This window comes from Rhizobium sp. BT04 (assembly GCF_030053135.1).
In the GTDB taxonomy this organism is placed as follows: domain Bacteria; phylum Pseudomonadota; class Alphaproteobacteria; order Rhizobiales; family Rhizobiaceae; genus Rhizobium; species Rhizobium binxianense.
In genome coordinates this window covers 4,607,265-4,664,935 of record NZ_CP125652.1, presented here as the reverse complement: position 1 = coordinate 4,664,935, position 57,671 = coordinate 4,607,265, and the positions used below count along the sequence as shown (strand labels likewise).

52 protein-coding genes and 1 tRNA gene (2 of these 53 cut by a window edge) are annotated in these 57,671 nt (G+C 60.7%); 22 read left to right on the top strand and 31 right to left on the bottom strand.

Going from position 1 to position 57,671, the window contains the following annotated elements:
• A protein-coding gene (locus QMO82_RS31175; protein ID WP_183606510.1) for an O-acetylhomoserine aminocarboxypropyltransferase crosses the window boundary here: on the bottom strand, positions 1-942 show its 5' portion. 342 nt of this gene lie to the left of the window's left edge; 942 of the gene's 1,284 nt are visible here — the first part of the coding sequence; its start codon is at positions 940-942; the stop codon falls past the left edge of the window.
• Between the two features lie 129 nt (positions 943-1,071).
• Entirely contained in the window at positions 1,072-1,500 is a 429-nt protein-coding gene (locus QMO82_RS31170) for a CoA-binding protein (RefSeq protein WP_183606509.1), read from the bottom strand.
• Between the two features lie 135 nt (positions 1,501-1,635).
• Between QMO82_RS31170 and QMO82_RS31165 the strand changes: the two genes are divergently transcribed.
• On the top strand, positions 1,636-1,959 hold the full coding sequence (locus QMO82_RS31165; RefSeq protein WP_097617629.1) for a hypothetical protein: 324 nt from the start codon (positions 1,636-1,638) through the stop codon (positions 1,957-1,959).
• 477 nt (positions 1,960-2,436) lie between these two features.
• Entirely contained in the window at positions 2,437-3,273 is an 837-nt protein-coding gene (locus QMO82_RS31160) for an EamA family transporter (RefSeq protein ID WP_183606508.1), read from the top strand.
• Between the two features lies 1 nt (position 3,274).
• Here QMO82_RS31160 and QMO82_RS31155 read toward each other — a convergent pair whose 3' ends face one another.
• Positions 3,275-4,099, bottom strand: a complete 825-nt coding sequence (locus QMO82_RS31155; RefSeq protein ID WP_183606507.1) for an enoyl-CoA hydratase — start codon at positions 4,097-4,099, stop codon at positions 3,275-3,277.
• A gap of 97 nt (positions 4,100-4,196) precedes the next feature.
• The gene (locus QMO82_RS31150; protein ID WP_183606506.1) at positions 4,197-4,427 is read right to left on the bottom strand and encodes a DUF1127 domain-containing protein; all 231 of its coding nucleotides are present in this window, start codon (positions 4,425-4,427) and stop codon (positions 4,197-4,199) included.
• Positions 4,428-4,473: 46 nt separating this feature from the next.
• Between QMO82_RS31150 and QMO82_RS31145 the strand changes: the two genes are divergently transcribed.
• The 3 genes from QMO82_RS31145 to rpsI all read left to right on the top strand — a co-directional run bounded on the left by QMO82_RS31145 (position 4,474) and on the right by rpsI (position 6,649).
• Positions 4,474-5,400: a LysR family transcriptional regulator gene (locus QMO82_RS31145; protein ID WP_183606505.1), complete on the top strand. Its 927-nt coding sequence runs from the start codon at positions 4,474-4,476 to the stop codon at positions 5,398-5,400.
• A gap of 314 nt (positions 5,401-5,714) precedes the next feature.
• Positions 5,715-6,179, top strand: coding sequence for a 50S ribosomal protein L13 (rplM, locus tag QMO82_RS31140; protein ID WP_010069368.1), 465 nt, complete (start codon positions 5,715-5,717; stop codon positions 6,177-6,179).
• Between the two features lie 2 nt (positions 6,180-6,181).
• The gene (gene rpsI / locus QMO82_RS31135; RefSeq protein WP_003573972.1) at positions 6,182-6,649 is read left to right on the top strand and encodes a 30S ribosomal protein S9; all 468 of its coding nucleotides are present in this window, start codon (positions 6,182-6,184) and stop codon (positions 6,647-6,649) included.
• 336 nt (positions 6,650-6,985) lie between these two features.
• On the opposite strand, the gene QMO82_RS31130 is transcribed toward rpsI, so the two are convergent.
• Entirely contained in the window at positions 6,986-8,962 is a 1,977-nt protein-coding gene (locus tag QMO82_RS31130; protein WP_183606504.1) for an acyltransferase family protein, read from the bottom strand.
• A 383-nt stretch (positions 8,963-9,345) separates the two neighbouring features.
• On the opposite strand from QMO82_RS31130, the gene cml reads away from it, so the two are divergent.
• The 4 genes from cml to QMO82_RS31110 all read left to right on the top strand — a co-directional run bounded on the left by cml (position 9,346) and on the right by QMO82_RS31110 (position 13,684).
• Positions 9,346-10,530 carry a CmlA/FloR family chloramphenicol efflux MFS transporter gene (cml, locus tag QMO82_RS31125; protein ID WP_183606503.1) on the top strand — a complete coding sequence of 395 codons (1,185 nt, stop codon included), beginning with the start codon at positions 9,346-9,348 and terminating at the stop codon, positions 10,528-10,530.
• Between the two features lie 226 nt (positions 10,531-10,756).
• Positions 10,757-11,719: an agmatinase gene (gene speB, locus QMO82_RS31120; RefSeq protein ID WP_183606502.1), complete on the top strand. Its 963-nt coding sequence runs from the start codon at positions 10,757-10,759 to the stop codon at positions 11,717-11,719.
• Positions 11,720-11,780: 61 nt separating this feature from the next.
• The gene (gene argC, locus QMO82_RS31115; protein WP_183606501.1) at positions 11,781-12,713 is read left to right on the top strand and encodes an N-acetyl-gamma-glutamyl-phosphate reductase; all 933 of its coding nucleotides are present in this window, start codon (positions 11,781-11,783) and stop codon (positions 12,711-12,713) included.
• 179 nt (positions 12,714-12,892) lie between these two features.
• Positions 12,893-13,684: a sulfite exporter TauE/SafE family protein gene (locus QMO82_RS31110; RefSeq protein WP_183606500.1), complete on the top strand. Its 792-nt coding sequence runs from the start codon at positions 12,893-12,895 to the stop codon at positions 13,682-13,684.
• Here QMO82_RS31110 and QMO82_RS31105 read toward each other — a convergent pair.
• Positions 13,681-14,853 (bottom strand): endonuclease/exonuclease/phosphatase family protein, encoded by a 1,173-nt coding sequence (locus QMO82_RS31105; protein ID WP_183606499.1) that lies wholly within the window; start codon positions 14,851-14,853, stop codon positions 13,681-13,683. The two genes, QMO82_RS31110 and QMO82_RS31105, sit on opposite strands and share 4 nt — an antisense overlap.
• A 140-nt stretch (positions 14,854-14,993) precedes the next feature.
• Positions 14,994-16,097: a COX15/CtaA family protein gene (locus QMO82_RS31100; RefSeq protein WP_183606498.1), complete on the bottom strand. Its 1,104-nt coding sequence runs from the start codon at positions 16,095-16,097 to the stop codon at positions 14,994-14,996.
• A gap of 115 nt (positions 16,098-16,212) precedes the next feature.
• Here QMO82_RS31100 and QMO82_RS31095 point away from each other — a divergent pair, with 115 nt between their 5' ends.
• Complete coding sequence (locus tag QMO82_RS31095) at positions 16,213-16,422, top strand: DUF2842 domain-containing protein (protein WP_097617622.1); 210 nt, start codon at positions 16,213-16,215, stop codon at positions 16,420-16,422.
• Positions 16,423-16,646: 224 nt separating this feature from the next.
• Positions 16,647-17,888 carry a GNAT family N-acetyltransferase gene (locus QMO82_RS31090; protein ID WP_183606497.1) on the top strand — a complete coding sequence of 414 codons (1,242 nt, stop codon included), beginning with the start codon at positions 16,647-16,649 and terminating at the stop codon, positions 17,886-17,888.
• Between the two features lie 25 nt (positions 17,889-17,913).
• Here the strand turns inward: QMO82_RS31090 and QMO82_RS31085 are convergent, their stop codons facing one another.
• Entirely contained in the window at positions 17,914-20,082 is a 2,169-nt protein-coding gene (locus QMO82_RS31085) for a GumC family protein (protein ID WP_183606496.1), read from the bottom strand.
• 191 nt (positions 20,083-20,273) lie between these two features.
• Between QMO82_RS31085 and QMO82_RS31080 the strand changes: the two genes are divergently transcribed.
• Genes QMO82_RS31080 through QMO82_RS31065 form a run of 4 tightly spaced genes read left to right on the top strand, consistent with a single transcriptional unit; the run spans position 20,274 to position 24,869 of the window.
• Positions 20,274-20,849: a polysaccharide biosynthesis/export family protein gene (locus QMO82_RS31080; protein ID WP_183606495.1), complete on the top strand. Its 576-nt coding sequence runs from the start codon at positions 20,274-20,276 to the stop codon at positions 20,847-20,849.
• 3 nt (positions 20,850-20,852) lie between these two features.
• Positions 20,853-22,022 (top strand): glycosyltransferase family 4 protein, encoded by a 1,170-nt coding sequence (locus QMO82_RS31075; RefSeq protein ID WP_183606494.1) that lies wholly within the window; start codon positions 20,853-20,855, stop codon positions 22,020-22,022.
• Positions 22,023-22,077: 55 nt separating this feature from the next.
• Positions 22,078-23,640, top strand: coding sequence for an undecaprenyl-phosphate glucose phosphotransferase (locus QMO82_RS31070; protein ID WP_183606493.1), 1,563 nt, complete (start codon positions 22,078-22,080; stop codon positions 23,638-23,640).
• Complete coding sequence (locus QMO82_RS31065) at positions 23,637-24,869, top strand: O-antigen ligase (protein ID WP_183606492.1); 1,233 nt, start codon at positions 23,637-23,639, stop codon at positions 24,867-24,869. The genes QMO82_RS31070 and QMO82_RS31065 overlap by 4 nt, the downstream gene beginning before the upstream one ends.
• 61 nt (positions 24,870-24,930) lie before the next feature.
• Here the strand turns inward: QMO82_RS31065 and QMO82_RS31060 are convergent, their stop codons facing one another.
• From QMO82_RS31060 to QMO82_RS31050, 3 genes are all read right to left on the bottom strand, one after another.
• On the bottom strand, positions 24,931-25,764 hold the full coding sequence (locus QMO82_RS31060) for a carbohydrate ABC transporter permease (protein WP_183606491.1): 834 nt from the start codon (positions 25,762-25,764) through the stop codon (positions 24,931-24,933).
• Positions 25,764-26,657, bottom strand: coding sequence for a carbohydrate ABC transporter permease (locus tag QMO82_RS31055; protein WP_183606675.1), 894 nt, complete (start codon positions 26,655-26,657; stop codon positions 25,764-25,766). The genes QMO82_RS31060 and QMO82_RS31055 overlap by 1 nt, the downstream gene beginning before the upstream one ends.
• 132 nt (positions 26,658-26,789) lie before the next feature.
• Entirely contained in the window at positions 26,790-28,124 is a 1,335-nt protein-coding gene (locus QMO82_RS31050) for an extracellular solute-binding protein (protein WP_183606490.1), read from the bottom strand.
• 166 nt (positions 28,125-28,290) lie between these two features.
• On the opposite strand from QMO82_RS31050, the gene QMO82_RS31045 reads away from it, so the two are divergent.
• Positions 28,291-28,905: a GNAT family N-acetyltransferase gene (locus QMO82_RS31045; protein ID WP_183606489.1), complete on the top strand. Its 615-nt coding sequence runs from the start codon at positions 28,291-28,293 to the stop codon at positions 28,903-28,905.
• Positions 28,906-28,919: 14 nt separating this feature from the next.
• Here the strand turns inward: QMO82_RS31045 and QMO82_RS31040 are convergent, their stop codons facing one another.
• Positions 28,920-30,677, bottom strand: coding sequence for a glycogen debranching protein (locus QMO82_RS31040; protein ID WP_183606488.1), 1,758 nt, complete (start codon positions 30,675-30,677; stop codon positions 28,920-28,922).
• Positions 30,678-30,877: 200 nt separating this feature from the next.
• Between QMO82_RS31040 and QMO82_RS31035 the strand changes: the two genes are divergently transcribed.
• Positions 30,878-32,059: an ROK family transcriptional regulator gene (locus QMO82_RS31035; protein ID WP_183606487.1), complete on the top strand. Its 1,182-nt coding sequence runs from the start codon at positions 30,878-30,880 to the stop codon at positions 32,057-32,059.
• A gap of 49 nt (positions 32,060-32,108) precedes the next feature.
• Complete coding sequence (locus QMO82_RS31030) at positions 32,109-32,402, top strand: helix-turn-helix domain-containing protein (RefSeq protein ID WP_183606486.1); 294 nt, start codon at positions 32,109-32,111, stop codon at positions 32,400-32,402.
• 231 nt (positions 32,403-32,633) lie between these two features.
• Here QMO82_RS31030 and QMO82_RS31025 read toward each other — a convergent pair whose 3' ends face one another.
• On the bottom strand, positions 32,634-32,846 hold the full coding sequence (locus tag QMO82_RS31025) for a hypothetical protein (RefSeq protein WP_097617610.1): 213 nt from the start codon (positions 32,844-32,846) through the stop codon (positions 32,634-32,636).
• Between the two features lie 273 nt (positions 32,847-33,119).
• The gene (locus QMO82_RS31020; RefSeq protein ID WP_183606485.1) at positions 33,120-33,335 is read right to left on the bottom strand and encodes a hypothetical protein; all 216 of its coding nucleotides are present in this window, start codon (positions 33,333-33,335) and stop codon (positions 33,120-33,122) included.
• Between the two features lie 588 nt (positions 33,336-33,923).
• On the opposite strand from QMO82_RS31020, the gene QMO82_RS31015 reads away from it, so the two are divergent.
• Both QMO82_RS31015 and QMO82_RS33855 read left to right on the top strand, forming a co-directional pair.
• Complete coding sequence (locus QMO82_RS31015) at positions 33,924-34,556, top strand: bifunctional 2-polyprenyl-6-hydroxyphenol methylase/3-demethylubiquinol 3-O-methyltransferase UbiG (protein WP_183606484.1); 633 nt, start codon at positions 33,924-33,926, stop codon at positions 34,554-34,556.
• A 62-nt stretch (positions 34,557-34,618) separates the two neighbouring features.
• Entirely contained in the window at positions 34,619-35,242 is a 624-nt protein-coding gene (locus QMO82_RS33855; RefSeq protein WP_369685963.1) for a hypothetical protein, read from the top strand.
• Here QMO82_RS33855 and QMO82_RS31010 read toward each other — a convergent pair.
• The 11 genes from QMO82_RS31010 to bcsN all read right to left on the bottom strand — a co-directional run bounded on the left by QMO82_RS31010 (position 35,136) and on the right by bcsN (position 51,023).
• Positions 35,136-36,902, bottom strand: coding sequence for a phage tail tip lysozyme (locus QMO82_RS31010; RefSeq protein ID WP_183606483.1), 1,767 nt, complete (start codon positions 36,900-36,902; stop codon positions 35,136-35,138). The two genes, QMO82_RS33855 and QMO82_RS31010, sit on opposite strands and share 107 nt — an antisense overlap.
• Positions 36,903-36,912: 10 nt before the next feature.
• Complete coding sequence (locus QMO82_RS31005; protein ID WP_183606482.1) at positions 36,913-38,157, bottom strand: hypothetical protein; 1,245 nt, start codon at positions 38,155-38,157, stop codon at positions 36,913-36,915.
• 57 nt (positions 38,158-38,214) lie between these two features.
• Entirely contained in the window at positions 38,215-39,882 is a 1,668-nt protein-coding gene (locus tag QMO82_RS31000) for a hypothetical protein (protein WP_183606481.1), read from the bottom strand.
• 203 nt (positions 39,883-40,085) lie between these two features.
• Positions 40,086-40,496, bottom strand: coding sequence for a hypothetical protein (locus tag QMO82_RS30995; protein ID WP_183606480.1), 411 nt, complete (start codon positions 40,494-40,496; stop codon positions 40,086-40,088).
• Between the two features lie 471 nt (positions 40,497-40,967).
• A tRNA-Pro gene (locus tag QMO82_RS30990) sits at positions 40,968-41,044 on the bottom strand.
• A 97-nt stretch (positions 41,045-41,141) separates the two neighbouring features.
• Positions 41,142-41,810: an HAD family hydrolase gene (locus QMO82_RS30985; protein WP_183606479.1), complete on the bottom strand. Its 669-nt coding sequence runs from the start codon at positions 41,808-41,810 to the stop codon at positions 41,142-41,144.
• Positions 41,811-41,912: 102 nt separating this feature from the next.
• Positions 41,913-44,294, bottom strand: a complete 2,382-nt coding sequence (locus QMO82_RS30980) for a cellulose synthase (RefSeq protein ID WP_183606478.1) — start codon at positions 44,292-44,294, stop codon at positions 41,913-41,915.
• Positions 44,291-45,337: a glycosyl hydrolase family 8 gene (locus QMO82_RS30975; RefSeq protein ID WP_183606477.1), complete on the bottom strand. Its 1,047-nt coding sequence runs from the start codon at positions 45,335-45,337 to the stop codon at positions 44,291-44,293. The genes QMO82_RS30980 and QMO82_RS30975 overlap by 4 nt, the downstream gene beginning before the upstream one ends.
• Positions 45,334-47,796, bottom strand: coding sequence for a cellulose biosynthesis cyclic di-GMP-binding regulatory protein BcsB (locus tag QMO82_RS30970; protein WP_183606476.1), 2,463 nt, complete (start codon positions 47,794-47,796; stop codon positions 45,334-45,336). Before QMO82_RS30970 ends, QMO82_RS30975 begins: the two co-directional genes overlap by 4 nt.
• Positions 47,793-49,985, bottom strand: a complete 2,193-nt coding sequence (bcsA, locus tag QMO82_RS30965; RefSeq protein WP_183606674.1) for a UDP-forming cellulose synthase catalytic subunit — start codon at positions 49,983-49,985, stop codon at positions 47,793-47,795. Before bcsA ends, QMO82_RS30970 begins: the two co-directional genes overlap by 4 nt.
• A 57-nt stretch (positions 49,986-50,042) precedes the next feature.
• Entirely contained in the window at positions 50,043-51,023 is a 981-nt protein-coding gene (bcsN, locus tag QMO82_RS30960) for a cellulose biosynthesis protein BcsN (RefSeq protein WP_183606475.1), read from the bottom strand.
• A 324-nt stretch (positions 51,024-51,347) separates the two neighbouring features.
• On the opposite strand from bcsN, the gene QMO82_RS30955 reads away from it, so the two are divergent.
• A complete protein-coding gene (locus QMO82_RS30955) occupies positions 51,348-51,662 on the top strand; it encodes a DUF1236 domain-containing protein (RefSeq protein WP_183606474.1) in 315 nt (104 codons plus the stop codon).
• A 35-nt stretch (positions 51,663-51,697) separates the two neighbouring features.
• On the opposite strand, the gene QMO82_RS30950 is transcribed toward QMO82_RS30955, so the two are convergent.
• Positions 51,698-53,344: an ATP-binding protein gene (locus tag QMO82_RS30950; protein ID WP_183606473.1), complete on the bottom strand. Its 1,647-nt coding sequence runs from the start codon at positions 53,342-53,344 to the stop codon at positions 51,698-51,700.
• Between the two features lie 254 nt (positions 53,345-53,598).
• Here QMO82_RS30950 and QMO82_RS30945 point away from each other — a divergent pair, with 254 nt between their 5' ends.
• The gene (locus QMO82_RS30945; RefSeq protein WP_183606472.1) at positions 53,599-53,946 is read left to right on the top strand and encodes a response regulator; all 348 of its coding nucleotides are present in this window, start codon (positions 53,599-53,601) and stop codon (positions 53,944-53,946) included.
• 69 nt (positions 53,947-54,015) lie between these two features.
• Here the strand turns inward: QMO82_RS30945 and QMO82_RS30940 are convergent, their stop codons facing one another.
• The 5 genes from QMO82_RS30940 to QMO82_RS30920 all read right to left on the bottom strand — a co-directional run.
• Positions 54,016-54,555 carry a MerR family transcriptional regulator gene (locus QMO82_RS30940; RefSeq protein ID WP_003574025.1) on the bottom strand — a complete coding sequence of 180 codons (540 nt, stop codon included), beginning with the start codon at positions 54,553-54,555 and terminating at the stop codon, positions 54,016-54,018.
• A 150-nt stretch (positions 54,556-54,705) separates the two neighbouring features.
• The gene (locus tag QMO82_RS30935; protein WP_183606471.1) at positions 54,706-55,044 is read right to left on the bottom strand and encodes an integration host factor subunit alpha; all 339 of its coding nucleotides are present in this window, start codon (positions 55,042-55,044) and stop codon (positions 54,706-54,708) included.
• Between the two features lie 105 nt (positions 55,045-55,149).
• The gene (locus tag QMO82_RS30930; RefSeq protein WP_183606673.1) at positions 55,150-56,121 is read right to left on the bottom strand and encodes a beta-ketoacyl-ACP synthase III; all 972 of its coding nucleotides are present in this window, start codon (positions 56,119-56,121) and stop codon (positions 55,150-55,152) included.
• Positions 56,122-56,141: 20 nt separating this feature from the next.
• Complete coding sequence (plsX, locus tag QMO82_RS30925; RefSeq protein WP_097617589.1) at positions 56,142-57,188, bottom strand: phosphate acyltransferase PlsX; 1,047 nt, start codon at positions 57,186-57,188, stop codon at positions 56,142-56,144.
• A 98-nt stretch (positions 57,189-57,286) separates the two neighbouring features.
• A protein-coding gene (locus QMO82_RS30920; RefSeq protein ID WP_183606470.1) for a DUF177 domain-containing protein crosses the window boundary here: on the bottom strand, positions 57,287-57,671 show its 3' portion. The gene runs 170 nt beyond the window's last position; the window shows 385 of its 555 coding nt (coding positions 171-555); the start codon falls outside the window, past its right edge; the stop codon is at positions 57,287-57,289.

The window sequence follows — 57,671 nt, the reverse complement described above, 5'->3', positions numbered from 1 at the left end:
CTTGCTGTGCGCCTTCAGCCATTTTGCGACGGCGATCGCATTGTCGCTGTGACGCTGCATCCGAAGCGGCAGCGTTTCGATGCCGGTGAGAATCAGAAAGGCGTTGAAGGGCGATAGCGCCGGGCCGAGATCGCGCAAGCCAAGCACGCGGGCGGCGATCGCGAAGGCGAAATTGCCGAAGGTGGCGTGCAGGACCATGCCGTTATATTCCGGCCGCGGGCTCGACAACATCGGGTAGTTGCCTGACTTCGACCAGTCGAAGGTGCCGCCGTCGACGATGAGGCCGCCCATGGAATTGCCGTGGCCGCCGAGAAACTTCGTCAGCGAATGCACGACGATATCGGCACCGTGCTCGATCGGGCGGATGAGATAGGGTGTCGCCATCGTATTGTCGACGATCAGCGGCAGACCATTGCGATGCGCGACGTCGGCGATCGCGGCGATATCGACGAAGGTGCCGCCTGGATTGGCCAGGCTTTCGATGAAGATGCCGCGCGTCTTCTCGTCGATCTGGCTTTCGAAGCTTGCCGGATCGGCGGGATCGGCCCAGCGCACCTGCCAGCCGAAATTCTCGAAGGCATGGCCGAACTGGTTGATCGAGCCGCCATAGAGCCGGTTGGCGGCGATGAAATTCTCGCCGGGGCGCATGATCGTGTGGAAGACGATCATCTGCGCTGCATGGCCGGAGGCGACGGCAAGTGCTGCCGTGCCGCCCTCGAGTGCTGCGACGCGCTCCTCGAGCACGGCCTGCGTCGGGTTCATGATGCGGCTGTAGATGTTGCCGAAGGCCTGCAGGCCGAAGAGGGCGGCGGCATGATCGGAATCATTGAAGACGAAAGCCGTCGTCTGGTAAATCGGCGTGACCCGCGCCCCGGTCGCCGGATCGGGCTGCGCGCCGGCATGGATCGCCAACGTGTTGAAACCCGGATCGTTCTTGGCCATGTCGTCCTCCAGTTATTGCTGACGCGAGGGATCATAGCCTCTCGCTTGCGAAAGTTAATCGCGATCCGTTTCACCCTTGGGCGTTCGGCGGAAAACCCGTCTCGGCGGACCGCAACTCAGGTCATGAGATCAGGCAATGAGACGGGGGTACTCGATTGCCGGGCAGCGGTTCATCACCACCTTGATGCCGGCAGCCTCGGCCTTTGCGGCAGCCGCGTCGTCCCGGACGCCAAGCTGGGCCCAGATGATCTGCGGCAACGTCCTCAGCGCCAGTGCCTCCTCGACCACCCCATCCAGATATTCGGCGGCGCGAAACACGTCGACCATGTCGATCGGCACTGGAACGTCGGCGAGCCGGGCATAAACGGTGCGGCCCTGGATCTGTTTGCCCGCCTGCCCCGGATTGACGGGAATGACCTCGTAGCCGCGCGACAGCAGATAACCCATGACGCCGTTGCTCGGGCGCGCCGGATTGGGCGAAGCGCCGGTCAGCGCGATGGTCTTTACGGAATGCAGGATTCCGGCGAGATAGTCATCCGTATAGGCGTCGTGGTTCATGGTCGCTTCTCCATTCCCGAAAGCCATCCGGCACGGCCCGCAGTTTTTTTGCGTTTCCGTGAAACCGGCTGCGTGGCTTTTCCGTATATATGATTGGCCCGTATATAGGATTGGATGCCCTCTGAGGATGATTCGATGAAAAAAATCGCTCTTGCCCTCACGCTTGTGCTCGCCGCATCGCCGGCGCTGGCGATTTCGCGCTACAATCCACTCACCATGAGCTGCGCCAGCGTGCGCGCCGCCATCCACAATCAGGGCGCCGTCATCTTCCGTTACCAGTCGCCGCGTGGCTTGCCGCTTTACGATCGCTATGTCCGCAACAGCAATTATTGTGATGCGACCGATTATGCGGAGTGGACACATATCCCCTCGAAAGACAATCCCCGCTGCCCGGTGCTGAACTGCCAAAGCATCGACAACCTTGACGGGATGCTTTTCGTTCCGCATCATCAACTCTGATGGTTTCGCCATTCCTGACGCCCTGCAGGAACCATACGTCTTTCGCGGTTGCGAAAGGCTCGGGTTCAATCCCGCAGTGCGATTTACCAGAGATTACACAATCAGAAGCTTTAAATTTCCAGTATGTCAAAGTTATAGAATATTATCTATATTTCAGCAGCATAGAATGTTCGTCCGCCTAGCGCCAGAAGGCATTTTCACTTTTTGTTCGCGATAATACCTCTGTCTGTTCCCGCGTCCATTAGAAACATCTCATAGTTGAAACGATCGTGTGGATTGAACGCATGTCGAGCGCACGTAGAAATTGCTCCAATACACCGCGATTGTTTCCATACTGAAAGAATGCTATTCGACATATGACCGCGTGCGCGACCGCCGCCGTGTATTTTCGTGCAAATCTCAGTTGTCTTTTCAGGAATTTGAAACGCCGAAGGCGAGGCGTTTTCCGCCTCCCTGATCTTTTTCGGATTCACTCCCTTGCCACTCGACGTCATCCTGCTCGTTCTCTTCGGCGCACTGCTGCATGCGACATGGAACGCCATCGTCAAGGCCGGCAGCGATAAGCCCCTCGATGCGGCGCTGATCTCGGCCGGCGGCGCGGTTTCAGCACTGCCGTTCCTGGCGTTCCTGCCGTTGCCGCACAGCGCGGCCTGGCCGTTCATCGGCATCTCGGCCATCCTGCAGTTCGCCTATTTCCAACTGGTGGCCGCGGCCTATCGGGCCGGCGATATCGGCCTCGTCTATCCGCTGATGCGCGGCTGCGCGCCGCTGCTGATCGCCGCGACAAGCGGCTTCATCCTGAAAGAAAATCTTTCCGCCGGCGCTCTCGCGGGGACGATGACGATCTGCGCCGGCGTCCTGACACTCGCGCTGGAGGCGCGGCGCGGCAGCAGCCGCGCCGTCCTGCTTTCGCTTGCCAATGCCTGCGTCATCGCCAGCTACACCTATGTCGACGGCATCGGCGCACGTATCTCCGGCAATGCGGTTTCCTACACTTTGTGGATGTCGCTGCTGCCGCCGGTGCTGCTGTTTTCCTGGGCGGCCTCCCAGCGCGGCGCATTCGCCGTGGCGCGTCACGTCCGTCGCAACTGGTGGCGCGGCCTCATCGGCGGCGCCGGCTCGATCGCTTCCTACGGGCTGGCGCTTTGGGCGATGACAAAAGCCCCAGTCGCGACCGTCGCGGCCCTGCGCGAAACCGCGATCCTCTTTGCGCTGGTGATCTCGATCACCGTCTTCAAGGAAAAAGCCAGCATCTGGCGCTACGTCGCCGGCGTCGTTATCGCGATCGGCGGGCTGGTTCTGAAACTGGCGTGACTCATTCGCCTTTCCATGCCGGCTTGCGCTTGCCGAGAAAGGCGCCGATGCCTTCCTGCGCATCCTGCGTCAGCATGTTGTCGACCATCACTTTGGCGGCATAATCATAGGCCGCCTCGACCGGCAGTTCGAGCTGGCGATTGAAGGCCTCCTTGCCGATCTTCAGGATCAGCGGCGACTTGCTGGCTATCACCGCCGCATATTTAAAAACCACCTGCGCCAGATACTGCTTCGGTACGATGCGGTTGACGAGGCCGAAATCCTTGGCGGTCGAGGCATCGATCGTCTCGCCGGTCAGCAGCATTTCCATCGCCTGCTTGCGATGCGCGGCACGGGAGACGGCCACCATCGGCGTCGAACAGAACAGGCCGATATTGACGCCCGGCGTGCAGAATGTCGAAGTGTCGGTGCAGATCGCCAGATCGCAGGAGGCGACGAGCTGGCAGCCGGCCGCCGTTGCCAGACCGTCGATCTCGGCGATGACGGGCTTCGGCAGATGCGCAATCTTCAGCATCAGATCGGCGCAGAGCCGGAAGGCTCTCTCGAAGAAAGCAGCTCCCTGATCTTCATCGGCGCGATGGGCGGTGAGCTCCTTCAGATCATGGCCGGCGGAAAAGACGTTGCCGATCGAGGCGATGACGACGACGCGCACACCCGCATCCGATCCGGCCTTCTCAAGCTCGGCCATCAGCGCTTCGAGAAGCGCGATCGAAAGCGCATTGGCAGGCGGGTCGTTGAGCACCAGGCGCAGCACGCCGTCACGCAGCGAGCGGAGCAGCAATCCATTCGCCCTGTCTGTGTCCGGGAAGGATACGATTTCGGCCATGATGCTGCTCCCTGCGCTCGCTCGATTTCAAGCAAACGTTTTGCCACAAGGCGCTGGCAATTTCGAGCAGGATCCGCTCTTTCCGCGGCGGCGGCAGTCAGGACCAGAACCAGGATTTCGATATCTCGGCCTTCGCCTCGGCACGGGTCAGGCCGACATCGCAAAGCTCGTCGTCGGTGAGTTCGCAAAGCGTGCGGCGGCTGCGGCGCTTTTCCAGGCGATGCTCGATGGCCGCCAGCAGCCGCAGGCCCCAGCGCGCCGCCCGGCGAATTTTCGATCGAACGATATCGCGAGACGTCTCAAGGGTTTCGCTCATTTCCATGGCCATCTCTTCTACCTTTCTTCAACACGCGAAGGATGGGCTGGAAATTCTCATGAAGGAAGCTTATGGATATTATAATCTCCATAAGAAAATCTTTGGTATGGCGCTGAACCTCGATCAACTCGCAACCTTCGTCAACGTCGCCGATCTCGGAAGCTTTACGGCCGCCGCCGACAGGGAAGGACTGACGCAACCGGCCGTCAGCCTGCAGGTCAAGGGGCTCGAGCAGCGGCTCGGCGTCCGGCTGATCGAGCGTGTCGGGCGGCGAGCGCAGCCGACCGCCGCAGGTCTCGACCTGCTCGCGCATGCAAGGCGACTGCTGCAGGAATCGGCGGCGGCGGAAGAAGCGATGATGCCCTACAGGGATGGCGCCAGCGGCCGCGTGCGCATCGGCAGCGGCGGCACGGCGTCGATCCACCTGCTTCCTCGTGCCATTGCCGCCGCCAGAAAATCCATGCCCGGCCTCGAAATCACCGTGCGCATCGGCGATGCCGACGACGTGCTGCGTGATCTGGAGGCCAACAGCCTCGACATCGCCGTCGTTGCCCTGCCGGCCTCGGGGCGCAACTTCGAGATCGAACCGTTCTACGAGGAGGAGTTGCTGGCCGTTGCTCCCGCTGGCAGCCTGATCCCCGACGGCGGACCGGACGCCGCCTTCATGCGTGACAGGACATTGCTGCTTTATGAGGGCGGCAATACGAGGCGGGCAATCGATGCATGGCTGACCGCACCGGACACCGGTATCCGGCCGGCGATGGAGTTCGGCAGCATCGAGGCGATCAAGGAACTGGTGGCCGTCGGCCTCGGCTGGTCGATCCTGCCGGGGCTGGCGCTGAAGCGCGACCGCGCCGGCCTGGTGACGACGTCATCGCTGCAGCCTAAGCTCACGCGCCGCCTGGGCATGGTTCTGCGCCGCGACAAACATCTGACACGCGGCCTTCGCGAAATGATGACATGCCTGCGCGCGTTCAAAGATTAGCCGCCGCTTTCGACCGTGGCGTGCTCTTTCAAACCCTGCAGGGGGCGAGAAAAGCGTCAGGCACGGCAGATCTTCAGCCGACAAATGTGTGGTAACATAATACCGTACACCTAACCAATTGTTTTCACTTACGTATTTTTCCAACCCTCGGGAAAGTCGATATTGACCCAATGTCACATTCCCTCTATACACCGCCCCAGAACGCAGCCTGTCCGGGCTGCTTTCTTTTTGGCATGCCGCAAGCCTGTCAATCCAAGCAACAAGAAACGCCCTTCAAGCCCTCGGGCCAAGGGTCCCAAAAGAGAGTATTCACTATGGCAACCTTCTCCCAGAAGCCTGCAGAGGTGGAGAAGAAGTGGGTGATCATCGACGCCGAAGGGCTGGTCGTTGGCCGTCTCGCTTCCATCATCGCTATGCGCCTGCGCGGCAAGCACAAGGCAACCTTCACGCCCCACGTTGACGACGGCGACAACGTCATCGTCATCAATGCCGACAAGGTGGTTTTCACCGGCAAGAAGTATTCCGACAAGGTCTACTACTGGCACACCGGTTTTGCCGGCGGCATCAAGGAACGCACCGCGCGCCAGATCATCGAAGGCCGCTTCCCGGAGCGCGTCCTCGAAAAGGCCGTCGAACGCATGGTTCCGCGCGGCCCGCTCGGCCGTCGCCAGATGAAGAACCTGCGCGTTTACGCCGGCTCCAACCATCCCCATGAAGCCCAGCAGCCGGTCGCCCTCGACGTTGCCGCGCTCAACAAAAAGAATGTAAGGAGCGCCTGATCATGGCTGACCTCTCCTCCCTGAAGGATCTCGGCACGGTTTCCGAAGCAGCCGCTCCGGCTCACGTCCGCAAGGTCGATTCGCTCGGCCGCTCCTATGCGACCGGCAAGCGCAAGAACGCTGTCGCCCGCGTCTGGGTCAAGCCGGGCTCCGGCAAGATCATCGTCAACGGCAAGGAATTCGCGGAATATTTCGCTCGTCCGGTGCTGCAGATGATCCTGCGCCAGCCGATCGTTGCGGCTGCCCGTGACGGCCAGTTCGACATCATCGCAACCGTTGCCGGCGGCGGCTTGTCCGGCCAGGCCGGTGCAGTTCGCCATGGCCTGTCCAAGGCGCTCACCTACTTCGAACCGGGCCTTCGCTCGGTGCTGAAGAAGGGCGGCTTCCTGACCCGCGACAGCCGCGTCGTCGAACGCAAGAAGTACGGCAAGGCGAAGGCCCGCCGCTCGTTCCAGTTCTCCAAGCGTTAATCGCTTCGGACAGACGGAATTACGAAGGCCGGGGCAACCCGGCCTTTTTTGTTTTGCAATCGGCTTTCGATAAAAGGGACAAAACCATTGCAGCGCTGCGCGTCCTTCAAGACGCACAAAGGACACTCCTTGAGAGGTGCAGCAGCCTGCGGGCTTAGGGAATTCCGGGAAACGGGCTTAAAGCAAGCTGCCCCCGGACAGAATGTCGGCCGAAACCACCCCACCCTTTCTATATCAAGCCTCAAACATGTCGCACAAACGTATGCAGCGGTTCTGCGGTAGCGGCATGCGTGAAACAAAAGGCGGAAGAAGCGAGCCTGAAGATTGCGACGCGCTTTAGAATTGGTCGGAAGAGAGGGCCGCCACGCCATTCCCCGCCGTCATGTCGTCTCGCTTCAGAGCAACCAGAATTTCGTCGGCGACGGCATCTGCCCCCGTCGGGGTGAAATGCACCTTGTCGAAAATCAAAGCCTTGCCTCCCCGCGCCAGATCGCATCGCCCCGCCTCTATCCCGCAGAAGATCTTGGCCGGATCGACGCGCAGGACATGCTTGTCTTTCGGATCGTCGAGATAGGCGTAGGACGGCAGTGATTGCTGGAGAAATTCATCCTGAGGGATGGTGATGGTCGGCGCCGGCATGCCCTTGTGCATCAGCTTGGCGACCTTGGCTGCGATCTCCGTGTCGCCGCGCGGATGAGGATAGACGATGACGACGCGGATGCCGGCCGCTGTCAGCTCGGCGACGGTTTTGTCGAAGGCTTCCCTTAACCTCTGCCTTGCGTCGGACTTCGCGACTTCCTCGCCCCTGAACACGTATCGCGATTGCTCGAAAAAGATCTTCCAGGAGGCGGCGAGAACGACAGTTTTCACCTTGCTCTTGACGAGATAATCTATCGCCGCGGTGTTGAAGGCGCCACATTCACGCGCCTGGAGCGGGACCATCGAAACGTCGGCGACCGGCGCACAAAAACTGTGCGTGATCTGCTCCAGGCCGATATTCATGCCATCCAGACGCCTGGCAAGTGCCGGCGTCAGCGCCGATGCCAGGGAATCTCCAAGGATTGCATATATCTGCGCGTGACTGCCGTTGAATATGCAGTTCTTGATCGGCATCCCATCCCAGCCCGAGCCGCTTTCGACAAGGCACGTCTTGCTCCATTCGCTGTCCGCGATAAAATCCTTGATCGGCTCTGGCAGGCGCCAGGGGATGCCCCTGGTATCGTGGCCATAAAGCCCGAACGCTATGAATGCGGCAAGCATCGCCGATGCCGATAGGGTCAGGCCGCGACGGGACGGCAGCAATCGGTGCTGGCTCCTGCGGAACGGCTGCTCGACGAAACGCCACGAGAGATAACCTAGCACAAGAGAAAAGCAGGCAAGAGCACCCATCTCGGTGATCGGAGGCGGATCAATGCTGCGAATGCGCGCAAAGGCAAAGATCGGCTGATGCCACAGATAGGCGCTGTAGCTGATCTTCCCAACGGTAATGAAGGCGCGGGTCGAAAGCAGTGCCGCCACCCAGGTTCCCTGTCGCGCAAAGAGCAGCACGAGCATCGCGCCCACCACCGGAACCAGGGCCAGCGTGGATGGAATGGGCGAGGTTTCATCGAAATAGAACACGGAGAAGGCGATCATGCCGAAGCCAAGGAGCGACAACGGATCGCTGCCGCGCTTTTTTCCCTTCGACTCTATGAAACTGCAGATCGACCCGGCCAGAAATTCCCAGGCTCGCGAGGGCAGGAAATAGAAATTGGCCGAGGGAAAGACGCGGGACGCCCACTCGCTGTAGGCAAGGCTGGCAAACGCGATCGCAACCAGGGTTGCCAAGAGCCAGTTCGGCTTACGCTTCCACATGAAGATCACGAGCAGCGGAAAGAACATGTAATATTGCTCTTCGACGGCGAGGCTCCAGATGTGGAGCAGCGGCACCTCTCCGGCCTCCGGCGCGAAATAGCCGCTCTTGAACCAGAACAGGAAATTTGCGCCGGAGAGGCTGGTGGCAATCAGGCTGTCGGAGAAGTCACGAAACTCCTCCGGCATGACCCAGAGCCAAGCGAAGGGCAAGCAGCACAAGATGACAAGAAACAGGGCCGGCAGGAGACGGCGGGCGCGGCGCTCGTAGAATGCCACTAGCGAGAAAGTACCTTTGCGCATCTCCTCAAGAATGATCGAGGTTATTAGAAAGCCGCTGATCACGAAGAAAACATCGACCCCGATGAAGCCGCCGGTGAAGAGACTGAAGCCCGCATGAAACAGAATTACGGGCACCACCGCGGCCGCCCGCAAGCCATCAATCTCTCTGCGGTAAATCACTGTAAATATTTCCTAAAATATAATGCTCTTGCCGACCATAAGGCCGAATCTGCAACCCGGCCTTGCATAGGTAATCATGCAATTTTCTGCAAGCGTGGATTTTAAAAAGAATTCAACTAAACCCCAGCTTTATTCATATCGTCGGGCCGCGAGCAGGATAGCCCTCCTGTTGCCGCGCCTCGGCTACGCTGCTAGACAAGACGCAAAGCGCTTCGGCAATGAGCGAAGCTGCAGTCGGGGTCGCATGATGGGAACAACCAAGTCCGCAGACAAATAGGCCGCAACAACTCTGCCCTGTTGTTGCGGCGTCTGTCCGGCCAATTCCGATATTGATGAAAAGACAGATCGCCGCCGAATGAACTCATTTGAGCGGATGCTTTCTCATGTCTTATATCAAAATCCAGCGCTGGACCTATTCCGTGCCAGCAGCCTTGGCGCTGATGGCGCCTTTCGACATCCTGACCTCCCTGGCCATGGATATTTATCTGCCGATTGTGCCTGTTATGCCTGCTGCGCTCGGCACCTCGCCGGCCGTCATTCAACTGACCCTCAGCCTCTACATGCTCGTGCTCGGTGTCGGCCAGATCGTCTTCGGCCCGATTTCCGATATTGTTGGACGACGGCCCGTGCTGCTCGCAGGCGCGGCGGCCTTTGCCGCTTCATCCCTGCTGCTTGCCGGCACCTCGTCGGCGCCGCTCTTCGTGAGCTTGAGATTGCTGCAGGCAGTCGGTGCGTCGGCGGCCTTGGTAGCAACTTTCGCAACGGTGCGCGACGTCTACGCCGGGCGTCCCGAAAGCAGCACGATCTATAGCCTTCTCGGCTCCATCCTCTCTTTCGTGCCTGCACTGGGTCCGATTGCCGGAGCCTTGATCGCCGATCGCTTCGGCTGGCGCGCCATCTTCCTCGTCATCGGCCTGCTTTCGGTTGCCGCCCTTTTCAATGCCGGTTTGCGGTGGCATGAGACCCGCCCCGCCGCCACCGCGAAGATTGCTCTTCGCCCGATCCTCACAAGCTTTCCCTTCTGGGTTTATACATCAGGCTTCAGTACCGCGATGGGCGCCTTCTTCGTCTTCTTCTCGACGGCACCCCGTATCCTGATCGACAAAGCCGGCTTTTCCGGCATCGCCTTCAGCGTCGCCTTTGCCACGGTGGCGCTGGTGATGATCGTGACGGCGCCATTCGCCAAACGCTTTGTCATGCGATGGGGCATTGCAGGCAGCCTTGCGAGAGGCATGGCGATGCTGCTTCTCGGCGCCGTGCTGCTTGCTTTTGGAGAGGTGTTTCTGCAGCCTTCCCTTGTCAGCTTCGTCGTGCCGATGTGGATCATCGCGATCGGCATCGTCCTTGCGACGGCGGTCACCGCCAACGGCGCGCTTGAGGCCTTTGGCGACACGGCAGGAACGGCGGTCGCGTTGTATTTCTGTGTCGAAAGCATCATCGTCGGCTTTGCCGGAACCGTCTTCGTGCTTCTGCTCGGCGGCGACAGCGCCTGGCCGCTTGTGGGCTATATCTGTGTAACCGCGCTGACGACACTCGCGGGATTGTGGTGCCTGCGAGAGCCGGTCTGAGGCAGACGGGAAAAGGACGGCCGCTCGGTGACAATGAGCGGCCGTCATCCGAACGATTGCTTGAAATCTGCCTGCACCTCGCCTACCCCTTTCTGCGCGCGCAGGGGATCGGCCAATCCTTCGCGTGAGACCCGCCGCCCGACGCTCCGGTGTCGAACGGCGTCATGCAATGCAGCGTCCGCATCGAACGCGACTGTGGTTCTGCGACCGAAAAAAGGAGCATGACTTGGCGAACAGATCGATTGACCACGCCTTCACCGCCACCAGCCTCACCTCCGCCGCCGGCGATCCGACCTTTGCCGGAGCGCTATCCTTCATGCGCCGCCGCTTCACCAAGGAGCTTGCCGGCGTCGACGTTGCCGTCTGGGGTATTCCCTTCGATGCCGCGACCTCGAACAGGCCGGGCACGCGCTTCGGACCGCAAGCGATCCGGCGCGCCTCGGCAATCTTCGACAATGATCCGCAATATCCGTTCAACCGCGAGCTCTTCGCCGAGATGGCGGTGATCGACTACGGCGATTGCCTGCTCGACTATGGCAATCATCAGGATACGCCCGCGGCCATCGAACGCCAGGCGAACGCCATCCTCGACAGCGGCCCCTTTTTGCTGACGCTCGGCGGCGATCACTACGTCACCTGGCCGCTGCTGAAAGCCCATGCGGCAAAACATGGACCGCTGGCGCTCGTGCAATTCGACGCGCACCAGGACACCTGGTTCGACGAAGACCGACGCATCGACCACGGCTCCTTCGTGGCACGGGCCGTCCGCGAGGGCATCATCGATCCCGACCGCTCGATCCAGATCGGCATCCGCACCCATGCGCCCGAGGATTGCGGCGTCAATATCCTCTACGGTCATCAGGTTGAGGAGATGAGCGCCAGCGACATCGCCTCGGCGATCATCTCCCACACGCGCGGGGCGCCGGCCTATCTCACCTTCGATATCGATTGCCTCGATCCGGCCTTTGCGCCGGGCACCGGCACGCCGGTTGCCGGCGGGCCGTCGAGCGCCAAGATCCTCTCGGTGCTGCAGCGTCTGCACCAGCTCGATATCCGCGGCGCCGACGTCGTCGAGGTGTCGCCGCCCTACGATCATGCCGATATCACCGCCATTGCGGGGGCAACGGTGGCGATGTATATGCTGGGGCTTCATGCCGAGCGACGCGCCATCGCCGTGTCACAAGGCTGACTTATCATCGCTCAAACTGAATCCGGAAACCTTCAGAACCCATTGAAAGCGCAGGTTTAACATGGCACCGAAAATCTTCATCGACGGCGAACACGGCACGACGGGTCTGCAGATCCGCACGCGCATGGCCGGCCGCCGCGATGTCGAGCTTCTGTCCATTCCCGAAGCCGAGCGGCGCAACGCCGCCCTGCGCGAGGACATGCTGAACAGCGCCGACATTGCCATTCTCTGCCTGCCCGACGACGCGTCGAAGGAAGCGGTTCAGATGGTTTCGGCCAACAACAATGTGCGCGTCATCGACACCTCGACCGCCTTCCGCGTCAATCCCGGCTGGGCCTATGGCTTTGCCGAAATGGACGGCGCCCAGGCCGACAGGATCAAGGCCGCCCGTTTCGTCGCCAATCCCGGCTGCTATCCGACGGGCGCGATCGGCCTCATCCGGCCGTTGCGCGCCGCCGGCATTCTGCCGGACGGTTACCCCATCACGGTCAACGCGGTCTCCGGTTATACCGGCGGCGGCAAGCAGATGATCGCGCAGATGGAAAATCCGGACCACCCGGATGCGATCACCGCGCCGCATTTCCTCTACGGCCTGCCGCTGACCCACAAACACGTGCCCGAGATGACCGTGCACGGCCTGCTCGACCGCGCGCCGATCTTCTCGCCGTCGGTCGGCAAGTTCGCGCAAGGCATGATCGTGCAGGTGCCGCTGCACCTCGACGATCTCGCCGAGGGCACGACGATGGAGAGCATCCACGCCGCCCTCGTCGCCCATTATGCCGGCCAGGATATCGTCAATGTCGTGCCGCTGGCCGAAAGCAAGGCCCTGCCCCGTGTCAACGCTGTCGAGCTCGAAGGCAAGGACACGATGAAGCTCTTCGTCTTCGGCACCCCGGGCGCTTCGCAGGTGAACCTCGTGGCGCTGCTCGACAATCTCGGCAAGGGCGCATCGGGCGCCGCCGTCCAGAACATGGACCTGATGCTCGCCTCGTAAGGCGGGAGCGGCGGCATCGACGTGATGCCGCTCAAGCTTCGTGTCGATCTCATCATCATGATCTCGCGGCCGCCTGCCTCGGCGGCCGCTACTCGCTTTCGGCTCGATCGTCGGCAACGATTGGGCTATGAGAGCAGACCTTCCTCGCCTGCCGTTCCCGAATCACGGAGTCTGATGTCATGACGCTCGATGCGCTGGTCGATGGCGTGCACGCATGGTTTACCGCCGCCCTGCCCGACCATGGCATCTATGCGCTGATGGCCTTTGCCTTCATCGCCGGGCTTGCCCGCGGCTTTTCGGGCTTCGGCGCCGCGCTGATCTTCGTTCCGCTGGGCGGCGCGATCGTCGGGCCGAAGTTGATCTCGCCGATTCTGATCGTCATCGACGGCATTGCCTCACTCGGGATGATCCCGCCGGCCTGGCGCGGTGCCAACCGGCGCGAGGTCTTCGTCATGGCGGCGGGTGCCGCCCTCGGCATACCGGCCGGCACGGCGATGCTGGCGTTGCTCGACCCGCTGCTCTTGCGTTGGAGTATCACGATCATCGCGATCAGTTTGCTCGCGCTCCTCGTATCTGGATGGCGCTACCAAGGCGAGCCATCCGCGCCGCTAACGAGCGGCATCGGCTTGATCGCCGGGTTGTTCAGCGGTGCCGCGCAACTCGGCGGCCCGCCCGTCGTCGCCTATTGGCTCGGCGGCAAGAGCGACTTCACCCGCGTGCGGGCGAATGTCGTTCTCTATTTCTCGATCTCGACCGTCTTAAGCGTCATCAGCTACTATGTCGGCGGACTATTCGTACCTGCCGTCTTCGCACTCACCGTCGTCACCCTGCCGAGCTATGCGGTCGGGCTCTACGGCGGTTCGAAACTGTTCGGGCTCGCCGAGGAACGGACCTTCCGCATCGCCTGCTATGTCCTGATCGCCGCCGCCGCGATCATCGGTATGCCGCTGCTCGATGGGGTGCTGCGTTAGACCGGCTTCGGTCCGGGCGGCTCGCCGGCTGCAATCCTCTGAAGATAGCTCTCGGTGAAATCGGTATCGATCTCCAACCATAGCGGGGCATGATCCGACATCTGCCAAGTCCGCCATTTCTCGTAGAGCGCCTCAGGCGTCTTTGCCTTGAATTTCGGATCTGCTTCCGGATCGCTCTTCGGCAGGAATCCCGCATAGAGGGCCCTGTCCTCATCGGTGGAGCGGAAGACGTCGGCATAAAGATCGATCAGTCCGCCGGTCACCACCTTGAAGCGCTTGTCCTTCACGCGCACGGCGATCTGGTCGTAGAAATGGTCGCCCAGCTTTCGCACCTTCTTGCCGTCGATCTCGGCCGGAACCATGAAGCCGTGGCTCTTCAGGGCCTTCATCGTCTCATGTTCGGGGCTGACGACGTTGAAATCGCCAAGCAGGATATAGTTTTCAACGGCGCCGCTGACGTCGAGTTCCTGGCTGCTGGCTTCATCCTGCCGGTCGGCGAAAAATTCGACGAGCTGCTTGATCTCCCCGATTCGCCGTTTCAACTGCTCGCCCGAATCCGCACCGTAGTAGATATGCACCGTACAGAGGCTAAAACGGAACCAACCGGACTGGAATGCCACGAGAAACGGGCTGCGGGCGAATTGCTGCTCCATCTCGACCGTCTTCGGCTCGACATCGGGCTGGCCTTTCGGCGCCTTCACCTTCTTGCTGGAAACAACGAGATGACCTCCCGGCAGCACGACTTCGCCGGCTATCTTGCGGAACCAGACCTTTTCAGTGTTGTAGACGAAGGCCATGCGCTCGGAATTGCCGCCAGAACCGGCCGTCGTATCTGTTGCGATATAGTCCCATTCCCGGCCGAGGATTTTCATCACCTTTTCCAGGGCCGAAAGGTCGCGGTTGACTTCCTGGATCGCCACCAGATCGAAGCAGGCGATCATCTCGGCGATATAATAAAAGGTCTCCGGAAGGCGTGGACCGAAGCCAAATTTATTGGAATCGAAATCGCGAATGTTCCAGGTCGCCAGCAGCAGCGAGCTCTCTTTCTTCTGGGTGCGCAATGGCATCAGCGTCTTGCGAATGTTGAGAAGGCGTTGCGCGCAGCGCTCGATCGTTCCCTCCGGTTGCCCCTGCAATGCCCTGCGCATTCCGGCATAATTATTAGACATCGCCCCCTCCGCGCTGTAGCTGTTCGCCGAACTTAACGCGGTTGCATATATCGGTGCAACATTACACGTTTAAGTCAGCAAACTGCCCGTTGGTGATGAACGACTTTCATCCGTGCGCGCCGCCACCTGGAGGCCCAGCTTCAATCGCGCTCGGCGATCATCGTTCCGTGCGGGTATTCGCCGTAAAAGCCGCGCCAGTTGGCGACAGCGAAACCGAAAACAACAAGCGCCCCGGCCTGATGCAGCAGGCCCCAGTGCAGCGGCACCTGCATCAGCAGCGTGGCGATGCCGATCGCCGCCTGCAGCGTCACCAGCGCGAAGAGCAGCACGGCGCGGCGTGCATGGGTCGTCGATGGCGCGGCGCGAAGCGCAATCACCATATTGACGAGCGTCAACGCGAAGAGCGTATAGGCGCCGAAACGGTGGATGAACTGCACCGTCTTGGGGTTCTCGAAGACATTGATCCAGAACGGCTGCTGGATCATCAGATCGGAGGGGATGACGGCGCCATCCATCAGCGGCCAGGTATTGTAGGAAAAACCGGCGTCGAGCCCCGCCACCAGGGCGCCGAGATAGATCTGGAACAGCGCGAAAATGGCGATCGCGGCGGCAAAGCCGCGCGAGCTGCGTGACGGCACCCGATCGTTGGAATGTGGCGAGAGACCACGCATGATCCACATGCAGCCGGCAAAGATCAGGCAGGCCATGACGAGATGCGTCGCCAACCGGTACTGGCTGACGTCGGTGCGAACCGACAGCCCCGAGGACACCATCCACCAGCCGATAAAGCCCTGCAGGCCGCCGAGCGCCAGGATGCCGACCAGCGGCCAGCGCAGGCGCTTTTCGATCCGCCCCGTCAGCCAGAAATAGAGGAGCGGCAGCGCAAAGATCACGCCGATGCCGCGGGCAATCAGCCGATGCGCCCATTCCCACCAGAAGATGCCCTTGAACTCGTCGACGGTCATGGAGCTGTTCAATTGCTGAAATTCGGGAATACGCTGGTAGAGGCGGAATTCCTCCTCCCATTCGGCAGCCGAGAGCGGCGGGATGACGCCGTGAATCGGCTTCCATTCGGTGATCGACAGGCCGGAATTGGTCAGCCGCGTGGCGCCACCGACGAGCACGAGACAGAAGAGCGCCAAAAGCACGAAACCCAGCCAGAAGCGCAAGGCGCGGCGGTCGCGGTTCTGCTTGCGCATTTCGCTCAGGATCGCCTGTTCCGTGGTCGGGTTTGCGACGGCCATGATGTCTCCTTCTGTCCGGCAGTTGATTTGCCCCACCGGCTCATGCAAAACAAGCCCCGAACCTTTGCGGCATGCCGTCGCGCCGGTTCGTCCCGTCCCTGCCGAGAGATAACCGATGCCCATCCGCCTCCGCAAATTCATCGGCACGATCCTCATCATCGTGCTCGTGCTGGTCTATGCGCTGGTGGCGAATACGATTGCGGTGGCAACGCTCGGCAACGCGCCCTGGTGGGGGCACCTGCTCTATTTCCTGCTCACCGGCCTGCTCTGGGTCCTACCGGCAATGGTGATCATCAAATGGATGGCCGGACCGCGGCAGCGCTAAAGCGCGTCGCGATCTTTCAGATTCGCTTGTCGCGCTTTAGGTCTTTGTTTTTACGCATGTCGTTGTCGCAAAACCGCTGCACACTTTTGCGCGACATGCTTTAGGGCCATTAACGGCCGAATAACCGTGATCGGCGGAAAACCTCGCCCAGCGCCTGCGAGTAAACCAAATATACGTTCGGCATACCTACCTTCCCGATCAGCATTGTTGACCGGAGAGAAGCCGTGCAGACGCAAAAGTTCGATGCCCATGAACAGCCGTCCGAGGGCGTGGCGCCGGCCGATACGGTCATTTCGCGCCTGCGCCAGCTGAGCATGAAACTCGCCATGGCTGAAATCGACATCGAAGTCTTCGACACGATGCAGCCGCTGGAGGAGGAGTGGCGGGCGCTGGAGCACGACAATCTCCAGTCGCTGCATCAGAGTTACGACTGGTGCGCCGCCTGGGTGAACGCATTCCAGCGGCCGCTTGCAATCCTCAAAGGCACCTATAGCGGCCAGGCCGCGTTCATTCTGCCGGTCGAGATCGTCAAGTCCCGCGGGCTCACTGTTGCAAAATTCATCGCCGCCGATCACAGCAACATCAATACCGGCCTGTTCTCGGAAGGCTTTGCTGAAACCGGCGGGACCATCGATCCTCACGACTTCGCCGACCGGCTGCAGCGGGCGCTGAAAGGCCGTGCCGATCTGCTGCTGCTGCAGAACATTCCGCTGGAATGGCGCGGGCGGCAGAGCCCGCTTGCGGGGCTGCCGATGGTGCGGAACCAGAACCATGCCTACCAGCTGCCGTTCCTCTCCACTTTCGAGGAGACGCTGAAGCAGCTCAACGCCAAGAACCGGCGCAAGAAATTCCGCGTTCAGTCGAAACGTCTCGAGGCGGCCGGCGGCTTCGAATACGTTACCCCCGAGACATCGGAAGAACAGCACCGTCTGCTCGATATGTTCTTCCGCCTGAAGAGCGTCCGCTTCGCCAGCCTCGGCCTGCCCGACGTCTTCGCCGACAAGGAAACGCGGGCTTTCCTGCACGGCCTCATCGACAAGCAGGATGACGGCAGGCGGTATTTCGGGCTGCAGATGCATGTACTGCGGCTTAAGGGCGGGCAGGAAGAGCGGATCGCCGCCATTTCAGGGATTTCGCGCAAGGGCGACCACATCATCTGCCAGTTCGGCGCGATCGACGAAGAACTCGTGCCGGATACCAGCCCCGGCGAATTCCTCTATTGGCAGACCATCTCGGGACTGCATGGCAAGGGTATCGCGCTGTTCGATTTCGGCCTCGGCGACCAGACCTACAAGCGTTCCTGGGCGCCTGTGGAGACCGCGCATTACGACGTGGTGCTGCCGGTCTCGCCGTTCGGCGTCGCCGCCGGTGCGGCGCACCGGATCGTCACCCGCGGCAAGGCGCATATCAAGGCGCGCCCTAAGCTCTACAAATTCGCCCAGAGCATCCGGGCACGGATCGGCTAGCCATTCAGGCGAATGGGCCGACGGTTCAGGCCGCCCGGCCGAACTCCTGCTCGGCCCCGTCACCGCCCGACATCAGCACGACGCGCTCGTAACCCGCAGCCTGGAATTCCGTCATCAGGGCAACGAAGATGCTCTCCTCGACCTCCGGCAGCGAGAGGATGATCTCGACGTCGCGGCTGCGCGTCAGCCGCGAGACGCCGGCGACATCGGCCGAACCGCATTCGACTACCACGAGGTCATAGGCGGCGGCGAGCGCATCGAGCAGCAGCGACAGCCGGTCGACGCCGCGCATGGCGCGGCGAACGTCACTCCGGCCTTGGGGAATGAGATGAGCATCGGATAGGCGGTCGCCGTGGATGGTGTCGCCGAAGGCGGCCTCGCCGCACAGCAGATCGGTGACGCCAAGAGCGGCATTGTCCTCGGCCATCAGTTCCGTGGGGTAGCCGGACCCGGTCATATCGATCAGGATGACGCGGCGGCCGGCATCGGCGAGCATGCGGGTCAGCAAGACCGTCGCCGCCGAGCCATTGTCACCGGTCGGAGATATCGCAATGGCCAGCGGCGCGCGGCTGCCGGTGAGATAGTCCGCAACGGAGGCGACGGAGAATTCGTTGTCGTCCTGCGGCGCCTCCTCGGCCGCCTTCACGTCCTCGATCGCCTCCTCTTCCGCCGCGACAACGGCGAGCATGCTCGGCTGGACGGGCTTTCTGGCGGCAGCGGCGATCGGCGCGGCCTGCGGCACATGCTTCTCCTCGACGGCTGCCTCCGGTTCGATTGCTTCAGGGGATGCATCCACGGGGCGGAGCGCCCGACCGCTGAAAAGTTCGGCCAGCATGGTGATGATGGCGCTCATGATCAGCGTCGCGACGGCAGCGACGACGACGATCGGCACCACCTTCGGGAAATAGGGATCGACCGGCTCGACAGCCCTGGAAACGATCCGGGCATCCGCCGGGCTCGAATTGCTGTCGGCGCGGGAAGCGGCCTCGCGGTAGCGCACCAGATAGGTTTCGAGCAGCTGGCGCTGGGCGGTGGCCTCGCGCTCCAGCGCGTTGAGACCGACCTCGTCTTCACCGGCGCGGGCGCTGTTGGCCTGCACCGTGTCCGACTGGCGCTCGAGCTCGCTTGCTCTTAAATCGGCGACCTTGGACTCGTTTTCGATGCTCGCCAGGATCTTCTGCGTCTCCTGGCGGATCTGGCTCCGGATATCGGAAAGCTGGGCGCGCAGGCTTTTCAGCCTGGGATGACTGTTGAGAAGGCTGGTCTGCAGATCTGATATTTGCGACTGCAGGCCGGATTCCGTCGCCTTCAGCCGCTGGATCGCCTGGGAGGACATGATGTCAGGCAGCGTGTCGGAGGCCTCGCCTGAAGACAGCGCATTGCGCACAGCCTGCGCCCTCGCCTCGGCATTGGCCTTGTCGCCGCGCACGCGGGTCAACTCGGCGGAAATATCGTTCAGCTGCTGGGCCGGAAAGGTGGTCGTGCCGTTCGTTTGCAGCAGCCCGTGCAAGGTGCGGTATTCGGCGACCTTCTTCTCGGCCTCGCTGACCTTGCGACGCAGGCCCTCGATCTCCGGCTCCAGCCAACGCGTCGCTTCGGAATTGGAATCGAGCTTGGCGCCGCTCTGGGTCGAAAGATAGACATTCGCCATGGCGTTCGGAATGGCGGCGGCGAGCTTCGGGTCCTTCGAGGTGAAACTGATGCCGATGACGCGCGAACCCGGCACCTGGTAAACCTGCAGGCGTTCGACGAAGGCGTCGATCACCCGCTCTTCCGGCGGGTTCTCCAGCGGGTTTTTCTTCAGGTGCAGCTTCACCAGGATACTGCTCATCGCCGAGCCGTTGGCGGCGTCGTCGAATTCCGGCAGGTTATAAAGCTTCAGGTCGTTGATGACCTTCTTGAGGAGATCGGCCGATTGCAGCAGCTGCACCTGGCTGGCGATGTTCAGTTCATCCATCAGCGGACCGGCGCTGGCGTCATTGACCTGCTGTGTGCTGGCAAAGGCCGGCGCGCGAGGTTCGATGAGAATGCGTGTTTCGCTGCGGTATTGCGGCGACATGATTTTGGCGCCGGCAAAGGCGACGCCCGCCCCCACAAGGGTAATCGCCAAAATCCTGAGCCGGCGCGCCCAGACGGCGCGGACCAACTGGCCGAGGTCGATGTCCACATCCTGATCACGCGCTACGCCGGACATGCTCTTACTCCACAACAAAGGTGCCGCAAGCGTAAACGACCATGGTAACTCAACGGTTAATGGCAATCCTGCCGGGTCATGACCAACAGCCGGTGAAGGAACGCGGGAAATTGCAAGCGGCCTTTACCGGGCATTAACCCTAACGGATCGATAACGGCTCTACCAAGTTCATTTTCTGTGAGCACAAGCGGATGTCTGTCGTCCAGCCCAAGATTCTTCTTGCCCTGAGCCTTGCAGCCATGACGGCGGCATTGGGCAGCTGCACGACGTACAAGCCAGCTCCGAAGGCCTTCAACGAGGCGACCATCCAGCCCTATACGCTCGACAGCGGCGATCGGCTGCGTGTTACCGTTTTCGACCAGCAGAGCCTGACCAACACCTATACGGTGGATCAGGCAGGCTATATCGCCTTCCCGCTCATCGGCCAGGTCCCTGCCCGTGGCCGGACCCTGCAGCAACTCTCGGGGCAGATCGCCCAGAAACTGCAGCAGGGCTATCTTCGCGATCCCGACGTCACCATCGATGTCGATCGCTACCGTTCGATCTTCCTCATGGGTGAAGTCGGCCAGCCCGGCCAGTATGCCTATGTCCCCGGCATGACCGTGCAGAATGCCATCGCGGTCGCCGGCGGCTTTACCAGCCGCGCCAACCAGAGCATGGTCGACGTCACCCGCAAGATCAATGGACAGGTGCTGACCGGCCGCATCAACATATCGGGGCCGATCGTCGCCGGCGACACGATCTACGTTCGCGAACGGCTTTTCTGAGCGATGGCAGAACAGCAGCCGCTCCGCATCCTCCATTGCTTCAGGTCGCCGGTCGGCGGAATTTTCCGCCATGTCCGCGATCTCGTCGAGGAACACAGCAAGGCCGGTCATGACATCGGCATCCTCTGCGACAGCTCGACCGGCGGCGAGTACGAGGACAGCCTGTTCGACGATATAAGACCCTATCTCTCGCTTGGCCTGACACGTGTGCCGATCCGGCGTTCGATCAGCCCGTCCGACATTGCGACGATGTGGGATACATATAAGAAAATCAAAAGTTTGCGGCCGGATGTGCTGCACGGACACGGCGCCAAGGGCGGCGTGCTCGCGCGGCTTGCCGGCTCAGCGTTGCGGGTGAACAGGTATCGCGTAGCCCGCCTCTATACCGCGCACGGCGGAAGCCTGCATTATTCGCGCTCCTCGCTCGGTGGACAGTTCGTCCTCAGGATGGAGCGCCTGCAGGAATATTTCACCGATGCGCTTGTTTTCATCTGTGAATATGAGCGCGACACCTATACACGCAAGGTGGGCAAGCCGCGGACGAAGACGAGACTGATCTATAACGGTATCAGCGAGCGCGATTTCGAGCCGATCCCCACCCGCTCGGATGCCGTGCATTTCATCTATGTGGGAATGCTCCGGGACCTCAAGGGTCCCGATCTGTTTGTCGATGCCTTCGCCAAGACCGAGCGGCTGCTCGGCAGGCCGCTGTCGGCGCTGATGATCGGCGACGGGCCGGATCGCGACCGCTACCGCGAGATGATGGTCGAGCGCGGCCTCGGCAAGCGCATCGGCATGCTGCCGGCAATGCGGGTCCATGAAGCTTTCTCCATGGCGCAGAACCTCGTCGTTCCCTCGCGCGCCGAAGCCATGCCCTACATCGTGCTCGAGGGGCTCGGCGCCGGCAAGACGATCATCGCCAGCCGTGTCGGCGGCATTCCCGAGGTGCTCGGCGCAGACAGCGCAGCACTTGTCGAGGCCGGCAATTCCGACGATCTCGCCCGCGTCATGGCGGAAACGCTGAGCACACCCGGCTGGCACGCCAAGACGATGCCGAAGCCCGAGGCGGTGAAAGCGGTGTTCTCCTCCGCCGTCATGGCACGCGATGTCCTGAAATTGTACCATGAGCTCGTCGATCCAGCCGCCGGCAAGACAATGCCCGCCGCCTCGTAAATGTTTCTTAGGGGCTTTCTGGTAATCGCTTGGTGTCAACGAGCGAAAAGCCCCCATGAACAAGCTGGAAAAAGGCGATCAATTCGACGTGGAAGCCCTGCGCAAGCAGGTCTCCGACATCGAGGCGCGCGGCGACGCGGGTCAGCAAAAGCCTTCCGACCCGACCGAAATCAACCCCTATGCCCGCCAGATCGCCGAACAGTTCCGCGATGGAACCAATTCGCCTGTCATCATTATCGGGCAATTGCGGCTGCTGGAATTCCTCGCGCTCTTCGCGATCGCCTTGATCGTCCACTTTTTCTGGCCCGGCGACGGCAACGATTCCTCGCTAGTGCGGACCGGCATGGCGGCGATCGCTTCGGCCTTGACCGTCATCGGCTTGCAGCTTGCCGATACCTACACCATTCCCGCGCTTCGGGCAAAGCTGCGGCTGATGCCGCGCATTCTGGCGTCGTGGACGATCGCGCTTCTCCTGACCGTCGGCCTGTTCGCTCTGGTTCGCGGCACCACCTGGGCAATGGTCGATGCCTATATCCCATGGTTCGTCGCGGCTGCACTCTTCCTTGCGGCCGAACGCTTCCTCGTCGCCTACGGCATCCGCAACTGGGCGCGCAACGGCATCATGGAGCGACGCGCCGTCATTGTCGGCGGTGGCGAGCCGGCCAAGGAGCTGATCCGCATCCTTGAGCAGCAGGACGACAACGACATCCGCATCTGCGGCATCTTCGACGATCGCGGGGAAAAGCGATCGCCGATCATGGTCGCCGGTTATCCGAAGCTCGGCACCGTGACCGAACTCGTCGAATTCGTGCGGCTGACGCGCATCGACATGCTGATCATCGCTCTGCCGCTGTCGGCCGAGGCGCGTATCTACGACCTTTTAAAGAAGCTCTGGGTTTTGCCGGTCGATATCCGCCTTGCCGCGCATGCCAACCGGCTACGCTTCCGGCCGCGGGCCTATTCGCATGTCGGCTCGGTGCCGATGCTCGACATTTTCAAGAAGCCGATCCGTGACTGGGATTCCGTCGCCAAGCGCGGCTTCGATATCTTCTTCGCGCTGGCCGCACTTATACTGCTCTGGCCGCTGATGGTCGCGACGGCGATCGCCATCAAGGTAACCTCCGAAGGCCCTGTTTTCTTCATGCAGAAGCGCCATGGCTTCAACAACGAAGTCATCAACGTCTTCAAATTCCGCTCGATGTACACCAACATGGCCGACCCCACGGGCAAGGCCGCGGTGACCAAGGGCGATCCGCGCGTCACCCGCGTCGGCCGCTTCATCCGCAAGACCTCGATCGACGAATTGCCGCAGCTTTTCAACGTACTGAGAGGTGAACTCTCGCTGGTCGGCCCACGCCCGCATGCCGTTCTCGCCCAGGCCCGCGATCGCGCCTTTGGCGATGTCGTCGAGGGCTATTTCGCCCGCCACCGCGTCAAGCCCGGTGTCACCGGCTGGGCACAGATCAACGGCTGGCGCGGCGAGGTGGACAATGACGAGAAGATCAAGTTCCGCACGGCCTACGACCTTTACTACATCGAAAACTGGTCGCTCTGGTTCGATCTCAAGATCCTGATCCTGACGCCGATCCGGCTGCTCAATACGGAAAACGCCTATTGACCGCGATCGAGGCGACATATCCCCGTGTCGCCCAACCGCAGCGGATGACGCTGCGCCTGATCGGCTCGGCCTTCGTCGCCTTCGGCGTCTTCCTCTCCGGTTTCGTGATCGACGAGCCGGCGCCCTACGAACTCTGGATGGCGGGGCTGATCGGCCTCTGGTTCATCCTGGGTCTCAAAATTTCCCGCGGCGTGGCGCCGTTGCTGGCCCTGCTGCTGACCTTCAATATCGGCGGCATGCTGTCGCTGACGCAGATGAAGGATCTGGCAACCGGGCCGATGTATATTGCGGTCTCGACCTTCCTGGCGCTGACGGCGGTGTTCTACGCAGCGATCATCGAGGACAGCCACAAGCGGCTGCCGCTGATCTTCAACGCCTGGGTTTTCGCTGCCGTCGCCACATCGGCGCTCGGCATATTCGGTTATTTCCACGCCTTTCCCGGCGCTGAGATATTCACGCTCTATGACCGCGCCAAGGGCGCCTTCCAGGACCCGAACGTCTTCGGCCCCTTCCTGGTGCCGCCATCGCTCTATCTCGTCCACGGCATCCTGGTGGGCGACCTGAAGAAATCGCCGCTGAAGGCTGCCGCCCTGCTCGTGCTGGCACTCGGCATCTTCCTGTCCTTTTCCCGCGCCGCCTGGGGGCTCTTCGCCCTCGGCGTGGGGCTGCTGATTTTCATCATGCTGCTGAAGCAGCGCAGCGGCGCCTTTCGCCTGCGCGTGCTCGTCCTGTCGCTGGCGGCAATCATCATGCTGGTCGCCTCGCTGCTGGTGGCGCTGCAGATCCCCAAGGTCGCCGAACTGTTTTCGGCGCGCGCCCAGCTGGTGCAGCAATATGACGGCGAGCATCTCGGCCGCTTCGAGCGCCACCGGATCGGTTTCACCATGATGATGGAGCGCCCGCTCGGCATCGGCCCGCTGGTGTTCGGCACGATGTTTCCCGAGGACGAGCATAATATCTGGCTGAAATCGCTCACCACCTATGGCTGGCTCGGCTTCGTCACCTATGTCGGCATGCTAATCTGGACGCTGGCGCTCGGCTTCCGATACTTGCTGCTCGACCGGCCGTGGCAGCCCTTCCTGATGATCGCCTGGATCTCGGTCCTCGGCCACGCGGCGATCGGCAACGTCATCGACATCGACCACTGGCGCCACGTCTATCTGCTGCTCGGCACGGTCTGGGGCTGCGCGGCGCTGGAAGTGCGTCACAAGCGAGGCCTCAGGCCATAGCGCCTGCGGCGCTTGAAGTGTGCCACAAGCGTGGCCGCAGGTCATAGCTCCACGCGGCCTTTCACTTCGTCGCGCCTGCCGTCAAGCCGGCAATAAATCGCCGCTGGAAAACCAGATAGGTCAGGATGAGCGGGGCAATGACAATCACCGCGCCGGCGGTCAGGACCGGCGTGTTGACGGTGTAGCGCCCCTGGAAAAACAACATGCCGAGGGGCAGCGTCCGATAGGCGTCGTCATTGACCAGAATGAACGGAATGAGAAACTCGTTCCAGGTCCAGATGAACAGGAACAGCGCCAGTGTCGACATTGCCGGTATCATCAGCGGGACAACGATCTTGCGAAGGATATAGAAACGCCCGGCGCCATCGAGGACCGCCGCTTCGAGAACCTCCTCCGGCAATTGCTGCATCGCGCTGGCGAGGAAGATCGTCGAGAACGGGATCGACATCGCGATCTGCGGCACGATGAGAGCCGCATAGGTATTGATCAGCCCGAGATACCGCATTTCATAATAAAGCGGGATGATGAAGGCCTCCGCCGGCACCATCATGCCGAGCGTCAGGATCGCGAACAGCGTGCGCCGGAGCGGAAACGACAGGTAGGCGAAGGCAAAGCCCGTGAGCAGGCCGAGAAAAACGCTGGCTGCAACGACGGGGATGACAACGATGATCGAATTCCAGAAGTAGATGTTGAAATGCCCGGCATTCCAAGCATCGACGTAGTTTTCGAAATGCGGATAGGCCGGCAAAGCGAATGCGCCCCTGAGAACATCAGCCTTGCTCTTTATCGATGTCAGCAGCAGAAGCAGGAACGGCGTGATCGTTACGAAAGCGAGAAGCCAGAGGACAAGGCGGAGGAACAGCGTGGCGGCGGGGATGTTGGACGAACGGCTCATCAAGCCAATCCTTTACTTTTTGAGCCCACCAGCCGGTGAATTGCATAGTTGATTGCGAATGTCAGCAACGCGCCGACAATGGCGATGGCGGCTGCGGCGCCGAACCGATTGAGCTCGAAGCCGAGCTGATACATGTAGATATTCGGCACCAGCGTAGCATTGGCAGGCCCGCCGCGGGTCATGGTAAAAATGAGGTCGAAGCTCTTGATTGACGCTATGACCGTCAACAGCAAAACCACCCTTATTTCAGGCATGAGAAGCGGCAGCGTTATCCAGAAAAAGGTCTTTCGCGCCGAAGCGCCGTCGACCTTGGCAGCGTCGAAAAGAGACGGGTCGATGCGCTGAATTCCGGTGAGGAAGATGACCATGCAAAAACCGAAGAAATACCATGTGGCAACGATCCCAACGGCGGGAAGCACGAAATTGAAATCTCCGAGCCAGGGTAATGCGAACCTGCCCAATCCTACGGCTCTCAAAAACTGGTTGAACGGGCCGAATGCAGGATTGTAGAGCCAGGCCCAGATGATGCCCAGCACGGCGGTCGGCATGATGTAAGGCAGGAACAGGAACGTCCGCAGGGCGAGTTGTTCGCGTTGCTTCAAATTCCAGACGCAGGCAGCAAGCGTTATGCCGAGCACGAGCGGCAGGACGCAGTAGAAGATCATGAGCTCGGCATTGTTGCGCAAGGCAATATAAAATCGACTGTCTGAAAAGAGATCGGCGTAATTGCCCAGGCCAACCCATCTGGGCATGGTCAAGCCGTCCCAGCTGGTCAGGCTCAAACCCAAAGCCGCGACAATCGGTCCAAAGACAAAAGCCGCGTAGAGCAGCAATCCAGGCAATAAATAGATAAAATTGGTATGTTGCGAGCCATCAAGTGCGGAGCGTTTCATCCAGGACCCCATGAAGCCAAAGCTCTGGTCATCGCGCAGCAAGCCACAGCTCCCGGCGCTCATTTCAACTCAGGATCGACGAGACACAGGCCACGACCGCCGGGCAGACGGCCGTGACCCGCGCCCGTGCTATTACTTCTTGTCCTTCAGATAGGCCTGATAATCCTTGTCCATGGCATCGACAAAGGCTTCGGGCGTGATCTTGCCCGACAGGAGAAGCGGGGTGTTGTCGTCGATCGTCTTCAGCATCGTCGGGCTGGACCAATCGGGGTAATGGCCGAGCGCATCATTGGCGTTGAGTGTCTTCCACATCTCGATGCCGGAGGTCAGGAGCGGCGTGAGCTTGGGCTTTGCATCCGCCGGGAGCGATGTTGCCGGAAGATAGCCGGCAGCGGCCCAGCTCTCAGCGGCCTTTTCCGAAACCATATAGTCGATGTACTCGCCGGCCAGGTCCTGCTTTGCCTTGTCTTTGGCAAGGCTCGTTATCGCCCAGGCAAGATCCACGCCGCCGACACTCATGGGCTTGGAAATACCCTTCGGAGCGGGAATGGCCATGAAGCCGATATCCGGATTATTTTGCATGTCACCGAAGTACCAGGTCCCGGAGATCAGGAAAGCGCCCTGCCCTGATATGAAAAGCTGGACGGCGTCGTCACCCGAGATGCCTTCGAAGCCTGGGTAGAAATAGCCGCCCTGCGCCCATTGCTGCACGAGTTTGGCCGATTCGATGTTCCCCTTGGTGTTCCAGGAGCCGCCTTTGCCGTAGATCAGGTCGTCAAGTTCGGCGCGATTGGCCGCGTCGATATGTGCCTGATCGATGGCACCGATCATGTGCAGGGCAAGATGCTGCTTGGCCGAGCCCATCATGAAGGGCGCGACGCCTTTTTCCTTCAGCTTGTCGAGATCGGCCAAAAGCTCTTCGAAGGTCTGCGGCAGCGCCACGCCCGCGTCGTCGAGGATCTTCTTGTTGTAATAGAGGCCGACGATTTCGGCGAGGCCTGATATGCCGTAGGTCTTGCCGACCCCAAACTTCGGCCCATCCCAGCGGTCTCGCGCCAGCACGGAATCCGACTGCCGCTTATCCCACCCATAGGTCTTGATGTAGTCGTCGACCGGCAGGAGCAAACCTTCCTTGACCATCGCGCCCATGTCGCCGGCGCCCTGGTTGACCTTGGTGACGACAGGGCCATCGCCTGCCGAAACCGCAAGCTTCAGCGTCAATTTCATGTCATCGAAGGTGCGGGCGGTGCGTTTGATCGTGACACCGGGATGTGCGGCTTCGAACTCCTTATTCAGTTGCTCGATGACCGCGCTCTGGCCTTCGAAGGTCTGGTCATCCCACACGGCCAGATCGTCGGCGCGGGCGGCGGAAAGGCCGAAACTCACAAGCGCCGCGCCGGCAAGCGCGACAGCTGCTTTCAATCGGTATGCCGGCAGTATGCTGATCGATTTCACGGTTCTTTTCATCTGCTCCACCTCATTTGGTTTATTCTCCACTCCCCGTCCGAGCCTTGGCGCCGGGCACCGGCCGAACGTTTCCTTCCCCAGGCCTGCGAATCTGAGGTAATCGTCAACGCATGAGTCTCTCTCGCGACCGATGATGACAAAGCGCCACGCAGGAGGTGGCAAAGCGATGGACACCAGTTGCTTCATCCGCCCGGCGATTGAAGCCGATACCGAAGCGCTTTTCGACATCTGCCTGAAAACCGCCAATGGCGGCGAGGATGCCGGCGCGCTTTATAGCGATCCGCATCTGCCCGGTTACATCTGGTCGGTCCCCTATCTCAAGTTTGCCAGAGACTTTGCCTTTGTTCTCGTGCATGACAACCGGCCGGTCGGCTATGTCGTCGGGGTGTCCGATACCAGCGGATTCGACAAAGAGCTGGAAGCAAACTGGTGGCCGTTCGTGCGCCAGCAGACCGCCGGACTGACGCCCAGCCGTCCGCGCGATGCCGACGTGATCGAACGCATTCAAAATCCGCGCAGCGGAACGACGTGGCTTCAAGACGATTACCCGGCGCATCTTCACATCAACATTCTTCCCGGGCTTCAGGCCGGCGGCTGGGGGCGCAGGATGATCGGCACCGAGCTTCAGGCGCTTCGAAAGCATGGGGTCAAAGCTGTGCATCTCGGTGTCGATCCAAACAACGAACGCGCCAAAGGTTTCTACCGTCACCTTGGCTTTTCCGAATTCGAGCGGGATGGTTCCGTCGCCTTTGCCATGCGCATCGATGGGGAACCCGGCTGAAGCCGATAGCGTGCTCATGACATTGGCTCCGAATTTGCCGCGTCAAGTCCGTATTTTAAAACAACCGCTGCCGGCATGGTACTCCAGCCCTGAAGCAGGGAGCCGCGCCCGTATGGCGGCGAGAAATATTCCACCGCACCGATCCAGCCATTGTCGAGACAGGTTTGCCACCAGCGCGTCAACGCGTAGCGCGCACCTCCAAGTCCGTGGCGAAGGCGTTCTTCGGCATAGGCGCCGTCCCAATAGGGCCAGTCCGAGCCATTATGGTAGCGGTAGGGAAAAGCGGTCTTGGATCGCAGATCGCTTTGCCGCTTGAAGGGCGGATAGGCGCACATCACACCCCAACTGCCATAGGGCTGTTCCTGATTGTGACGCGTTTCGAGTTTGCTTTCAAAAGCGCTCAGCAAGCCTACGGCCTTCTGCCCCGAAATCGCAGCGAACCGCGACAAGGTCAGGCTGTCGAGCACCAAATGATCTTCGACAAAAGCGCCAGGCGTTCCATAGTCGACATATCCTCCCGTCGCCGGCACAAAGAGCTTGGCCTCGATCTCTTCGCGGGCAAGATTTGCTGTCTTGCGTGCGCGTTCGGCAAGCTTGGGATCGAGATCCTCGCCAAGCCTGGCCACCGCGTCCATGGCGCCGACGAAAAGACCCAGATCATAGGAGACCAGCCCCTCGCGATAGACGTTGTCGGCCCAATCCCGGTCGTTGCGCGGCTTCAGCGGGAGAACGCTGTCAGGACCAGCCAGGCTGAGATAGCGGTCCGTGATCGCCTTCACGACCGTCCAGTGTCGCTCCACCTCCGCAAAGTCTTTGGTTGCGCTGACATAGTCGTTCAGGAAAAGAACGAAGAAAAGCGGGCTGTCGAAATGGTCGCTCCACCAATCCTGCGGTCGGTTATGGTACTCCGGAACGGCTCTTTTGTGGGTTTTGGGATTGGCCTTGCTGTCGGCGACAAAGTGCTGCCACGCCTGCGATTGCGCAGGCCCCGTCAAGATCACACCGCTTGGCGCTTCTCCATCCGGCTGCACTCCCTTGGCGAGAATCCGGATCTCGTCGCGCACCGCCTCCGGTGCCAGCATCAGAAGCGGCTGCATCGTCCAGTAACCATCGCGGTAATAGGTCCGCGCCGGAGCGCTATAGGCCTGCCCCGCGGCAAGGCCGGCGAAGGCGCCGTTTTCATCCCGCCTGATGCTGGAAAGGGCGGCGTGGATCCCCTGGCTGACCATGCTGCGCATCAGCGGGTCGGCGTCGGGCGTCAGATCACAGCGCACCACATATTCGGCAGCTTCGGCAATGATCGCTTGACTGGTGAGGTCGAGCGCTTTCTCGCCTTCGTCTCTCGATGCGCCGACGGCAATCCGCAGATCCGACCCGAGAGCGTCCACAATGAGTACGCCCCAGGCCATTTCGAAAGTCTTCCGATGATGGGTCCGAGTGAACTTCGCGCTTGCGCTTTGCCCATCCGGCTCGTGCCACCAGGCGCAACGACGCGCGGGATACACGCCCCGAAGGCCCACACCGCGGATCAACATCACCGGCAGCGACTGCGCAACGAAAACACCGCCATGTTTGGAGATCATTCGGTTCGGGGCATAGGTATAAGGGCCGCCGATTGCAGAAAATCTCACGCGCCCCAGACTGCCGGCGCCCCAAAGGGCGAGATCAGCATAGCCGTCCGGATGAACATCCGCCTGAAGGCGTGGCGCCATGACAGGCAGTAAAACGCCTTGTTCGGCAGAAAGCTGTCCATCAGTCGAGGGCTTTATCATCGGCAATCCCCGCACGTTGATCCCAGCCTACAGGCGGCCCTCCTTTTGTCAAGGACATAGACAAAGTGGAGGCCTTGGTGTACCAAAAGCCGGTAAATGCGATCAGAGACAGCCCAGAATTCGCCGTATCGCGCTATTGGCCAGCCAATAGCGCGCCAATTAAGTATACGCACCGAACTAATTGGATTGAGCTAGCCTGGATGGCAATGACCTCTTCTGTCGTACAGACTCCAATCGCACGAAAAATTTCAACCCATGCCGTGATCCGGACTGTCGTGGCGAGCGGGTCGATCTCTCGCGCCGATATCGCGAAGCTTACCGGCCTATCAAAACAGACGATTTCCGATGTCGTGCGCGACCTCGAAGATGATGGATGGCTGAAAGCGATCGGGCAGACCGATGGGCGCCCGGGACGGAATGCGATCATCTACGAAATCAATGCCAGGGCAGGATTGGCGGCCTCCATCGATCTCGGGGGCACCAAGATTGCCGCGGCTATCTGCGATCTGTTGGGAAATGTGGTTGCCGAAACCGAAGTGCCGACAGACCGGCGCGGCGGAATGCATCTCGTCAATCAGTTCAGCGATCTTGTCGCTGAACTCGCCTCTGCGGCCGGAACGACCGCCGACAAACTCCGCCTCGTCGTTCTGGGCAGTCCCGGCGTGCTCGATCCTGCCACCGGCCATATCAATGTGGCGCCAAACATTCCCGGCATTGACGCCATCAATCTGCGTCAGGTCTTCAGCGACAAGATGGGCATACCGGTGATCGTCGAAAATGACGTCAATTTGGCCGCGCAGGGCGAGAGATGGCGGGGACACGGTGTCGAGACCGGCAATTTTGCTTTCATTGCTCTCGGAACCGGCGTCGGTATGGGCATCATCGCCAATGGCGCTCTGTTGCGCGGCGCGCGTGGCGCGGCCGGCGAGATCGCCTATCTTCCGATCGGTGGAGATGCTTTTGATCCTGGCGGCTTTACGCTGGGAACCTTTGAGACCGCGGTCGGCAGCGTCGCCATGCTGCGCCGCTATATCGGTTTTGGCGGGCGCAACGCATCCACCGTCGCCGATCTCTTCGCCGCGTTCAATGCAGGAGAAACAAGCGCCGTCGCGGCAATCGAAGAGACGGCAAGGCTGGTGGCGGTCGCCATTGCGGCAATCGGCGCAACTCTTGATCCTGAACTGGTGATCACTGGCGGCAGCATCGGCGCAAGACCGGAACTCGTCAACGCCATCCGCGGCTTCCTGCCGCGTTGCACGCCCTATCCGCCACGCATCGAGATCAGCCGTTTCGGGAACCGGGCCGCCCTCATGGGAGGCATGGGGATCGCGGTCGAGCGCATGCATGACGATCTGTTTGGTGTGAAATTGAAGGACGCTTGATCGGCCCGCGCCACTTGAGAACTACGGTGAATGCGCTAGATTTTCCGTCATGATAACAGCAACACAGATACGCGGCGCGCGCGCCATGATCGGGATGAGCATCGAAGAGCTCGCCGCCGCAAGCGGCCTGCCGGTCGAGACCGTAGCGGCGCTGGAAACCGGCGAATTTGCGGGCGAGCCGCATGCGCTGTTCGATGTGCGCAACACGCTCGAGGCGCACGGCATCATCTTCCTGTCGAGCGGCAATCAGGATGAAGGCGGCCCCGGCATCCGGTTGCGCGCACGCACCACGAGCGACGACGGTATCCGGCCGGAGAACCTCAACGCCGCCAACGACGACTGACGGAACCAATCGGTCACCTAGGCGTTCCCGCTGTCTCATCACGTATCGGGGCCCATCACATATCAGGGACAGTCACTTGAACCGCAGCAATGGTCTCTATCTCATCATCGGCATGCTCTCGTCGCCGCCGTCATTGGCCTCGGCGCTTACATCTTCCAAGAGGAGAGCAAGCCGCAGGGGATCGAGATGAGCATCGGCAAGAACGGTGTCTCGATCGAGCAGAACTGAATATCAGAGATAGGTCTTTGCCAAATCGGCGAGTTTGCCGCCGTCCTTCACGCCCTGCCTGTAGAGCTGAATGATGACCGCACCGATCCGCTCGGCCTCCGGCGTTGTCCTGACGAGGCCGCGCTCGTCGCAGACCTTGTCGAGCACCTTTGAAAGCAGATCGAGATCTTCCGAAAACAGCGGTAAATCATGCGGATGGATTGATGATCGTAACATCACGCCGCATTTCCTCCGAGGGCAAACGCATCCACGCTTGCATTGCCGGCCGCCCTCCGCAACCGACAAAAATGATTATGCGCGACGGCTTGAACTTTAGCAACTACGCAGATTTCCCCGAAGCAAAATTGGGGAACAAAATCCTGTCCCGCGCGTTGGTGCGGCTTTTACAGCAGGAGGCAGTGAGCGCAGGCGAGAGCGAAAAACGCCTTCCCTCCCCGTGCGGGTGCTTTCTTCAACCAGCAGCCTAGTTGTTCCACCGTGGCTCTGAGATTAACTGCTGCGGCCGCCGGCGGCGAACTGGGGATGGATGGAGCCTTCCATGATCACCTTGGCGGTAATCTCGATCACCCGCTCCTCGGCGAGTTCAGCAAGCGCGAGGGCGACATCGCCCTCCGACCAGCCGGCTTTGACGGCCTCGTCCGACAGAGCCTGGAACGCACTGGCGAGGGCCTGTTTGCAAGTTAGATTTTGCTTCATATCCGCCATACGCTCGCACTAGGCTATCGTGACCAAGGATAATGTTAATCTACAACGCATCCACACGAATGCGAAGAGATTTCACGTTAGTTAAGTTAAAAATTTGGCTATTTACTCTAAAAACGGTACAGTTTTAACAAAATCCAACAACATCCACCTCCCTCAACTGAGGGATCGCCATAAAAAACTACAGTATTATTTAATCCACACCTTCAAATGGCATTTGCTTGCGTTATTTATTTTAAATAGTTGAAGCGCCAGCACCGACCTAGCGACCGTTGACCGACAAAAATGCGGTGCATCCGGGTTGCGGCCCGTTCTCAGCACCTTCCCGGCACACTGTCAATCAACTTCGGATCTTTCATAAGGCGATCCTCAGGTACCAATCGCCCTTGAGACAGCGTGGTTCGGATAGTGATCAGGCTGAAGGATGCTGCGCGCAGCGGGTAGAGCCGAACGACCCGGCGCCCAGCCGCTGCGAGCGCCTTCGGCGCTAATCACTTTAATACCACAGGGACACCACACTGCCGTCAAAGTCCGCCGTACCCTTGTGTTGCGTATTATTGGGTTGGCGGGCTCACTACTCCAGGAGGCAAAATGTCTATCGAACTAGACGCGACGACCTATGTGCATGCCAAACCGACGACCGCCCATTCCTATATTTTGCCGGCCGTTGTCGATGTTCTTGAGAACAGTTTTCAGGCGGCAAATGAAACGGCGGTCTTCGACCTCGGCTGCGGTACCGGCGGCGCCGCAGCCGTGCTTGCGGAAAAGGGCTATGATGTCGTCGGCGTCGACCCGTCCGCGGACGGCATTGCGAAAGCGAGAACGGCCCACCCCGATCTCCCGCTGGAGATCGGCTCCGGTTACGAAGATCTTTCCAGCCGGTATGGGACCTTCGATGCGGTGATAAGCCTCGAAGTGGTTGAGCACGTTTATGACCCCAAGGCTTTCTCGGCCACCATGTACGATCTGGTGAAGCCCGGCGGCATCGCCGTGATGTCGACGCCGTTTCACGGTTACTGGAAAAATCTGGCCTTGGCCGTCAGCGGCAAGATGGACGACCATTTCATGCCGCTCAAGGACCATGGCCACATCAAATTCTGGTCTCCCGGAACGCTGAGCACACTGCTGCTGGAAACAGGCTTCGAAGACGTCGACTTCGAATATGTCGGCAGGATTCCGCTGCTAGCAAAATCGATGATCGCGATCGCTCAGAAACCGCACTGACGCCCGCCGCTCTGCAGCCATACGTGAGAGATCGCGGAATCTAAACACCGTGATATTTCTGATTGGAATTTCAAGAGGATAAATGGTCGAGGCGACAGGACCCTTCTGACAGTCTGCGGCCGCTAATTGCCAAGGTCTGGCGCTATTGTGAGATCAGCGCCACTAGGGCGAAGACGGTAACGTTGACGGTGCAATACGTCGACTTCACCCAGATTACATGGACAAGAACCAGTGAACGCCCGCTGACATCAGCGGGCGATTTGAGCAGATTGTGTACCTTCTGCTCAAGCCCGTCTTTCACGGCAAAGACGTCCGCCTGCTGGGCGTCACCCTCCTATCCGCGCTTGAGAATGCGGTCGACCTGCAGACTGAGCGACTCCAACTCATTCTCTGGCCGCCATAAACTCATAAATTGGCGGGTTTGGCCGCCTTGCGATATTCCTGAGACTGAGGGAAGCCGCTGTGTTGGGCGGTCCCTGCCTAGTGGCCGTCTTCAGAGTGCGCAGCTCGTGGTTACAAAAATATCGAACTGTACGACCAGCAGGTTTCGGCGCACCGGTCCGCGGCCTCATGCCTTGATCACGCTCCGAGCAATCGGCCCGCTATGGCCATTCGCTTGTCGATCTCTCCCGACGTGTCTTTCGGGCGCTCTACATATCTCACGAATGCCTCAACAGCGTCTTTGAGCGTCGATGCTGAAACGAACGAACGAGACCGCCGGGCCTCGGCAATGATCAACGCAATGTTGTGGTCCGGGTCCATGAGTTGCTCAGCAGAGTACCCCTTTCCCAGACCCGCTGTCTGATTGCATTGGAAGAGTCCGAAGCTCTTTTCCGGAGGAGCGGATACTGCCCTGGGATTTAAGCCAGACTCCCTTATCCCGTTTGCCAACGCCGCCGCCAGTTGATGTCGCGTATTGAAACCCGCTCGCTTGAATCTATCAACGATGAGATCACCGTATCGCTGGAACTCCGCCCTGACCTCAGCCTTCGTCATGTCGAAGGCATCGGCCGCTCCAAACGGAAGATCCTCGGCCAGCATTCGTATCGCCGAAATTTCCGTCACGGCAAACGGCTTCTGCGAGACCTGATCGTCCTGATTGCCTCCGAGCAATTCCACTTTCCGGTTTTCCGCGAACTTCTCGAAGAACGCGACGTGCCCACTTGTCTTGGGGTCCTGGGGCTTCAAAACGACAACAGCGCCCAACGGAATGTCCGATGCACCAAGCGGAAAGCTGCGGTTACCCCAAGTCTTCCAGTTTGCCGCGCGGGCTGGCCCGTCAGGTAGGCTTGCTCCTGAAGTCTTCATGCAGAAGCCGATGAATGCCCCGCACCAATGTGGTACCTTGCCGTTGATGTTTCCGAATCTGATTGCATCGAAATATACCGGAATCCGGTCTGCGTTCACCGTTTCACTTACGGGCCGCGCCAGTTCAGATCGCGCGATCATCAACCATGGAGGAACGCCCGCCTCGGCCTTAGGCAACTCATCAGCCGCCAGGGTTTTAATACGGTCGAATGCAGAGTCGAGCAGACGGGCGAGCACTTCGGAGACGTTCTTAAGGAACGCGGAAACCGTAGTGTCTGGTTTCGTTCCAGCGAGACCCGATCGTTCCGAGAGGGCAGAAATAGTCGCGCTCGTGAGACCAAACTGAGCCAACGTTTGCGACTTGTCCAACACTGGATCGGATAGAGCCACGGCTGTGCTTAGATCGATGAGGTAAGCGAGAAAGAGATCCAGATAACTCGGGACATCGACATCGTTGACGGGATTGCTCCTCGCGGTGCTCGCCTTGCTGAAGTCCTTGGCCGTCTTGCTCATGGCGTATCCGCAGGCGAATATCTGAGCTAGCAGCAATCGGCTGTCACCCGGACCGAATTCTTTCGCGAGGTCTAGACCAGACGACGTCAGGAAATCGCTGAACTCCGTCGAAGTGAGAGCGAGCGGTCCCATCGGCCCGGCCGAGCCCACGCCACCTGCGGAGAGGCCTGTTTCAAAGATCGCGCGCGCGATCAGATAATCGGCAGCGACATACCACGGTGCGGTCTTGGTATCGGCGTTGAGTTCCCGCTCAACAGTCAGACAGCTTCGGATGAAAAACTCTTCATCGAGGGGACGGGGAGCTGGGTCAGGCTCCTCCTTGAAATCGACAGCGAGGATCCACCCGGTCGTTTTGTCGTCGGGAAGAAACACCTCAATCCACTGGGGTGGATCGTTCTGCGTCGCGCCGGCAACAGTCTTACCTGTGCCGAAAAGCTTTTCGCCCGGCCCCACGCGCGCGAGCCGACCTGCATCCGGTTCAGGCATTGCCCTGACCGGCTTAATACCATCCGCGGCATAAACCATCACAGCCCCCTTAAAGTTTATCGATGAGTTCTGCAGTCAATTGTTTGGATAGCGCCGGATCATTGAGTTCAAGACTCAGGCTCGGATCGGCGCGCACCTTCGCGATGCCGGCGCGGATCGTCTGCTCGTCGGCTCCGGCCGGCAGTCGGTCCGCCACTGCAAGGCGTGCATTGAGGAGTTCGATCAGACTGTTGCTCGCGCTCATGATCCCAGACGGGTAGGCTTTCTGTTCATAGAAATTTTGAGCCGTTGAAAGTGAGCAAGGTGGCTGGTCGGCAACCTCGGCTAAATCGCCATCGTCCATCTTGCCGTCGAGGACTTTGCCTGGAATGGATTTCCTGATCTTCCTATACTGCTGCAACACTTTGACGAGCACGACGGTGTGCGGCGTGGGATTGTCGACCTCCTCTGGGGAAGCGCAAATCGCGGTCAGTGCGCTCTGGATGAGCTTCGTCGAACGCAGGCTCGCCTTCGTCGATACCAGCTCGTACTTTGCGTTATTATCGATGGGAGGGTTCGGCGGCCGATAGACCGCCCTCTCGGGTTTGAGCGACTCCCGCCGCAGAAACGCCAGATCGATCAGCGGCGTTTTTTCTGCGCTTTCCAGGGCTCGCGTGCCGCCAAGCTGGTAAGTGGTGATCGTCGTATTGATCTGGTTCTCGATCGTATAGGGCATGCAAAGGCGCAGATATTGACGCAGCACGTAGATTGCAGTCGGACGGTTCTCGACGCGAACAAGTGCAAACTCCTTCCGGAAACGCTCCTGATTCGACAGCACGATCGTCTGGACCGTCGAGTGGTTCACTTCCATCAGGAGCCGAGATTGAGTGTTGTCAAAGCTATTTCGCGCAAATCCGAAGGCTGCAGCGACGATCCCTATGGCAGCTCCAGTAGCACCCGTGGCTGCCATTATCGTGGCTGTTGTGGTGGCGGTATCCGCGATTTGCTTTTGTATGGGACCATTTGTGCGGCGGCGGTTGTCGAGCCACGCCAGGTAACCGTCGCAACGTGCGTCGATGTCGTTCATCCCGGCAAGCGTAAAGCCTTGCCAATCAACTGAACAGATACCTGGCGCTGAGCCAGATTGCCGGCATATGAACGCTACGTAATTGTCCTCGGCGGCGCTGCGCTGCCCCATAGTAGTGTAGGAAAGCTCAGTACCGATGCCCCCGCCGTATGTATCAACCACGCCCTGCGTGCATGCGGAGACAACAAACGAGCAGCAAAGAAGAACAGCAAGCAGTTTGAAACGCATGAGACCCCCACAATCCCAAGTTCGAACGCGATATTAGCAGTTAATGGCTAGAGCGCGTCAGGAGGGCGGAGGTATCAAGTCCGGGCAAGTAAGCGGCTGCCCCTTGCCTTTAACCCAGCAAGGATATGAAAGCTTATCGGTGACATCGTCGCCGACACTGGCACGTGTGGCTTTCTCGAACTTAATCCGTCGGATCTTCTGCGTGTCGCTGTAGAACAGGGAAACCCGATAGACATAATCCAGTTTGGTTGTCGTGGATGCCGAAACCGGCGTTCCCACCGCCGCCACTTCCACACCGGAGCGCGTGTCGGCGTTGGCTACCTCGCCAACCTGAGAGCGACGGCTAACCAGGATCTGGACTGGTGACTCGTCCGATGTTTCGATCTGGTAGCGGTTGAGATGGAATGTATCCAGGCAGGTGATCAGATCGCTTTTCGCTACGTTGTAACCCGTACAGGACGGAAGGAGGTTGTCGCCCGTCATGTCCTCGACCTGCTCCATCTCGTCCTCGAGCTGGTCCTGATAGATCGTCATTGTCGTCATTCCCCGACGAAGACCTGTCGCGAAATACTCAATGCGGTCTTTCGTCGGTACGGTTTGGTTGACCAGCGGTTCGAAGATATGATGTATCGAGATTCTCTGCCAGTCGCTCTTACTGAAGCACACCGATGATTCTTCGGTGTAGGCGACTGACTTTTCACCGCTCGAAAGAAGTTCGTAGATCATCCTGGCGGTGTCGATATCGTTGAATCCGAACGTGTTGAGCCCGATTGTCCGCAATTGCCTGCAGGCATCAGAAAGCCCCGTCGTCGCCGTCTTTTCATATGCGACCGCAGAGAGGATCTTCAGGTCGCCATCGTCGGAAGCGAAGCTCCCCAGAATGGTATTCTTCTTGTCACCGATCGCCGGGAGTTGGTATCCAAGGATCCCGCCGACCGTCGAGTAGTCAACGACCAAATCCTTTGGGCTCCTGTCGGACGATATCGAATTGCCGGCAATGATCGACCTTCGCATTTTGAGCGACACGGTCAGGCTTCCGATGTCTGCGTCACCCTGCCCCGATTTCAATGTGAGTACGCGCTTGACCACGCCGTCGGCGGCCTCGTCGCCAAGTGAAAAGCTGGCGGTCGTTGACTCGTCGGAATTGTAGTAGGCATCGAGCACCGTGTCAGTGACATCCGCGACAGCGTTGAGCGCCGGCTTAGCCGCTTCGGACACTAACCAGGCGTTCGGCGATGCCGTCGCGATAATCGGCTGTACACGATCTATCAATCCCTTGATGTCGTGATCGGCCTTGCTTGTCGCGCGCGCCTTGAGCACGAAACTCAGCGGTTGTTGATCATATCGTATATAGGGCGTCGTGAATTCGAATTGGCCAGATGTTCCAAAGGTCCGCTCCGGCTTGCTCGCGACGTAGGTATAGATTGGGGTTTCAACCGAGTCATAGTTGCCGATTTTCGGCAGAACCGAGAGCGCGATCTCTTGTGCGTCGTCCTTGGTGACCAGACTTTTAAGCGCGTCAAGAACGCTCCTGCTCTCCGCTGACCCGACCGGTTTGCTTTTGAGAACGAAATGGAATTGCAGGGCCACGTAGATTTGTCCGGACGGTGGTACGTAGCCGTCCTTCCAGTTTTGGCAATCCGTTTGAATAAGATTCAAACCCTTCCAGGAAGGTGATCCTCCGTCGACGCAAGTCGTTTGTGCGGCGGCCGCGGTCACGCCCATCAAATATCCAAAAAGAAAAACGCTACAGGCACGCAACATCCATCGCCCCCTCAAAATAGTGGAATTCCTTTACTTATAAACCAAGCTCCGCCTCACCCCGAAGCGAGCCACTGCAGAATTGCTAACGTATTCATCGACCCACGTGAACATAATATACTGTGGTTGCGATAACTACAAGTTGATCATTTCGATACAACCTGCGTTTATGCTCTTGCAAAGATGGGGCTCGGAAAAGGGAAGCTTTTCGCATGAGAAATCAATGCATCTGGTCGAGAGCACTCACGAGCGACGGCCAACAGGGAAACATCTAGTGCGCGGTTGACGTCGTAACTGGTGCGGACGGAGAAGCTACGATAACAATGGGCATTGATCTTTTTCAGCCACTCCCACCCTGGCCGCTCTTTCACATCAATTGCAAATAAAATGTTCCCTTCCTTACCTCGCTCATCGAGTACGAAGGGCGAAAAGCGCGAATACAGCTTTTCTGCGACGCTCGTGGAATAGAGGAAATAGGTAGTAGTATCTATCCGATACCAATCAAGGGCCTTGCCAAAAGCTTTCTTGATCTCAGCGTCATCGCGCTTTTTGAAATACACATAGTAAAAATTAGCCATGGCGATCGTCCTCGATCTGCAGGGCGGCCTTCTTTCGTCGGGAGCATTTATTGCTGCGACGTCACTCCTAACCGGAGAATTCCGAGGTGTACCAACTCGCCGGGTACGCACTCATTAGATGGCTTAACTATAGATCTGGACAGGACCGCCATCTCACCTTCCGGCTAGAAAGCCTTCCCGCCTACAATAGGCTAAATATAACTGCGAGAAACTCACTGCAATGTCGGTGCCGCAGAACCTACCCCACAATTGTGGATGCTGCATTCCATAGACACTTCCCCGGACGATGCTTCCGATATGTTCCCAAGCGGGCTCATGTCCCCAACGAGACTTGATTGGGCACCCATAACGATAAGAGGATTATCCGGGGATTTTCGTTACGAGATTAGCATTTTATATGCTTTAGTTCTAATTTTGCTAGTGGCCTTCCGGCCAATTCATCATTTTTGACTGGGATTTCAAGGGGATAAATGGTCGGGGCGACTGGACTCGAACCAGCGACCCCTTGACCCCCAGTCAAGTGCGCTACCGGGCTGCGCTACGCCCCGACCTGCCGAAACGGCTTGCTTCGTTTAGTTTTTCAGCGCGTGCAATGCAAGCGGAAAAACCTTGCCTCCGACAAAAAGAGGCGGTTTGCCGGAATGTTCAGATCGCAGCGAGCTTCAGCCGGCCTTCGGCGGTCTGGCCGGGCTGCCATGCCTGGTAGTTGGCGATCGAAAAATGCGGTGTTTCGAAGGGGGTGGCGTGAGTTTCAGTGATGACGGTGACATCGGCGCCGGCGGCCTCGCCGGCGAGGATGCCGGCGACGGCATCTTCGAAGACCAGGCATTTCGAGGGATCGACGCCGAGGCGGCTTGCGCCGAGCAGATAACCTTCGGGGCTGGGCTTGCCTGATTTGACCTCCCCGCCGCTGACGATGACCTTCGGCATCGGGATGCCGGCGGCGGCCATGCGACGCCTGGCGAGCTCGATCGGCGCCGAAGTGACGATTGCCCATTTGCCGTCGGCAATGGCGGAGAGGAAGCGGATGGCGCCGGGGATTTCGACGATGCCCGAGACATCCTCCATCTCCTCGGCGAGCAGCAGGTCCGCCTCATGGGCCGGATTGACGCCTGGCAGGCCGAGCCCGCGGATCACGTCGGAAGCGCGGATGCCGTGGATCGTCTTCAGGAAGACCTCCGGTTCGAAGCCGTGGCGCCTTGCCCAGTCGCTCCAGACGCGCTCGACGACGGCGATGGAATTCAGCAGCGTTCCGTCCATGTCGAAGAGGAAGGCGTCGTAGGACTTGTCGAGGATATCATGGAGAGCGGGCACAGATGTTTCCTTGCGGGCCGCGCGTCTTTTAAGACAGGCAAAAGACGCCGGAGCATTTTGAGCTACACAGGCGAGTAGCGGAGGGCGACGGCGGCGTCAACGCTAGTCGTTGACGTCGGGATGGGTGACCTTACGAACATCGGCAAGACCGCGGGTGGCATCGCGATTGCCGGTGGCGGCTGCGGCTTCGAAGATACGGGTCGCATCACCGTACATTTTCAGATTGAAGTAGCTGTAGCCGCGCAGGACCATCAGGTCGATAGGTTCCTGCTGCAGCTGGGCGCGCTGATCGAGATAGATGAGAGTTTCGCGATAACGCCCGGCGTCGAAGGCCGAAAGCGCCCGGTCGGCGAGGATCGCCACCTGAAGCTCGGCGGCGCGCTGGCGGTTTTGCGGCGCCTTGGTGGCGGCGACGGCGGCATTGCCGGAAAGGCCGGCGCGGAGATAAGCAAGGCTCTGGCCATAGGCTGCGTCTTCTCGGACCTTGCGGACCGGGCTCTGCAGTGCCGCCTCGAAGGCGGAAATCGCTTCCATCGGCCGGTTGATATCCATCAGGCACCAGCCACGCGACAGCGCGTCGGCCGGCTCAAGCTGCCCCGCATCGATGGTCGTCGAGCAGCCGCGTGTCTGGCGCGGACCGCGCTGGACGGTCACCGTCTGCATCCCCGGCCTTGCCGTGCGGACGGCCGCATCCGGCCCCGGCTGCAGCGCAGTGGGGCGCTCAGCCCGCGGCTCAGCCGTGGCGGCGGGAGCTTGCGGCGGCTGCACCGGCCGAACCGGCTGCTGCGGGGCAATCGCGCCCTTTTCCGGCGGCAGAGGGGCGCCGTTCGGGCTCAGCGAAGCAGTGTCTTCAAGATTGGTGATGCGGGTCGACCGGCCGGCCCAGGCGCGCTGGATGGCGAGCACGGCCTTGCGGTCGTTCAACTGCTCGCGGGTGACGACAAGACCATAGGCGGAGGGTTCATCATCGGGTTTCCAGGCAAGTGCGGTCTCGAACCAACGTGCGGCGGTCTGAAACTGGTTGAGGGAGCGGGCATACCAGCCGAACTGCTGCGCCGTCGGCACATATTTGCGGGCGATGACCTCGGAGGCGATGCGATGCAGCACATTTTCGGCGAGATCGGCGGGCGGCTGCAGCGCCATCAGATTGGCCGTGGCGGCGAGATAGGTGGCGCTCGCATCATCGGAATCGGCACGCCAGCGGAACATCACGTCCTCGGCCTCCTCAGGCGCCTTGCGGGCGATCAACGCCAGCGCCAGCCCCTGTGAAGCGGCCGCCGTATCCTGCTTGACGCGGGCGGCGCGGAACCATTTTTCGGCCTCGGCATCGTTGTTGCGGCGAAGCTGATACCAGCCGAGCAGCAGCGCATCCGAGGCAAGACCCTCAGTGCCGGCGAGCTTTTCGAGGCGGGCGACATACTCGGGCGCGATGCCGAGATTCGGATCGTCGTTGCCTTCGGCCATGAAGCGTCGGGCGAGGTTGTCGCGGATCGCATCGAATTCCCTGCTGCCGTCTGCGGCAGGCTTGTCCAGCGCGAGCAGCGCCTGCATCGGCTGATAGGAAAGCAGCGTCGAGGCCTTCTCGACCGTCGCCTGCCGTTCGGCCGGATTGGCGCAGTTCTTCAGGATATAGCTATAGGCGTCCTGGCCGCGCGGCACCCTCTCCGTCTGGATGAAGGCTTCGGCGACACGCCAGAGAACGTCGACCTCGCTGCAGGTGAGCAGGCTCGGCGTGGCGGCGGCGATATCGACCACGGTCGCATATTGCTTGAGGTCGGAAGCGTTGATGAGGCGGGCGCGGGCCTCGGCGACGTCGAGCCGGTCGAGCAGATCGGCCGGCGGCTGCCATCTGGCATCCGCTGCCTGGCGGTCGGCGATCGCCTTGCGCAGCTCGGCATAACGGCCATCGGAATAGAGCTGCCACATAGCCTCGAGCTGTTTGTCGCCGTTTTGCGGCACGGCGAGCGGATCGGCCGGCGGAACCCAATTCGGATAGAGCGCCTGAAGGCGGGAGATTTCGGCCTGCAAACGCACCTTGTCGCCGCGGCTGGCGAAATAACGAAGCGCGCTTTCATCGACGGCAGGCGGCGGCGGCGGGGCGGCGGCCTGCTGCGGTGCCGGCGGCTCGGACACGATCGGAGGCGTAACCGGTGCCGCTGGCGCCGCCGTCTGGGGCGCAGATGGCGGCGTGGCAGATGGCGGCGTTGCAGGCTGCTGTGCTGCGGCATTCGGATCTGATGTATCCGGTGATGCTGGCGGCGAGGAGGTGATCGCCTCGATCTTGTCGGCGACGAGCTGCGCATTGAATTCGGCATTGCCGGCAGCCTCGGTCGGCTTGATGCGGCCCATCATCATCAGCTCCGGCGCCGGCTTGCCGGCAGACGCCAGGCCGAACCTTTCCTGCAGAGCGGCACGGTCCTTCAGCCCGGTAACCAGGCTCGCCACCACCACTGCTGCTGAAACCGCCACGAGAGAAGACTTCACAGACACTCCGGATGCTTCTCCCCGATATAAGCCAGCCCCAGCAGTTGAAGCGTGGACGGATAATAGAGCGCGGGCGCAAATTGCAGGGCCGAGCTCGGCAGCTTGGTCCCGTCGACAACACAGGCCACAACATCGTTAACAATTCGATAACCGGGGTCCGACAGGATGGTCTTCGGCCGGCCGGTGGTCAGATCGATGGTGGCGGGCACGCCGTCTTGCGACATCCCCTTTTGCAGGCGGACGAGCAGCGCCTTGTCGGTGATGCCGCCACGCGCGAGATAGAGCGGGATGCGGATGGCGTTATATGAGAATTCGGCGTCGAACCCCTTTGCCGGCCGCGGCTTGTCACGCAGGCTCACCCATTCGGCAGGAAGCTTGCGCGGGCCGAACTGCATCCTGCTCAACAGCTCCACGCCGTCAGCCGAGAGTTTTTTCCAGGCATCCGACGGAGCGAGCGCCGACATGACCGGGATCGCCTCGTAAATCCAGTAGGACGGATTGACGACGGGACCGTCATCACGGTCGCTGCCGGTAAAACCTTCGGTTCCCGGCAACAGCAAGGTGCGGCCCTCCGAACTGGCGACAGTTTCGGCAAGCAGAGCCTGCGCCATGCGGGAGGCGGCGAGGATATAGTCGTCGCGTTTCCACGCCGTGCCGGCAAGCGCCAGCGCATAAGCGATCAACATGTCGCCATCGGTGGCATTGTTGGTATCGGCGACGTGCGGCCTGACGTTCGGATCCCATTTCCAAACGGCCAGGCCATCGTCGCGCAGCAGCAGCTCGGTGCGGGTAAAATACCAGATCTGCTCGAAATCAGCCGGGCTTGCTGCGAGATAGGCGAGCAGCAGACCATAGCCCTGCCCTTCGCTGTGGCTGATATTGCCGTTGCCGTTATCGACGATGCGGCCGGTCGCATCGAGAAACTTCGCCTTGTAGGCCGACCATGCAGCGGCATTGATCATCGCCTGCTGCGCGACGGCGGGCTCGCCCGTCGGGGCAAACGCGACCGTTGCCGCCAGCAGGAGTGCGCGCAACCGCCTCATTTCGACCGGCCCAGCCTTTTGAGCATCGTCGATGTGGTGACCCCGATCAAAAGCACGAAGACGACCAGCAGGAAGGCATAGGAGAGGATGTTCGTCGACAGCCAGTTGGCGGCGATCAGGCGGTAGTTGGCGATCGACCAGGGCATGGACGGCACGAAATCGAAACGGGTGACGGGCACCGCCTCGATCTTGCCGGTCTTGCCCGAATAGGTGGTGATGTGGCCCGATATCTGCGGCCAGTTCAGCTGCGCGGTCAGAACCTCGAGCCCTTCACGCAGATCCTTCGCCGACGGCGCCGCCACCACCGTCCATGAGCCCGTTCCCGCAGGGCTGGAGCCCTGGGCAACCAGCAGCGTGGCGGCGTTGGGCGGCGTAAAGATCTCCTCGGCGCCGGGCACGAACTGCAGCGAACTGCGGGAGATATCGAAATTACGCGACACCCACTCGCGGAAAGCCGTGATCCGACTGCGCAACACACCGCCGCTGACCTTGGAATTCCACTCCTCGAAAGCCGTACCGGTATCGACGACAGCCGCCTGCGCATCCGTCACGGGACGCCAGGAGGCCTGGCTCGCCGTGGCGATATTGGTCTGCGACAGCGCCGTTGCCGGCATCTGCGAGATGGAGCCGATGAAGATGGCATCGCGATCGCCGATCATATTCGGCGAGGCGACGGTTTCGACGGCGATCGGATGGCCGGCGGTGATCGCCATCTGGCCAAGCAGGGTTGCGGCGGCCGAAAGCGTGTCGGCGTCGATGCGGTCGATGAAGAGCGGCGTCGGCTCCGTGGCCCGTCCATAGGGATAGGCGGTGCCGGCCATGGCGGCCAAATTCGGACGCTGACCGACGCGGGCGAAATCCGGAATATGCAGCTCAGAAGTATCGAACAGGGCAAAGCGCGGTGTCGCGCCGGCGGTTGCGCCCGGCGCGCAAGCCGCATCGTCCTTGGTCATCAGGATCGCCTCGATCGCCACCGTGTTAAGACCCGGCTTGAAGTGGCGCATCGTCACGCGGATCGGCAGATGGCGGAGAATGCCGCCTGACGTCGTGGTGATCGGCACGGTGGAGGCAATATTGTCGTTGACGTAGATATCGATGTGGCTACCGGGCAGCACGTTATCGGTATAGGCCGCGTCGAGCAGCACCTTCGCCTCGCCATAGGCATTGGCATAAAAGTCAGCCGGCACGGCGATATTGAAGCTGGTCCGCAACCGCCGGCCGGAGAATTCGGTGGTCTTCACGCCAAGCTGCGACAAAGCGATGTTCGTATCGGAAAAGACCAGCGGCGCGTTCGGCGCGCTCCAGCGCTCGGTGGTCAGCACGTCGCGGCGGACATCCGACGACCTGTCCGTCGGCGAGACGATGGTATCGATCGCCGAGGAGACCGCCGGCCAGGAGGGCCCGCTGATCAGAAGCACCGGCGAGCCGCTGCGCGGATCGGTGACGAAAGCGGCGAGTGCTGCGCTTTCGGCGCCGGGCGGCAGGCCGGGAAAGAGCGGCCGCAGCTCCGCCGCGGTACCAACGAGCACGCTGAGCTTTCCGGGCCCGGCAGCCGGAAGCGAATTGGTGCTGAAGGCAAAGATCTGGTTCGGCATGCTGCTCAGCACCGACAGGCCCTGCGCCAGCCGAAGCAGCGGCCTGGTGGTTCCCGGCTGCTCCAGCGCCGGGACAACGATGTCGAACTCGGTCTTGCCGGCGCCGTCGACGCCGATGGCGCGGATCGCATCGGCGCCCGCCAGTAGTGCGGCGTCGGTGCCGGCGAAACTCAGATAGGTTCCGGCCGGATCGATATTCGACCACAATTCATAGGTGGACTGGATGCTGCAATCGGTGCGGTGGCGCTGGGCGGCTTCGAAGGTGACGAGATTGGCGCCGGGTTGCAGCAGACCGGGCGGCACCGCGAAGGTGACGGCCGACGGGCCATCCGGCGAACCGATGCGCTGCTGGCCGATCGGGCGGTTGTTGAGATAGACGGTCAGCGCCGAGGCCTCAGGTGCGACGACGATCGCATTCTGGTAGGCGAAGGTGAAGCTTGCCTTGGCCGCCGCCTGTTCCGGCGTCAGATAGACCGACCATGACCGGCGATCATATTCGCCGGCGAGACCCAGTTTCGAAAAGGGCACGACATAGCGGCGGACATCGCCGGAGTGCGGCGGCGCAGCCGCATTTGCCACCGCGGCTGGCTGGAGTACAGGCGCCGCCGGCTGCGGCTGGACGGCGATCGCCGGAGGAACGGGTGCGGGAGCCGGAGCGGCCGGAGTTGCAGGTGCGGGTATGACGGAAACCGGAGGCGTGACGGGAGCCGGTGCCGGCGCTGCCGGCGGCGTGGGCGGCGTCAATCTCGGGGTCACGGATACCCCGGGCGGCCGCTCGCCGGACATGTCGAAGGGCGCCGTCTGCGCCTGGGCGAAGCCGGAGGCATTCAGCAGGAGAAGCGAGGCAGCGACGATCCTTTTCATCCGGCGTTGACCTTTGCCGCCCGCTGCTGGGCTTCCCGCTCCGGCCGCATACTGCGGAAGAAATAAATGAGGCCACGGCTGGTCTGGTAGAGCGACAGGCCGAGGAACCAGATCGTGCCGCGGATCAGGCCCGGATTGCGGCGACGCGCGGCCTGAAACTCGGTCCACTGGTCGGAATTGGCAAACATCAGGTCGGCGATCAGGCGATGGTCGAGCGCGCTTTTCGGCACGTATTGGCAGCCGACATTGGAGATGTCGCCCGATGGCTCGATATTGCGGACGATGAGCGGCAGGGTTTCCAGATCGGCGCCGCTATAGGGCCGGAAGCGCATTTCGCCGACGGCGCCGACCAGCATCTCGTCAAGCTGCTTGTTGAAGATGTGAAGCCTGGCGCCATGGACCGAGACGTCTTCGATCGAGGCCGCGTACCACTTGCCGTTGGCGCCGAATTCACAGCGCCGGTTGACGCGGACGCGCCGCGACAAGGCGCGTTCGCCGCGCTCCGAGACGACGCCGAGCGCGCAGCCGGCCATGATCAGGTTGATGAGGTTCCAGCCGCCGACGACGAGCGTGACGTCGGCCTTATAGGGCTCGGCGTAGATCCTGTAGATGGTAATGACCAGCGCGATGATCTGCACCGCGAAGATGACGAAGAACGGACGGCTGATCTCCGACAGGCGGCTGACGGCGATCGATTCGTCCTTGGCGGTGACCTTGAAGGTCGGCTTGCGCGGATTGAGCATGACGGAGACGACAGCCGGCAGCAGATGCACGGTCTGGACATATTCGTAGAGCTCGGAAATCCAGGGCCAGCGGAACGACCCGTAGAGGTAGTTCTGCATCATCAGGTTCACCAGCATATAGGCCAGCGTATAGGCAAGGAACTCGCCGCCGGAGGCGGTGAAGATTTCCAGGTCGAAGAACAGATAGAAGAGCGGCGCAAACAGGAAGATCGTGCGCGGGAACGGGAAGAGCCAGAACAGCGTGGAGGACATGTAGCAGAGGCGCTGCGGGATCGACAGGCCGCGCTTCAGCAGCGGGAAGCGGAAGCGCAGGATCTGCATCATGCCCTGCGCCCAGCGGCTGCGCTGGCCGATGAAGCTTGCGAAGGTGGCCGGCTGCAGGCCGGCGATCAGCGGCTTGTCGACATAGATGCTGTTCCAGCCGCTGCCGTGCAGCGCCAGCGCCGTCTCGCAATCCTCGGTGATGCTGATGCCGGAAAAGCCGTTCTGGGATTCGAGCGCCTTGCGGCTCAAAACCGCTGCCGAGCCGCAGAAGAAGGCGGCGTTCCATTTGTCGAGGCCGCGCTGGATGATGCCGTAGAACATTTCGTTCTCGCTCGGCATCTTGTCGAAGGTGCGCAGGTTGCGCTCCAGCGGATCGGGATTGATGAAGAAGTGCGGCGTCTGGACGAGGAAAAGCTTCGGGTCATCTTCGAAGTAACCGACGGTCTCGAGCAGGAAATCGCGGGCAGGTGCGTGGTCGGCATCGAAGACGGCGATGAGTTCGCCGGTCGAGTGTTTCATGCCGTTGTTGAGATTGCCGGCCTTGGCGTGCTCGTTGCGGTCGCGCGTGAGGTAACCAACGTCGAGGTCCTGGCAGAGTTGCTTCAGCTCGAGATGGCGGGCGGCTGCCGCCTGGGCTTCGAGCAGCTTGCCGGAATTACGCTTCTGCAAGGTGCCGCCGTCGTCGAGCAGCCAGACATGCAGCTTGTCGGCCGGATAATCCATGGCCTTGGCGGCAGCCAGTGTATTTCCGAGAAGGCCGGCATCCTCGTTGTAGGACGGCACGAAGACATCGACATGAGGTAAACGCCCGGGATTGGCGGCACGTGAAGGCCGCGGCGGCAGCGGCGTGGCGACGATGAAGAGGCTGAGCGCCAGCATCGCAACGCTATACATTTCGGCGAGGTAGAGCAGCAGGCCGGGAATGAAATTCTCAGGCTGGTTCAGAGGCGGCAGTGTATTGGTGGTGCGCCAATAGACATAACGCAGCACGATCGACGTGCCGAAGGCGAGCGCCACCAGGCGCCAGGTTCCCTCGCCTTTCAATATCTTGATCAGCGCCATCACCGTCACGACAGTGATGCTGGTGATGAGCTGGGTCTGCAAGTTAACCGGCAGCGTGATCAGCACGATCATGCAGAGCGAAACCACGGCCCATATGAAGACACTGCGGGCTTTGCGCATCGTCGTTCCCTCGAAATTGCTCAATCAGGGCACCTTCCGGCGCCCCAGGCATGCTCACTATCTGCGGCAGGCGGCCGTCATGGCCGTGTCGCCTATGCAGTCCGGCGACGGCACGGTGACACCGATGGCCCTTGCGGATTGTTCGACCCGCTCGGCTGCTGCAGCGGGCTTCACGCTCGTCTGCGGCGCCTCGCCCGGCAGCGGTACGCGCGGACCGATGGGGGCCGGCAACGATGCCGCGCCCGCAGCCGGTTGCGGCGCCGGAGCGTTGCGAACCGCAACTGCCCGCGGCCGGCTGACAATGGCAGGCGCTGGCTCATAGCCGATCGGCATCGCGCTGGCGCGATAGCCGCCCTCGTCGGGATAGACCGGCGCACCGGTGCGTCCGAGTGCGGCGTCGGCGGGCGGCGGATTGCCGTACGGATTCCAGATCGCGCCGTCGAAGGTGCCGGTGATGGTATAGCCGTAGACGATGCCGAGCAGCTGGCGCTCGTTCGCCCTGGCGTCGCAGAGACGCAGGCGTAGCTGGATCATGCCGAAATTGCGCGCCTGGCTGTTGGCGCCGGCGCTCGAGCGGATCTGCTGCCAGGCATAGATGCAGCTGTCGCCGGCACGGCTGCGGCCGGAGGCGTAACCGAACGGGCCGTAAGCGTTCTGCAGGAAGGTCGCCGAGGTCGCCATCGGCACGCCGGGGGCCGAACGAGCCACCTCTCGGGCAATGCCGCTCTCGTTGATCGTGCTGAAGCCCGCATCGCCCGCCCCGGGATTGGCCCCGGAAGCGCCGAAGAACTGGACCTTCAGAAAATTCTGACCGGGCACGGAGGATGAGGTAAAGAGCGATACCGTCTGCTCGACGCCGTTGCCACGCTTGTGCTCGACGACGCTGACGATCGACGGGCCGCCCGGCGGCGGCAGGACCAGCGCCTTTTCAGGCGCCACGGTTTCCGGCCCGGAAGGCTGGCGCACACCGCCTGTCGACGTGCAGCCGGCCATCATGCCCACCACGGCCATCAGCGATATCGTCTTCCGCAAACCCATGTCTCGAGCCGCCGCATTCGTCTTTCCAGATATCCATCCGCCAACCGAAACGCGACGGACCTTAGAATCAACGACCACCCGGCCGTTCATCCGACATAAGCCGCCAGCATGGTTAACGAAGGGTAAAGAATCGGCCGTTGATGTCACCGGACGGAATCACACTGAACGTTATTCGGACAGCTCAACCGTATGATGCATAAATCAGTTTAGCAACACTCGAGCCGCTCTCATTGCGCGTGTCTTCGGCCCGACGAAAGCCCCAGGGAACTATGCCGCACGGCCGGCGTTGCCCTGAAGTCTCAAGTTGAAGAAGGAGAACATCCCATGCGCAAGATCATGCTGGCCGCGGCCGCCATGCTGACCATCAGCTCCGCCGCCTTCGCGCAGAGCACCGTCATCGTCACCGATCCCGCAGCGACCGGCTCCGTCGTATTGCCCGGCGAGGTGCGGACCTATGTGATGGAGCAACAGACACCGTCCGTCGTTTATGAGGGCGATATCGCGGTCGGCGCGACGCTGCCCGACACCGTCGAAGTGCATACCGTACCCAATATCGACGGCTACGGTTATACCGTCGTCAATGAACGGCGCGTCATCGTCGAACCGAAGACGCATCGCGTGATCCAAGTCCTGGAATAGTGTGATCTTGAACTGTGGACGTGCAGCCCAATGCTTCACGTCCGCTCATCTTCCATTCTCGCCGGTACGTTCAGCAGTTCGCGGATCTTGTGCGCCAGCTGCTCCAAGCTGAAGGGCTTGGCCAGCAGCGAAACGCCGTGATCGAGCACACCATTGTGGACGATGGCATTGCGGGTGTAGCCCGTCGTGTAAAGGATCCGGATCGCCGGCCATTTTTCCTGGACGATATCGGCAAGCTGGCGCCCGCTCATTTGCGGCATGACGATATCGGTGAAGATCAGGTCGACTTCCCGATTTTCTTCCAGGATCAGAAGCGCCTCCATGCCGCTGGCCGCCTGCAAGACGGTGTAACCCAGTTCATGCAAGCTTTCGGCGGTCATGATGCGGACGTTCTCATCGTCCTCCACCACCAGGATCGTATCGTTGACGCTGCCCTGAGGAAGCGGCTGGGCGCCGGCGGCGCTCAAACGGGCGTCCGTCGCGCCGACATGACGGGGAAGATAGATCTTCACCGTCGTGCCTCTGTCGATCTCTGAATAAATCTTGATGTGGCCGCCGCTCTGCTTGATGTAGCCGTAAACCTGGCTGAGGCCGAGACCGGTGCCTTTGCCGGGGCCCTTGGTGGTGTAGAACGGGTCGAAGGCGCGGTCGATCACGTCGGGCGACATGCCGGTGCCGGTATCGGTCATGCTGACCATCACATATTGGCCGGCCTCGACCTCGGAATGCATGCGCGAATATCGCTCGTCGAGTTCGGTATTGGCGGTCTCGATCGTCAGATGTCCGCCGCCCGGCATGGCGTCGCGGGCGTTGACGGCAAGGTTCAGGATGGCATTCTCGAGCTGGCTCAGATCGGCAAAGCTCGGCCAGAGGCCGCCGGCCAGCACGGTCTCGATGCGGATCTGCTCGCCGAGCGTACGGCGCAGCAGCTCCGACATGCCGCCGACCAGCTTGTTGAGGTCGATCACTTCAGGGGCGAGCGGCTGCTGGCGCGAGAAGGCGAGAAGGCGCGCGGTCAACACCGCGGCCCGCTGCGCGCCGTCCTTGGCATTCTGGATGGAGTGCAGCAGGCGGGGATCCTCGCTTCCGGTCAGGCGCCGTTGGGCGAGGTCGAGGTTGCCGATGATGATCGCCAACATATTGTTGAAATCATGAGCGACGCCGCCGGTGAGCTGGCCGATCGTCTCCATCTTCTGCAACTGGCGTATCTGCGCCTGAGCGGCGGCATTCTCTTCCATCTCGTGCCTCAGTTCGGCGGTGCGCTGGACCACCGTCTGTTCGAGGCGCGTGTTGAAGCTGTTGAGCTCACCGCGAAGGCGGCTCTGCCGGCCATGTGCGATGATGATCATCTCCATCAGGCCGATGATGATCGCCGCATTGATCACATAGGTCGACAGACCAACCCATTGGCCGGCGTTCATCGGCCAGAAGACATCATGCGGCTCGACGAAAAACTGCTGGACAATGAAAGCGGCAAGCACCGCGGCGACAAGGCCAGGCCCCGCGCCGCCGATGAAACTCGCCAGCAATATTGCCGGAAGGAAGCTCAGAAAGGGAAAGCCGGAGAGATAATCGCTGGCGGCAAGCCTGAAAAGAAACGTCAGGCCAACGAAGGCAACGGCCAGCGGATAGGTATAAGCTGGCCTTTGACGCAGCCAATCCGTGGCACTCAGCAAATCCATTCCAGACCCCTTCATACCGCGCCGCGCGCTCGGATGCGCAAAGGACGCCGTAACACTTTGAACTGCTGCATAATTCCTTCCGAGTCGGGAATTATGCAGGAGCCGTTGCGAAGACGGCATCCCAGCTTTTACACATCGAATTTCACCCGGCAATATGCTGTTTCTTGCATTGCCCGGGACGACGTCTTGACGAGCAGCGCAAGCAGTCCACATAAATCGCCATGCCTGGCAAGGGGAATGGGTGAACGGGGATCATGAAAGACATATTCATCGTCGAAGACGACGCGCTGATTGCCATGCTGCTCGAGGACATGCTCGCTGATCTCGGCTACCGGGTCTGCGCCAGCGCGCCCGACCTGGAACGGGCGCTGGCGACCGCCAGAGACACGGAATTCGACGCTGCCATTCTCGACGTATCGCTCGCAGGGCAGAGTTCGCTGCCGGTCGCAAAACTGCTCGATGAACGCGGAAAACCTTATATCTACGCGACAGGATATGGCACCGCCCCGGACGGCAGCAGCCCAAGCACATTGCCCGTGCTGCAAAAACCCTTCCAGCTCAGCGAACTCGAACAGGCGATGAAGCGGCTTACCGAAGCCTGAGTTCGATTAAAAGTTAGAGCATGATGTCATCCGAAAACCGCTCACACTTTTCGGCATCATGCTCTTTGCTCAACGCACCTGATCGAGCAGACGCTTGCATTCCAGCAGGTCGTAAAGCGCCTCCTGCAGCAATGCCCTGTCTTCCTTGCCGACGCTCGACTTGCCGATCGAGACTTCCTGTTCGTCTTCTCCCGCGACGAAATTGAAGAACCGGCGGGTGATCGGCGGCTTAGCGCGGCCGACGATCTGGTCTTCGTCAGCCATGCCGACGCGCGGTTCCCCGGCACTCGCCTCCTGCACGCCCGACGCAAGCGCCTCGACGCTGGCGAGATCGCCGTGGCCGACCGATATGACGAACTTGTTGCCGTTGGTTTTCAGAAGCTTCTGCACACCCTTGATCGTATAGCCGTGATCATAGAGCAAATGCCGGATGCCCTTAAGGAGATCGACATCCTCGGGCCGGTAATAACGACGGCCGCCGCCGCGCTTCATCGGCTTTATCTGCGGAAACCGCGTCTCCCAGAAGCGCAGCACATGCTGCGGCAGATCAAGATCGTCTGCGACTTCGCTGATGGTGCGAAAGGCATCGGGGCTCTTGTCCAACGTCATACTGCTACGCGACCTCGCGGCTCGATCCAACGGCGACTCATCATATTTCAACGGTTTGGCGTCGACAATTCAAGTCATGTCTCGACGTTGCGCACAACGATGGACAGTGCCGGAGCAAAAAAACGCCATTTAGAAACGGGAAGCCGATGCTCAGGAGGCCGGATTCTGCGGCTTCTGCTTGACCTTGCGAGCGACATGCGCCTTGAGGATGCGCGTCTTCAACACGTTCGACGCCTTGAAGGTCATGACCCGGCGGGGGGAAATCGGAACCTCCTCGCCGGTCTTCGGGTTGCGGCCGATCCGCTCGTTCTTGTCGCGCACCTGGAAAGTAGCGAAGGAGGAAAGCTTGACGGTTTCACCACGCACGATGGCGTTACACACTTCGTCGATGACGGTTTCGACCAGTTCCGCGGATTCGGTCCGGGAAAGCCCGACCTTTCGGAAAACGGATTCCGCCAGGTCTGCGCGCGTCACTGTTTTTCCGGTCATGATTTCCCCGCCCATTTCAAATATTTTGTGAAATCGCGCAAAGAGTATTTGTCTTGCGCGTCACGGTCAAGCTCTTGTTCGCCGCCAGTTTTTCAGGATTTACGCCTACCAGCGCAGCAGAACGGCGCCCCAGGTAAAACCGCCGCCCATCGCTTCGAGCATCACCAGGTCGCCCTTCTTGATGCGGCCGTCGCCGGCAGCGGTCGCGAGCGCAAGCGGGATCGAGGCCGCCGACGTGTTGCCGTGCAGATCGACTGTGATGACGACTTTCGCCGCATCGATATTCAGCTTCTTCGCCGAACCGTCGATGATGCGTCGATTGGCCTGGTGCGGCACCAGCCAGTCGAGGTCATCGGCGGTGGTGCCGGTCGCATCGAAAGCCGCCTGAATGACGTCGGTGATCATGCCGACGGCATATTTGAAGACCTCGCGACCTTCCATGCGCAGCTTGCCGACGGTGCCCGTCGTCGACGGTCCGCCATCGACATACAGTTTTTCCTTGTGCGAGCCGTCCGAGCGCAGATGCGCGGTCAGCACGCCGCGATCGGCAACAGTGCCCTCGCCCTCGGTTGCTTCGAGCACGATCGCGCCGGCGCCGTCGCCGAAAAGCACGCAGGTGGTGCGGTCGTTCCAGTCGAGAATGCGCGAAAAGGTTTCGGCGCCGATCACGAGAACGCGCTTGGCAAGCCCGCCGCGGATATAGGCATCGGCCGTTGTGACCGCATAGACGAAACCGGTGCAGACGGCCTGGACGTCGAAGGCGAAGCCGTGGCTCATGCCGAGGCGGCTCTGAATATTGACCGAGGTTGCCGGAAAGGTGTTGTCAGGCGTCGAGGTGGCACAGATGATGAGATCGATATCGGCTGGCGTCAGGCCCCCATTGGCAAGGGCCGCTCGCGCGGCGGCCTCGCCGAGCGAGGCCGTCGTCTCGTCATCGCCGGCGAGATAACGCTGGCGGATGCCGGTGCGCTGGACGATCCATTCGTCGGATGTATCGACGATCGCCTCCATGTCACTATTGGTCATCACGCGCTTCGGAAGTGCGGCTCCGAACCCGCGAACCACTGAACGGATCATAGTCGATTGAACCCCATAGCTCATGCAGCTTCCGGGCCCATCGGGGGCAGCCGCTTGGCATGATATTTCTTAAGATCGTTTTCTATTTTCTGATTGAGGCCGTTCTTGGCCATGTCGTAGCCGACTTCGATGGCGGCGGCGATGCCTTCGGCATTCGCACCGCCATGGCTCTTGATGACGATGCCGTTCAGACCGAGAAATACGCCGCCATTGACCTTGCTCGGATCGAGCTTCTCGCGAAGCAGATCGAAGGCGCTTTTGGCGAAGAGGTAGCCGATGCGGGCCAGCAGCGTGCGCGACATGGCGGCACGCAGATATTCGCCGATCTGCTTGGCGGTGCCTTCGGCGGTCTTCAGCGCGATATTGCCGGAAAATCCTTCGGTGACGACGACGTCGACCGTGCCCTTGCCAAGGTCGTTGCCCTCGACGAAACCGGAATATTCGAGCGAATCGATGTTCGCCTCGCGCAATAGGCGACCGGCCTCCTTGACCTCCTCCTGGCCTTTCATCTCCTCGACGCCGACGTTGAGAAGGCCGACCGTCGGACGTTCGACCTCGAAAAGCGCACGCGCCATGGCGCCGCCCATCAGCGCAAAATCCATCAGTTGCTGTGCGTCGGCGCCGATCGTCGCGCCGACATCGAGCACGATGCTCTCACCCTTCAGTGTCGGCCAGATCGCGGCAATCGCTGGGCGCTCGATATTGGCCATGGTGCGCAGACAGAACTTCGCCATCGCCATCAGCGCGCCGGTATTGCCGGCCGAGACCGCAACATCGGCCTCCCCCGTCTTCACCGCCTCGATCGAACGCCACATGGTGGAGATGTAGCGGCCGCGGCGCAGCGCCTGGCTCGGCTTCTCATCCATGCCGACGGCGAGTTCGCAGTCGTGAAAGAGCGATTTTTCCTTAAGTTTCGGAAACTTGGCGAGAACCGGATCGCACTGTTCCTTGAGACCATAGAAAACGAAGGAAATATCCGGATGCCGATCCAACGCCTTGGCGGCGCCGGGGATGACAACCTGGGGACCAAAGTCGCCACCCATGAGGTCGAGAGATATTCTGATCACGCGTCCCTGATCCTTCTTTTCGCCGAGGGCGAAATTTCGGCCAAAATACCGGTTTTGGCGTCGCTTACAACTGAATTATGTCAAATGCCAGAGAGGCTTCAGTCCTTTTTCCAATCCTTGAGGGCAGCAAAAGCCGAGGGCTTTTTGTCGTTCTCGCCGCTATCCTCGATATGGCCTGCGAATTCGATGCCCTCCTTGCGCGGATAGGGATCGATCGCGAGAGCGGCGAATTCGGCAACCACCTCGCCGGCATCGATCGTATCGCCGACAAAAGTCTCGGGCAGATCGGGGCCGTCGGGATCGAGCAGCATTTCGCCGGCGTCATTGCCGGGCTGGCGGGCAAGTTTGGAGCCCTCCGGCACGAAGATCTGCTCGAAGCTCTCGTCGATGGCGGATTCGACCGGTTCCAGCGTCACGACGCAGGACTGGACGATCTTCGCCTGAACGCGGCCCTTGATGCGCACGCCGTCGCGCTTCCAGCGG

Bases quoted from the DNA above. Each gene is read 5' to 3' on its own strand.
- QMO82_RS31170 (WP_183606509.1), bottom strand. From the start codon at position 1,500: ATGAACCACGACGCCTATACGGATGACTATCTCGCCGGAATCCTGCAT.
- QMO82_RS31165 (WP_097617629.1), top strand. From the start codon at position 1,636: ATGAAAAAAATCGCTCTTGCCCTCACGCTTGTGCTCGCCGCATCGCCG.
- QMO82_RS31155 (WP_183606507.1), bottom strand. From the start codon at position 4,099: ATGGCCGAAATCGTATCCTTCCCGGACACAGACAGGGCGAATGGATTG.
- QMO82_RS31150 (WP_183606506.1), bottom strand. From the start codon at position 4,427: ATGGCCATGGAAATGAGCGAAACCCTTGAGACGTCTCGCGATATCGTT.
- QMO82_RS31145 (WP_183606505.1), top strand. From the start codon at position 4,474: ATGAAGGAAGCTTATGGATATTATAATCTCCATAAGAAAATCTTTGGT.
- rplM (WP_010069368.1), top strand. From the start codon at position 5,715: ATGGCAACCTTCTCCCAGAAGCCTGCAGAGGTGGAGAAGAAGTGGGTG.
- rpsI (WP_003573972.1), top strand. From the start codon at position 6,182: ATGGCTGACCTCTCCTCCCTGAAGGATCTCGGCACGGTTTCCGAAGCA.
- cml (WP_183606503.1), top strand. From the start codon at position 9,346: ATGTCTTATATCAAAATCCAGCGCTGGACCTATTCCGTGCCAGCAGCC.
- argC (WP_183606501.1), top strand. From the start codon at position 11,781: ATGGCACCGAAAATCTTCATCGACGGCGAACACGGCACGACGGGTCTG.
- QMO82_RS31110 (WP_183606500.1), top strand. From the start codon at position 12,893: ATGACGCTCGATGCGCTGGTCGATGGCGTGCACGCATGGTTTACCGCC.
- QMO82_RS31105 (WP_183606499.1), bottom strand. From the start codon at position 14,853: ATGTCTAATAATTATGCCGGAATGCGCAGGGCATTGCAGGGGCAACCG.
- QMO82_RS31100 (WP_183606498.1), bottom strand. From the start codon at position 16,097: ATGGCCGTCGCAAACCCGACCACGGAACAGGCGATCCTGAGCGAAATG.
- QMO82_RS31095 (WP_097617622.1), top strand. From the start codon at position 16,213: ATGCCCATCCGCCTCCGCAAATTCATCGGCACGATCCTCATCATCGTG.
- QMO82_RS31085 (WP_183606496.1), bottom strand. From the start codon at position 20,082: ATGTCCGGCGTAGCGCGTGATCAGGATGTGGACATCGACCTCGGCCAG.
- QMO82_RS31080 (WP_183606495.1), top strand. From the start codon at position 20,274: ATGTCTGTCGTCCAGCCCAAGATTCTTCTTGCCCTGAGCCTTGCAGCC.
- QMO82_RS31075 (WP_183606494.1), top strand. From the start codon at position 20,853: ATGGCAGAACAGCAGCCGCTCCGCATCCTCCATTGCTTCAGGTCGCCG.
- QMO82_RS31070 (WP_183606493.1), top strand. From the start codon at position 22,078: ATGAACAAGCTGGAAAAAGGCGATCAATTCGACGTGGAAGCCCTGCGC.
- QMO82_RS31060 (WP_183606491.1), bottom strand. From the start codon at position 25,764: ATGAGCCGTTCGTCCAACATCCCCGCCGCCACGCTGTTCCTCCGCCTT.
- QMO82_RS31055 (WP_183606675.1), bottom strand. From the start codon at position 26,657: ATGAAACGCTCCGCACTTGATGGCTCGCAACATACCAATTTTATCTAT.
- QMO82_RS31050 (WP_183606490.1), bottom strand. From the start codon at position 28,124: ATGAAAAGAACCGTGAAATCGATCAGCATACTGCCGGCATACCGATTG.
- QMO82_RS31045 (WP_183606489.1), top strand. From the start codon at position 28,291: ATGGACACCAGTTGCTTCATCCGCCCGGCGATTGAAGCCGATACCGAA.
- QMO82_RS31040 (WP_183606488.1), bottom strand. From the start codon at position 30,677: ATGATAAAGCCCTCGACTGATGGACAGCTTTCTGCCGAACAAGGCGTT.
- QMO82_RS31035 (WP_183606487.1), top strand. From the start codon at position 30,878: ATGGCAATGACCTCTTCTGTCGTACAGACTCCAATCGCACGAAAAATT.
- QMO82_RS31030 (WP_183606486.1), top strand. From the start codon at position 32,109: ATGATAACAGCAACACAGATACGCGGCGCGCGCGCCATGATCGGGATG.
- QMO82_RS31025 (WP_097617610.1), bottom strand. From the start codon at position 32,846: ATGTTACGATCATCAATCCATCCGCATGATTTACCGCTGTTTTCGGAA.
- QMO82_RS31020 (WP_183606485.1), bottom strand. From the start codon at position 33,335: ATGGCGGATATGAAGCAAAATCTAACTTGCAAACAGGCCCTCGCCAGT.
- QMO82_RS31015 (WP_183606484.1), top strand. From the start codon at position 33,924: ATGTCTATCGAACTAGACGCGACGACCTATGTGCATGCCAAACCGACG.
- QMO82_RS31010 (WP_183606483.1), bottom strand. From the start codon at position 36,902: ATGGTTTATGCCGCGGATGGTATTAAGCCGGTCAGGGCAATGCCTGAA.
- QMO82_RS31005 (WP_183606482.1), bottom strand. From the start codon at position 38,157: ATGCGTTTCAAACTGCTTGCTGTTCTTCTTTGCTGCTCGTTTGTTGTC.
- QMO82_RS31000 (WP_183606481.1), bottom strand. From the start codon at position 39,882: ATGGGCGTGACCGCGGCCGCCGCACAAACGACTTGCGTCGACGGAGGA.
- QMO82_RS30995 (WP_183606480.1), bottom strand. From the start codon at position 40,496: ATGGCTAATTTTTACTATGTGTATTTCAAAAAGCGCGATGACGCTGAG.
- QMO82_RS30975 (WP_183606477.1), bottom strand. From the start codon at position 45,337: ATGAGGCGGTTGCGCGCACTCCTGCTGGCGGCAACGGTCGCGTTTGCC.
- QMO82_RS30970 (WP_183606476.1), bottom strand. From the start codon at position 47,796: ATGAAAAGGATCGTCGCTGCCTCGCTTCTCCTGCTGAATGCCTCCGGC.
- bcsA (WP_183606674.1), bottom strand. From the start codon at position 49,985: ATGCGCAAAGCCCGCAGTGTCTTCATATGGGCCGTGGTTTCGCTCTGC.
- bcsN (WP_183606475.1), bottom strand. From the start codon at position 51,023: ATGGGTTTGCGGAAGACGATATCGCTGATGGCCGTGGTGGGCATGATG.
- QMO82_RS30955 (WP_183606474.1), top strand. From the start codon at position 51,348: ATGCGCAAGATCATGCTGGCCGCGGCCGCCATGCTGACCATCAGCTCC.
- QMO82_RS30950 (WP_183606473.1), bottom strand. From the start codon at position 53,344: ATGGATTTGCTGAGTGCCACGGATTGGCTGCGTCAAAGGCCAGCTTAT.
- QMO82_RS30945 (WP_183606472.1), top strand. From the start codon at position 53,599: ATGAAAGACATATTCATCGTCGAAGACGACGCGCTGATTGCCATGCTG.
- QMO82_RS30940 (WP_003574025.1), bottom strand. From the start codon at position 54,555: ATGACGTTGGACAAGAGCCCCGATGCCTTTCGCACCATCAGCGAAGTC.
- QMO82_RS30935 (WP_183606471.1), bottom strand. From the start codon at position 55,044: ATGACCGGAAAAACAGTGACGCGCGCAGACCTGGCGGAATCCGTTTTC.
- QMO82_RS30930 (WP_183606673.1), bottom strand. From the start codon at position 56,121: ATGATCCGTTCAGTGGTTCGCGGGTTCGGAGCCGCACTTCCGAAGCGC.